Below are 55,097 nucleotides of genomic sequence, written 5' to 3'. Positions count from 1 at the left end.
GATGCGGTTGGCCATGTCGCGGTATTTCTCGGCCTCGGGCGCGCCGATGAAACCCAGCGTCCAGGCGTGGACCTTGTGCACATCGGCATATCCGCCGGTCGAAAAAGCGCGCAGCAGGTTCAGCGTGCCAGCGGCCTGGGTGTAGGCCTGCAGCATCCGCTCAGGGTCGGGAATGCGGGCCTCGGGGGTGAAATCGAAGCCATTGATGATGTCGCCGCGGTAGGACGGCAGCTCGACGCCATTCGCCGTTTCGGTGGGCGCGGAACGCGGCTTGGCGAACTGACCGGCCATGCGGCCCACCTTCACCACCTCGACCTTGGCCCCGAAAGTCAGCACCACGGCCATCTGCAGCATCACCTTGAAGGTGTCGCGGATGTGGTCGGCGTTGAAGGCGGCAAAGCTTTCGGCGCAATCGCCGCCCTGCAACAGGAACGCCTCGCCGCGCCCGGCGGCGGCAAGCTTGGCGCGCAGGCGGCGTGCCTCGCCCGCAAAGACCAGCGGCGGATAGGAGGCAAGACGCGCCTCGACGGCGGAGAGACGCTCCGCGTCGGTATAGTCGGGCATCTGCACCCGCGGTTTGGCGCGCCAGTCGGCCTTTTTCCACTCGGTCATGGTCATCGCTCCAATGGAGGCTTCGGGAATATCGGCGGCCTCTATAGCGCGCATGGGCGGGCGGGCCAACGCGAAATGCCGCGCTGCGGCCATATCCATGGCCGATGGCGGCCCCGCCGCCGTGCCGGGCGGGCGCTCTTGATGCGAGCCGACAAACCTGTTTCGGTCGAGCGAAACCGCAGCACACCGCCGCGGACCAGACGGGCATCCCATGAACGACGACACCAGCATCCCCCTTGCCTCCGGTGATCCGGGCCGCCCGCGCCGTTTCGTCTTCGTGCTGCTGCCGAATTTCACCATGCTGTGCTTTGCCTGCGCGGTGGAGGCGCTTCGGATCGCCAACCGCATGGCGGGCCACGAGATCTACAGCTGGACCTTGGCCGGTGACGGCGGCGAAACGGCGACCTGCTCGAACGGCACCGTGTTCAGGCTCGACATGGATCTCGACGAGTTGACGCGCGACGACACGGTCATGCTGTGCGGCGGCATCGACGTGCAATCGGCCAGCACCAAGCGGATGCTCAACTGGCTCAGGCGCGAGGCGCGGCGCGGCGCGGTGATGGCGGGGCTGTGCACCGCGGGCTACACGCTGGCCCGCGCCGGGCTGCTCGACGGCCGGAAGGCGACGATCCACTGGGAGAACCAGGACAGCTTTGCCGAGGAGTTCGAGGAGGTGACGCTTACCCGCTCGGTCTTCGTGGTCGATGGCAACCGGATCACCACGGCGGGCGGCACCGCCTCGATCGACCTGATGCTCAAGCTCATCGCCGACGATCACGGCGAGGATCTCGCCAACGCGGTGGCCGACCAGCTCATCTATTCCTCGATCCGCACCGATCAGGACACGCAGCGGTTGTCGACGCCGACACGGATGGGCGTGCGCCACCCCAAGCTGGCGCAGGTCATCAAGGCGATGGAGCAGGCTATCGAGGAGCCGATCAGCCCGGCGCTTCTGGCCGAACGCTCGGGCATGTCGACGCGCCAGCTCGAGCGGCTGTTTCGTCGCTACCTCAACCGCAGCCCCAAAAGATACTACATGGAGCTGCGTCTGAGCCGCGCGCGCAACCTGCTGATGCAGACCGACATGAGCGTGATCAACGTGGCGCTGGCCTGCGGTTTTGCGTCGCCCTCGCATTTCTCCAAGTGCTACCGCGCGCATTACCAGACCACGCCCTATCGCGAGCGCGGCAGCCACGGCGCACGCCCCGCGCCGCAGTAAGTCCCGCCGGTTGAGAGGGTCGACGACTCGGTTCGAGACGGTGCGTCCTTCTCGCTACGGCAAGCTTGCGCAACCACTTTCTTTTCGCATGAGCGGCGTCTAGCGTACCGGTACAAAAACTAATCGTCAGGGAGACGAACATGAAGAAACTGCTGCTGGCTTCCGCCGCGACCGCACTCGTTGCGGGCTCCGCCATGGCCGAAAGCCACTCCGGTCCGGTCAAGATCGGCATCATTCTGGGCTTCACCGGCCCGCTCGAGTCGATCACCCCCGACATGGCGGGCGGCGCCGAGCTGGCGATCAAGGAGATCAACGACTCCGGCGCCTTCATGAACGGGGCCACGATCGAAGCCGTGCGCGCCGATTCCACCTGCATCGACAGCGCAGCGGCGACCGCTGCCGCCGAACGTCTGGTCACCAATGACGGCGTCGCCGGCATCATGGGCGCGGATTGCTCGGGCGTCACCGGCGCGATTCTGCAGAACGTCGCGCGCGCCAACGGCGTGGCGATGATCTCGCCCTCGGCCACCTCGCCCGCGCTGTCGGAAGCCGAAGACGACGGCCTGTTCTTCCGCACTGCCCCCTCCGACGCCCGTCAGGGCGAGATCATGTCCAAGGTCATCATGGACCGCGGCATCAACGAGGTGGCGCTCACCTACACCAACAACGACTACGGCAAGGGTCTTGCCGACAGCTTCCAGAAAGCCTTCGAGGCCGATGGCGGCACCGTCACCATCTCGGCGGCGCATGAGGACGGCAAAGCCGACTACTCGGCCGAAGTCGGCGCTCTGGCCTCCGCGGGCGGCGAAGTGCTGGTGGTCGCAGGCTACACCGACCAGGGCGGCAAGGGCATCATCCAGGCCTCGGTCGACAGCGGCGCCTTCGACACCTTCGTGCTGCCCGACGGCATGATCGGCCAGCAGATCGTCGACGATCTGGGCGCCTCGCTGAACGGCTCCTTTGGCCAGCTTCCGGGGTCGGACAGCGAAGGCTCGGCCCTGTTCCAAGAGATGGCCTCGGCCGCCGGGATCGACCCGACCGGCATCTACACCGGCGAAAGCTACGACGCCGCGGCCCTGCTGATCCTCGCCATGGCGAAGGCCGGTTCGACCGCCTCCGCCGATTACGCGGGCGAGATCATGGGCATCGCCAACGAGCCGGGCGAAAAGATCCTGCCGGGTGAGCTGGGCAAGGCGCTCGAGCTGATCGAGGCCGGGACCGAGATCGACTATGTCGGCGCCACCGCCGTCGAGCTGATCGAGCCGGGCGAAAGCGCGGGCACCTTCAAAGAGATCGAGATCAAGGACGGCGCCATCGAAACCGTCGGCTTCCGCTGATCCAAGCCGCGCCGCGCCCGTCGGGGCGCGGCGCATCCCTCAACAAGAACATGGCCCAGACCCCTGACATCACAGGGAAACCGGGTCGATCGGGGACCAAATGATCACCGTCGAGAACCTCCACCGCCACTTTGGCGGTTTTCATGCCGTGGACGGTGCGAGCCTTCGCATCGAGACCGGTTCGATCACCGGGCTCATCGGCCCGAACGGCGCGGGCAAGACCACGCTGTTCAACGTCATCGCGGGGCGGCTGCCGCCGACCTCGGGGCGCGTCACCATGGATGGCGAGGACATCACCGGCCTGCCGCCGCACGAACTGTTCCACAAGGGCCTGCTGCGCACCTTCCAAATCGCGCACGAGTTTTCCTCGATGACGGTGCGCGAGAACCTGATGATGGTGCCCGAGGGCCAGCACGGCGAGACGCTTTGGAACGCCTGGTTCGGCCGCGGCAGGATCGCAGCACAGGAGCGCGAGCTGGCGCAGAAGGCCGACGAGGTCCTCGATTTCCTGACGATCTCGCATCTTGCCGACGAACGCGCGGGCAATCTCTCGGGCGGCCAGAAAAAGCTTCTGGAGCTGGGCCGTACGATGATGGTGGACGCCAAGATCGTGTTTCTCGACGAGGTCGGCGCGGGCGTGAACCGCACGCTCCTGAACACCATCGGCGACGCCATCGTGCGGCTCAACAAGGAGCGCGGCTATACCTTCTGCGTGATCGAGCACGACATGGATTTCATCGGCAGGCTCTGCGACCCGGTGATCGTCATGGCCGAGGGCAAAGTGCTGGCCGAAGGTTCGGCCGACAACATCATGAAGAACGAGGCGGTGATCGAGGCCTATCTCGGCACCGGGCTCAAGAACAAGACCGTCGGGGAGACGGCATGAGGGGACGGAATTTGCGCAATTCGGGAAAGGTGAACCGCCATGGCTGAGCCGCATCTGATCGGCGAGGCGATGACCGGCGGCTACGGGCGCGGCGCCGACATCCTGCACGGCTGCACGCTTTCGGTCGACAAGGGCCAGATCGCCGTGATCGTCGGGCCCAACGGCGCGGGCAAATCGACCGCGATGAAGGCGGTGTTCGGCATGCTGAACCTGCGGGAGGGCTCGGTGCGTATCGGCGGCGAGGACATCACCGCCCTGAGCCCGCAGGACCGCGTCGCCAAGGGCATGGCCTTCGTGCCGCAGACCTCGAACATCTTTCCGTCGATGACGGTCGAGGAGAACCTCGAGATGGGCGCCTTCCTGCGCCGCGACGACATCCGGCCGACAATGGAGCAGATCTATGAGCTGTTCCCGATCCTGCGCGACAAGCGCCGTCAGGCCGCCGGAGAGCTGTCGGGCGGCCAGCGCCAGCAGGTCGCCGTGGGCCGGGCGCTGATGACACAGCCCTCGGTGCTCATGCTCGACGAGCCGACGGCGGGCGTGTCGCCCATCGTCATGGATGAGCTGTTCGACCGGATCATCGAGGTCGCCCGCGCCGGCATCACCATCCTGATGGTCGAGCAGAATGCGCGGCAGGCGCTCGAGATCGCCGACACCGGCTATGTGCTGGTGCAGGGCGCCAACGCCTATACCGGCACCGGGGCCGAGCTTCTGGCCGACCCCGAGGTGCGCCGCACCTTTCTGGGGGGCTGAGATGAAAGCCCTGATCCTGATGATCGCCGCCCTGCCCGCGCCCGCATTGGCCGAAGGCGCGCGCGTCGTGTTCGACTGCCGGACCGCGACCCGCTGCGACGGCGCCGGGTCCTGCGACGTGGCGACCGATCCGCACCGCTTCAGCTTTGCGCCCTTGGCGCGCGGCACCGATGAGGTCGACCTCTACGAGGTGAGCTATGACGAGGTGACGGCCGAAGCCGAAGCCCCGGCGGGGCTGCGCCAGTTTTCATGGAGCGAGGGCGCGGGCGACCGGCAGACCTTGCTTCTCAACGACGACACACACGCGACATGGCACCGGCTGCGCGAAGACGACGCGCGAGAGACCGAGATCGCCTTTCTGCGCTGCGAGGTCCTGCAATGACCGATCTTCTGAACGCGATCGTCGCGTTGTCCAACTTCGTGCTGATCCCCGGCGCCGCTTACGGCGCGCAACTGGCGCTCGGCGCACTCGGGGTGACGCTGATCTACGGCATCCTGCGGTTTTCCAATTTCGCCCACGGCGACACCATGGCCTTCGGCACGATGGCGACGATCCTCGTCACATGGGGCCTGCAATCCATCGGCATCAGCTTCGGCTTTCTGCCGACGGCGCTGATCGCCCTGCCGATCGGTATCGCCATCACCGGCCTTCTGCTCTTGGGCACCGACCGCGTGATCTACCGCTTCTATCGCAAGCAAAAGGCCGCGCCGGTCGTCCTCGTCATCGTCTCGATCGGCGTGATGTTCGTGATGAACGGTCTCGTGCGTTTCATCATCGGCGTCGGTGACATCAACTTCGCCGACGGCGCGCGCTTTGTCATCAACGCCCGCGACTTCAAGGAGATGACCGGCCTCGACGAAGGTCTCGCCATCCGTTCCACCACGCTGATCACGCTGGTGACGGCGGCCATCGCGGTGGCGCTGCTGTTTTGGTTTCTCAACCGGACCCGCACCGGCAAGTCGATGCGCGCATTTTCGGACAACGAGGATCTGGCGCTTTTGTCGGGCATCAACCCCGAGCGCGTCGTCGCCGTCACATGGCTGATCGTGGCGGCTCTGGCCACCACGGCGGGCGTGCTCTACGGCCTCGATAAATCCTTCAAGGCCTTCACCTACTTCCAGCTCCTGCTGCCGATCTTCGCTGCCGCCATCGTTGGTGGCCTTGGCAACCCGCTGGGCGCCATTGCCGGCGGCTTTGTCATCGCCTTTTCCGAGGTGCTGGTGACCTATGCGTGGAAAAAGGTGCTGGTCTACGCGATGCCCGACAGCCTCGAGCCTTCGGGCCTCGTGCAGCTTCTCTCCACCGACTACAAATTCGCCGTGAGCTTCGCGATCCTCATCATCGTGCTGCTGTTCAAGCCCACCGGCCTCTTCAAGGGACAGTCCGTATGACCGCGCGTGGCTTTCTTCTCTGTGCCGGGATGGCGTTGCTGATCGTCCTCACCGGTGTCTTTCAGGGCTGGAACTTGGCGCTGACGATCCTCAACATGGGGCTGATCTCGGCGATCATGTCGCTCGGCGTGAACCTGCAATGGGGCTTTGCCGGGCTGTTCAACGTCGGTGTCATGGGCTTCGTCGCGCTGGGCGGTCTGGCCGCCGTGCTGGTCGCACAGCCCCCCGTGGCCGAAGGCTGGAACGCGGGCGGGCTGCGGCTCTTGGGAGCGCTGGCGCTCGGCGCGGCGATCCTCGTCGCCGCGGTGCAAATCTGGAAGCGCAAGATCGGCGGGCGGATGCGCGGTCTGGTCATGCTGGCGCTGCTGATTGGCGGCTTCTTCCTGTTTCGTGCGTCGCTCGACCCGGCGGTCGAGGCGATCGAGGCGATCAACCCTTCGCTCTCGGGCTATCTCGGCGGGCTCGGCCTGCCGATCCTCATTGCCTGGCCGGTGGGCGGACTGCTCGCCGCCGGAGCCGCCTGGATCATCGGCAAAGCGGCGTTGGGCCTGCGTTCGGACTATCTCGCCATCGCGACGCTCGGCATCGCCGAGATCGTCATCGCGGTGCTGAAGAACGAGGACTGGCTCTCGCGCGGCGTGAAGAACGTCGTCGGCCTGCCCCGGCCCGTGCCCTACGAGGTTGACCTGCAGCGCGACGCGGGCTTCGTGGAGCGCGCCGCCGGCTATGGGCTCGACCCGGTCACCGCTTCGACGCTCTGGGTCAAGATCCTCTACGCGGGTCTCTTCACCGTTGTGCTGGTGATCATCCTGTGGCTGGCGCAGCGCGCGCTGGCCTCCCCGTGGGGCCGGATGATGCGCGCGATCCGTGACAACGAAGTCGCCGCATCGGCGATGGGCAAGAACGTCACCGCGCGGCACCTGCAGGTGTTCATCCTCGGCTCGGCCGTCTGCGGCATTGCCGGCGCGATGATGACCACCCTCGACGGACAGCTCACCCCCGGCTCCTACCAGCCGCTGCGCTTCACCTTCCTCGTCTGGGTCATGGTGATCGTCGGCGGGTCGGGCAACAACTACGGCGCGGTGCTGGGCGGTTTCCTGATCTGGTGGCTCTGGGTGATGGTCGAGCCGCTGGGCTTGTGGACCATGGACCTGATCACATCGGGCATGGCCGCCGACAGCTGGCTGCGCGGGCATCTCACGGATTCGGCGGCGCAGATGCGGCTGATGACCATGGGGGTGATCCTGCTCGCGGTGCTGCGCTTCAGCCCCAAGGGGTTGATGCCCGAAAAATAGCGGGCTGTCTCAGCGGTCATGCGCCAGAACGGCGCCCGGGACACCGGGCGCCGTTTTTCGTATCCTCATGACGGGCGTGGGCCGGTCCCGCCCCGAGGGAGGACGAGAGATGATCGAGGGCCACTGCCACTGCGGCGCGCTGCGCTGGAGCCATGACGGCACCCCAAAGGATGCCACGGCCTGCAATTGCTCGATCTGCCGCCGGTATGGCACGCTCTGGGCATACGGCCACCAAGACGAAGATATCCGGGTGCAAGGGCCGACCCGCGCCTATCTATGGGGCGAGAGGAGCCTCGGCTTTCACTTCTGCCCGACCTGCGGCTGCGTCGGTTACTGGCGCGCGGAAAGTGCCCTGCCGGACGGGCGGCGGCGCATCGCGGTCAACCTGCGGCTGGCGGCACCCGAGGCGGTGCGCGCCGTGCCGCTGCGACTGTTCGACGGGCACGGCAGCTTTGACGATCTGCCGCGCGACGGGCGCTGCCTCGCCGCCTTCTGGCTCTGATCCTTCAGAGCAGCGTGCGCTCGATCACCCAGTAGATACCCACCAGCGCGATGGCCGCCGAGGCCGGGATCGCGATGACGCGGCGATACCACGGCTTGCGCCACGCCCAGCCCACGGCGAGGAAAGCCAGCGCGATCACCGTGAGCTGGCCCAGCTCCACGCCGATGTTAAAGCCAATGAGCGCGGGCACGAAGGCCCCCTCGGGCAGGCCGAACTCGCCCAGCACGCTCGCAAACCCCAGGCCATGAAGCAGGCCGAATCCGAAGACCACCACGGGCCGCCAGAAACCCAAGTGCGGGAACAAGATGTTCTCGATCGCAACGAAGGCGATGGAGGCCGCGATCAGCGGCTCCACGATCGAGGCGGGCACCGAGACATAGCCCAGGGCCGCCAGCGCCAGCGTCACCGTATGCGCCAGCGTGAAAGCCGAGACCTGCCACAGTAGCGGCCGCATCCGGGCCGCGAGAAAGAACAGGCCCAGCACGAAGAGGATATGGTCGAGGCCCTTGGGCAGGATGTGATCGAAACCCACGGGAATATAGCGCAGGAAGCTTTGCAGCGCGCTCGCCTGATCGCCCCCGCCAAGCCGGATCGGATCACTCAGCGCACCCGCCTCCAGATAGCCGTCGTAGGGCTTTTCCACCCCCTGCTGGCGGATCACCAGCGTGCCGAAGGCGGCGTCCCAACCGATCCGCACGGCTTCGGCCCCCTCCGGCAGAGGCACGGAGAACGACAGCGACGCGGGGCGCGGCAGCGACAGGTCGCCCGGCTCGGGGATCTCCACCCCATCGAGGTCGGGCGTGACCGCCACGCCATCGACGAGGATCTCGATCCGCGCGGCCATCTCGGGCCAGAAGGCGCGAAACCGCGCCTCCATGGCCTCCGCACCCAGCGCGCGCAGCGCATCATAGGTCTCGGCTTCGGGGGCGGCGTTGGTGTCCTCCACCGCGCCGAGATCGATCCCCGCGACATGGCCTTCAAGCGGCGCCTCGACGGTAAGTTCGAGCCGGTCGCCCACGGCCTCCATGTCGGCGATGGCGGGCAGCACCTCGTGCGCGAGTGCCGCGCTTGCAGCGAGGCTTGACAGCAGGGCCACAAGGATCACCTTCGCTCGCAACCCTAGGAGCCCGTGAATGCGCATCATAACCGCCTGCCTCGCCTTGCTGTCCACGCCTGTTGCGGCGCATGAATTCTGGATCGAGCCGCTCGACTGGCAGATCGCGGCGGACGATACGTTGCAAGCCAAGCTTGTCAACGGCAGTGACTTCGTCGGCGTCGATTTCGCCTATCTGCCACAACGATTTACCCGCTTCGACCTCGAGCAGAACGACAAGCTGGCCCCGGTCGAGGCCCGCCTCGGCGCGCGCCCGGCGATCGATCAGGTGATGGGCGAGGACGGGCTCGTCGTGGCGATCTATGTCTCGACGCTCAACAAGGTCACCTACGATGAGCGCGCCACCTTCGACAAGTTCGTGGAGCAGAAGGACCTCGCCCAAGTGGCGAGCGACCGTGAGGCGCGCGGCCTGCCCGAGGCGGGCTTCTCCGAACTCTTCACCCGCTACTCCAAGGCGCTCGTCGCCGTGGGCGAAGGCGCGGGCGCGGATCGCCGCTTTGGGCTGGAGACCGAGTTGGTGGCGCTCGACAACCCCTATGTCGACGATCTGTCACAGGGCCTGCGCGTGCAGCTCTTCTACGGCGATCAGACGCGCGACGAGACACAGGTCGAGCTTTACGAGCGCACTCCCGAAGGCGAAGTGACCGAGATCCTGCTGCGCACCGACGAAGAGGGCGTGGCGGTGCTTCCGGTCAAGCCCGGGCACGATTACCTCGCCAGCGCGGTGGTGCTGCGCGTGCCCGAGGCGGGCATCGCGGCCCAGACGGATACCGTATGGGAAAGCCTCTGGGCGGCACTGAGCTTCGCCGTTCCCGATTGACCGGGGCGCGGGCCTGCGGCACACCCGGCGCATGACCGAGAAATCCCCTGATATCCTGTGCATCGGCTCCGTCCTGTGGGACGTGATCGGACGCACCGCCAGCCACATGCGCGTGGGCTCCGACGTGCCCGGCCGCATCCACCGCCTGCCCGGCGGCGTCGCCATGAACATCGCCATGACGCTGGTGCGCTTCGGGCTGCGCCCGGCGCTTCTCAGCGCGCTGGGCCGTGACAGCGAAGGCGACGAGCTTGCGTCCGAGGCCGCGCGCATGGGCATGGAGGTGGATCACCTCTACCGCTCCGACGATCTGCCTACCGACATCTACATGGCGATCGAAGGGGCCAACGGCCTGATCGCCGCCATTGCCGACGCGCATTCGCTGGAGCAGGCGGGCGACAAGATCCTGCGGCCCTTGGGCGACGGACGGCTGGGATCGGCAGAAACGCCCTGGACCGGCCTCGTCGCGCTTGACGGCAACCTCACCACCGAGCTTCTGGCGCAGATCGCGCATTCGCCGCTCTTCGCGCGGGCCGACCTGCGCGTGGCGCCCGCCAGCCCCGGCAAGGCCGAGCGGCTGCTGGCGCTCATGGGTCACCCGACGGCGACGCTTTATGTCAATCTCGAGGAGGCGGGCCTGCTGTGCCACGCCAGCTTCGAAACCTCGGAAAACGCCGCCCGCGCGCTGGTCGCGCGCGGTGCGCACCGGGCGCTGGTCACCGACGGCGGCCGCGCCGCGACCGTCGCCACGGCCGACACCGTGTTCACCCAGACCCCGCCGGAGGTGCTCGTCACCCGCGTGACGGGGGCCGGCGACACCTTTATGGCGGCGCATATCGCGTCCGAGGCCGAGGGCATGGGGTCCGAGGCCGCCCTCGCCCGCGCGCTGGGTGCCGCCGCCACCTATGTATCCGGAGACAACCCGCTGTGATCGATATCCAATACGCCCCCGAAGTGGCCCAGGCCCGCGCCGAAGGCCGCCCTCTCGTCGCGCTCGAGAGCACGATCATCACCCACGGCATGCCGTTTCCGCAGAACGTCGAGACCGCGCGCCGCGTCGAGGCCGAGATCCGTGCCCATGGCGCCGTGCCCGCAACCATCGCGGTCTTGGGCGGCAGGCTGCACGTGGGCCTCACGGACGAGGAACTTGACCGGCTCGGTCAGGCCAGTGACGTGGCCAAGCTGTCGCGCGCCGATTTCGCGGCCTGCCTCGCACGCGGCGGCGATGGGGCCACCACGGTGGCCGCGACGATGATCGCGGCCCGGCTTGCGGGCATCGAGGTCTTCGCGACAGGCGGCATCGGTGGCGTGCATCGCGGCGCCGAAGACAGCTTCGACATTTCGGCCGACCTGCACGAGCTGGCCAAGACCCCGGTGACGGTGGTGGCGGCGGGCGCCAAGGCGATCCTCGATCTGCCCAAGACCTTCGAAGTGCTGGAAACGCTGGGCGTGCCGGTCATCGCTTATGGTCAGGACATGCTGCCCGCCTTCTGGTCCTCTACCTCGGAGATGCCCGCGCCGCTGCGCATGGACAGCGCCGCCGAGATCGCCATGGCGATGCGGATGCGCGCGGCCATGGGCCTCGACGGCGGCCAGCTCGTCGCCAATCCGATCCCGGCCGAGGCCGAGATCCCGGCCGAAGAGTTGCGACCGGTGATCGAGCAGGCGCTGACCGAAGCCGAGGCGCAGGGCATCGCCGCCAAGGCGGTGACGCCCTTTCTGCTGGGCCGGATCTTCGAATTGACCAAAGGCCGCTCGCTCGAGAGCAACATCGCGCTAGTGCTCAACAATGCCCGGCTCGGAGCTGCCATCGCCGTCGAATTGGCCAAGTCGCGCGGCTGAGCCCTGAGACGCGCGTGCCCCATTGCCGGGGCACGCAGACGCGCCTAGATAAGCTGTAGCCGTGACGCGCAAAGGACGAGCCCGCCCGTGACCCGCCCGCCGATCCTGCCGCCGCACCCGGATGAGCCGCCGCGCCGCCGTCGCCTCATCGGCATCCTGCGCAACAACTTCATCGCGGGCGTCGTGGTCATCGCGCCGATCGGCCTTACCGTCTGGCTGATCTGGGCGGTGGTCGGCTGGATCGACGGATGGGTGCTGCCCTTCGTGCCAGACCGCTTCAACCCCGAGCAGTACATCGGCATCAACCTGCGCGGCGTCGGCGTCATCTTCTTCATCCTGTTCACCTTTCTGGTCGGTGCGCTGGCCAAGGGCTTTGTCGGACGCAGCCTGCTGCGCATCGGGGAAAGCTTCGTGGGGCAGATGCCGGTGGTGCGCTCGGTCTATTCGGGCCTCAAGCAGATCGCCGAGACGGTGTTCGCGCAGACCGAGACGAGCTTCGATCAGGCCTGCCTGATCGAGTACCCGCGCAAGGGGCTCTGGGCGCTCGCCTTCATCTCCACTTCGGCCAAGGGCGAGGTGGCGCGCCGCCTGCCCGGCGGCGGTGAGATCATCTCGGTGTTCCTGCCGACGACGCCGAACCCAACCTCGGGCTTCTTGCTGTTTCTGCCGCGCTCCGAGGTCACCGTGCTCGACATGTCGGTCGAGGACGCGGCCAAGCTGGTCATTTCGGCAGGCCTCGTGACGCCGCCCGACCGGCTGCGCCCCGAGGCGGCGGACACCTCCGAACTGCGCACCGGCACAGCGGGCCGCTAGGGACCGTTCAGGAGAACATCGCGCGCAGATCGACCGAGTCGCGCTGTCCGAGATCCTGTTTGTGATCGGCGAGAAAACGGTCCATCGCCGCCTCGCCCGCCGCCCGCAGCCGGGCGAGGATCACCGGCGCGGGGATGGCCTTGGTGGCGATGTTGAGGTCGTTCATCAGCGCGTCGTCCCCGACCATGTGGATCAACACCCGCTTCATCGCGCCCTCGGGCAGGCTGTGCCCGTCGAGCAGGCGCCGCACGAAATCGACCGCGCGCAGCTCGCGCAGCAGCGACGAGTTGAAGCTTATCTCGTTGATCCGGTTCTGGATCGACGGGCTGTCGTCAGGCACCTCCTCGCGGTACAGCGGGTTGATGTTCACGATCAGAACATCGGCTGGCAACTCTTTGTCAAACAACGGGAAAAGCGCTGGGTTGCCGGTATAGCCCCCGTCCCAATATGCCTCGCGGCGGCCGGTTGCCGGATCATCGATCTCGACCGCGCGAAACAGCGTCGGCAGACAGGCCGAGGCCAAAATCGCCTTGGGTTCGAGCGCCTCGCCCGAAAACACGCGGATCTTGCCCGACCGCACGTTGGTCGCCCCCACGAAGAGTTCAGGCCCCTCCGGTCCGCGCACCGCATCGAAGGAGATCTCGCGCAGGATGCGCTCCAGCGGATTGCGCAACAGCGCGCTGTAGGCATAGGGCGAGAGCACCCGCGTCGTCATGTCGAACATCTTGAAGCTTGGCGAGGTTTCGATCGCGCGCGCCAGCGCCGGGGCGGTGGGGGCAAGGGCCGCGATCCAGTCGGACCAGCGGGCGTCGGTGATGGCCCCCACGCGGCCCCAGAACCACGCAAGCGAGGCGCGTGCGCCAGCGCGCCCGTCACGCGCCCAGCCATCCTTGAGCGCCACCGCGTTCATCGCCCCCGCCGAGGTGCCCGAGATCGCGGCGATCTCGATGTCCTCTTCGCAAAGCAGCCGGTCCAACGCGCCCCAGGTGAAGGCGCCATGCGCACCGCCGCCCTGAAGCGCGAGGCTGAGACGGATCACAATGCGGTCCAGCCGCCGTCGACGCTGATCGTGGTGCCGGTGATCTGCGCCGCGGCGTCGGAACACAGGAAGATCGCCGTGCCGCCGAGTTGCTCTGTGGTGGCGAACTCCTTGGACGGTTGACGCTCGAGCATCACTTCGCGGATCACCGTCTCGCGGTCCATGTCATGCGTCTTCATCTGATCGGGGATCTGCGCCTCGACCAGCGGCGTCAGCACATAGCCCGGACAAATCGCGTTGGCGGTGATCGGCTCGCGCGCGGTTTCGAGTGCCGTGACCTTGGTCAGGCCGACAACGCCGTGCTTGGCCGCGACATAGGCGGATTTGAATGGCGAGGCGGTGAGGCCGTGGGCGGAGGCGATGTTGATCACCCGGCCCCAACCCGCCTTGCGCATCATCGGCAGCGCTACGGCAGTGGTGTGGAAGGCCGAGCTGAGGTTGATGGCGATGATCGCGTCCCACTTGGCGGCAGGAAAGCCGTCGATCGGCGCGACATGCTGAATACCGGCGTTGTTGATGAGGATGTCGCAGCGTCCCGCTGCCTCGATCAGACCGCGCGCGGCGTCGCCGTCCGAGAGGTCGGCCGCAATGTAGCGCACCTCGACGCCATGCTCATCGGCCAATTCCCGCGCAAGGGCGTGGTCCTCGTCGCGATCGGTGAAGGAGTTGAGAACGACATCGGCCCCGGCCCGCGCCAGTTCGCGGGCGACTCCCAGCCCGATTCCCGAGTTGGAACCCGTGATGATCGCCGTCTTACCTCTAAGCTGCATCGTCGCCGTCCTCCTTGATGAATTCTGCTACAGAATGTGGCGCATCCGTGGCAAAAGGCGAAGCGTTATCTACCGCAACCCCTTGATAAATGTAGGATGGTTCGATAGCGCTCAGGACATCGGCAGCCATGTTCGCCTAGATTGCCTGATATCCCCATATCCCAAAAAAAACGCCCGCACGAGGCGGGCGCTGAGTTATGAGGCAGGTTTCATACAGGCAAGAAACCTATCGAGCAGTGAGTCTCTTATAGGCCTTTCCCCGCCGTCCTCCAAGCTAAAAGTTTGATAAAGAACAGGGGGGGCTATACGGTTTTCTTCAACTACAAATGTGGTCAGAAAACCGAACCGACAGGGGGCTTCTTCGAAGATGACACGACCCATGACCAAACTGCTGCAAGGCGGTGCATTCATGCTGCTTTGCGGCACGACCGCGCTTCAGGCGGAGCCGTCGCATGGAATCGCCATGTATGGAGAACCCGCGCTGCCGGAAGGGTTTACCGCCCTGCCCTATGCCAACCCCGACGCGCCGATCGGCGGCCGCATGGCCACGGCGGAGGTCGGCGGCTTCGACAGCCTCAACCCTTACATCCTCAAGGGGTCGGTTCCGTGGCAGCTGAGCTACCTGATCGGCGAAAGCCTGATGGGGCGCACGCTCGACGAGCCGTTCTCGCTCTATGGTCTTCTGGCCGAGTCGGTCGAAACCAGCCCCGAGCGCGACTGGGTGGAGTTCACTTTGCACCCGGAGGCAAAGTTCTCTGACGGCAGCCCGGTCACGGTCGAGGACGTGATCTGGTCCTTCGAGACGCTCGGCACCGAGGGACATCCGCGCTACCTGGGCTTTTGGGCCAAGGTCGAGAGCATCGAGGAAACCGGCGATCGCAAGGTGCGCCTCACCTTCAACACCCCTGACCGGGAGCTGGCGCTGCTGGCCGGCATGCGCCCGATCCTGAAAAAGGCGCAGTGGGAAGGCCAGGACTTCGCCGAAAGCGGCCTCGACACCATTCCGATCACCTCCGCGCCCTACGTGATCGACGATTTCGAGGCGGGCCGCTTCATCTCGCTCAAGCGCAACCCCGACTACTGGGGCGCCGATATCCCGTTCCGGCGCGGCACCAATGTGCTCGACGAGATCAGGCTTGAATTCTTCGGCGACGAGACCGCCGCCTTTGAGGCCTTCAAGACCGGCGAGACCGATTTCACCCGTGAGTTCAACGTCGCGCGCTGGGACAGCCAGTACGATTTTCCGCGCGTGCGCTCGGGCGAGGTGGTGCTTGAAGAGCTGCCGCACGGGCGGCCCTCGGGCATGACCGGCTTTGTGATGAACACCCGCAAGCCGATGTTCGAGGATTGGCGCGTGCGTCAGGCGCTGATCGAGGCGTTCAACTTTGAGTTCATCAACGACGCGATGACCGGCGGCGCGCAGCCGCGCATCACCTCGTATTTCTCGAACTCCCCGCTCGGCATGGACGAGGGTCCGGCCGAGGGTCGCGTGAAGGAATTCCTCGAGCGCTGGGAAGGCGACCTGCTGCCCGGTGCGATCGAGGGCTACGCCCTGCCCGTCAGCGACGGCTCGGAGCGCAACCGCAAGGGCACGGCGGCGGCGCTGGGGCTCTTGGGCGAGGCCGGCTGGGAGATCCAGAACGGCGTGCTGAGCAATGCCGAGACGGGCGAGCCCTTTACCTTCGACATCCTGCTCGAGACCGGCAGTTCGGAGAACGCGTCGATCATCGACATGTATGTGCAGGCACTCGGACGGATCGGCGTGACGCCGACCATCACTTCGGTCGACAGCGCGCAGTACAAGGAGCGCACCGACGCCTACGACTTCGACATGACCTATTTCCGTCGCGGGCTGTCGCTGTCACCGGGCAACGAGCAATACGCCTACTGGGGCGCCGAGGCCGCCGAGACGCCGGGCGGACGCAACGCCATGGGCGTGCAGAGCCCGGCCGTCGACGGGCTGATCGACCTGTTGCTCACCTCCGAGAGCCAAGACGATTTCGTCGCCGCGACCAAGGCGCTTGACCGGGTGTTGACCACAGGGCGCTACGTGATCCCGATCTACCAGTGGAACATCAGCCGCATCGCCTATGACGCGGACCTGCACCACCCCGAGACCATCCCGGTCTTCGGCGACTGGCCGGGCTGGCAGCCCGACGTCTGGTGGCACGAGGAGACGGCTGAGGGCGCAGAACGCGCCCCCGACGCGGCAGAGGCCGATGCGGACGCGGAGGCCGCTCAGTGAGGCGCTGCGCGCTCCTGCTGGGGCTTTTGGTCCTGACGGCGGCCTGCACGCCGGTGAAGGTGGTGGGCAATGCCGCGGTTGGCACCGCGCAGCTCGGCCTCGGCATCGTCGACATGGCGATCTGACACCAAGGGTCGAGTCGGCTTCCAAAAGGGGGCGGACCGGAACCCGGTCCGCCCCCTTTCCGTTGCGGCTGCAAGACACCGGGCAGCATGAGGAGACCCGCGATGAAATGGAGCCATGTGGCCAAGCACTGGCACGCTTTCGTGCCCAACATCCTGACGCAATGGCCGGATCTCGACAGCGACGAGGTCGAGGCCACCGAAGGGGAACTGGGCCCGTTCCTCGACCATCTGTGCGAGGTGAGCGGCATGAGCCGCGAAGACGCGCGCGATGAGGTATCGGAATGGCTCGAGGGGACCGACCCCGCCGATGCGGTGATGGACGAGACCCGCGACAACGAACGGATCATCGCTTCGGCCCGTTCGATGCACCCCGGCGAGGATGTGTTCAGCGACGACGCCGAATTCGGCGATGACGACAGCAAGGACGGGCGCGCGAGCTAAGCGCGCTCACTCCAGCGACGTGACCCACAGGATGGTCGCGTCCTCTGGGCTGGTCGAGATCACGTTGTGGCCCATGGCGGCGTCGTAATAGGCGCTGTCGCCCCGCTTCATCTCGACCGGCTCGTAGAATTCGGTCAGCAAACGGATCGTGCCGGTGAGCACGTAGAGGAACTCCTCTCCGTCGTGCCGCACCCAGCCGTCGAATTCCTCGAAGGCCCGGGCGCGGATACGGGCGCGGTAAGGCAGCATCTTCTTGGCTCTGAGCCCTTCGGCCAGAAGCTCGTGCTCGTAGGTCGCGGTGATCTGTCCCGTGCCCTCGCCCGACCGCGTCGTCACCATGCGGCCCAGCACCTGATCGCGGCGCGGCGGCGTGAAGAGCTGTGGCACGGTGATGCCGAGACCCTGCGCCAGTTTCTTGAGCGCATCATAGGTCGGCGACATCTGCCCGTTCTCGATCTTCGAAAGCGTCGAGCGCGCCAGCCCCGCATGTCCCGCCGCCTGTTCCAGCGTCCAGCCCTGAGCGCGGCGCAGTTCGCGCACACGCGGCCCGAGGTCGAGCGGCGGCGCGGTTTCGGAGGTGCCGTTTTCGCGCGCGATACGGATCAGGGCGCCGGGGCGGATGTCATGGGCGGGCATGCGCCGACATATACGCGAGGCGCGCGCGCTTGCAACCGAAGGCCAGCGGGGCTAGCTGCGAGGCTGCAAAATGAGGAGGCGGCGCCATGGTGAAACTCGATATCCTTTCCGATCCGATCTGCCCGTGGTGCTGGATCGGCAAGGCCGGTCTCGACGCGGCGCTGGCCGAGATCCCCGATCATCCCTTCACGATCGAATGGCACCCGTTCCAGCTCAATCCCGACATGCCCGAGGGCGGCATGGACCGGCGCGCTTATCTCGAAGCCAAGTTCGGAGGCCGCGAGGGCGCGGCAAAGGCCTATGCGCCGATCGTCGAGCGCGCCGCCGAGGCTGGGCTCGCGCTCAACCTCGACCGGATCGCCACCACGCCCAACACGCTCGACGCGCATCGGCTCATCCATTGGGCCGGGATCGAAGGGCGGCAGACGGCGGCGGTGAGCGCGCTGTTCAAGGCCTATTTCACCGACGGGCGCGATATCGGCGACCACGATGTGCTTGCCGATATCGCCGACGGGATCGAGATGGACGCCGCCGTGGTGCGCCGCCTGCTCAACAGTGATTCCGATCTCGAGGACATGCGCAACCGCGACGCCCACAGCCGCGAGATGGGCGTGACCGGCGTGCCGACCTTCATCGTCGCACAGCGCCACGCGGTGCCGGGCGCCCAGAGCAAGGAGATGTGGGTCCAGGTGATCGCCGACATCCGCGCCCAGATCGCCGCCGAAGGCTAACGGCTCAACGCGAGGTCCAGCGCCTCCTCACGACGGCCTCGCGGCAAGGGATGGCGTCCCTCTGATACCGCCACGTATCCCTTCGAGGCCGCCAATGCCTGCGCTGTTCCCGACCGCGCCACCCAGAGCACCGGGCCTGCCTCATGCGGCGCATCCTGGCTGCGAAACACGGGTCGGTCCGGCATGATGAGCGCAAGGTTCCCGGCCACCCATATGCTGTCGGTCACCACGGCGGCGTCCGGGTGGTGCGCCTCGATCAGCCCGGCCAGCCCGGCATAGTCGGCCGCGCGGTAGCCCGGCTCGACCCGGCCCGAAACCGGCAACAGGGCAAACCCCAGAAGCCAGAGCACGGCCAGACCGCGCGTTAGCCATGCCCTTCCGCGCGGCCCGAACGTATCGAGCGCCCAGAGCACGACGACCGGTCCCGAGAACACTGCGATCGGCAGCAGCCAGCGATCCGCGATTTCGGTCGCGCCGGAGAACACTACCCCGACCATGAGGAGCACGGCCCCTGCCACCATGGTGGTCAGCATCAGTCGCGACTGTGGATCGGGATGCCACCGTGCCCGCCCGCGAGCCGCGATGGCGATCATACCGCCGATCAGGATCACCAGCCCGCAGAACGCGATCCAGGCCGAGGCGAGGCTTCCCAACCCCTGAAGCATCCGCCACAGCGGTGCTGCCTCCTCAAACCCCAGCTTGTGCAATGACCCGCCGGCAACCATGGGGTTGTGCATCACCCACCATGCCGGCGCCGCCACCACCGCGACGGCTGTGACCACCGCCGCGATGGCACCCAGCGGTACTATCCGCGACCGCCATTCGGCGCGCAGGCCCACCGCGACCAGGATCGCAATCGGCACCAACGCCACGTTCCACTTGGAGATGGCCCCCAGACCAGCCGCGACACCAAGTGCTATCCAGGCCCCCAGCCCGGCACGCCCGGGGCCACGTAGCACGCGGTCGGCCAGCGCCATGATGATGAGGGACATGGTGAGCGCCAAGACCGAATGGGTCAGCGCGCGCTGCGCTTCCCACAGCACCTGGGGCAGTAGGGCCAGCCCCATCACCGCCACGCCCGCCTCGAAGGGGGGTCGCAGGCGACGCAGCATCCCATAGAGCGCCAGGCCCGCCATTCCGAGCAAGGCATACTTGAACAGCGCGAGGCCGAAGATCCCCTGTCCCACCAGCGCGAAGACGACCCATTGCCCCCAGAAATACAGCGGCGGCTGCGCGTTGTAGCCCAAAGCGAGATCACGGGCGAAATAGAACGCTTCGGCCTCATCGAGTTCGAGTGCTGGGCCTTGAACGAAACGCCACGCCACCTGCAGCATCGCCCAAGAGATGATCAATGCGATCCAGGCACGATCCGACGTCATGGCTCGGCGCGGTTCTCGGCTTGGCGTTCGGTCCAGATGAAATAGATGTTGCGGGCATAGACAACGAGGCCGAAGGCCTGGCCCAAGATGAACACCGGGTCCTGCCGCCAGATCGCATAGGCGAGCAGCATCGCGCCGCCACCGGCCGAGAAATACCAGAAGGCTTCCGGCACGATCGACTTGCGCACCCGCTCGCTGGCGATCCATTGCACCAGAAAGCGCGCCGAAAACAGGGCCTGCGCAAGGAACCCGACGGTGAGCCAGGCGATTTCGGTCCAGCCGGTCTGGGCGAACCAGTTGGTGAACAGGCTCATTGCACCTCCTCGGCACGCACCGGACGCGCGCGCATCAGCAGCCAGCGCACCCCCATCAGATCCGGAATCCCCTGCAGGCCGCGCCGCCAGTTGGTGTAGTTCGATGCACCGTAGCGGCGGGTTCGGTCGCCGATCGGCACATAGGCGGTGCTCGCTCCGTAAGCTCGAAACAACGCTGGCAGATAGCGGTGCTGGCCGTGAAAGAACGGCAGCGCGAGGTGGCGGTCCCGCTCGAACACTTTGAGGCCGCAGCCGGTATCGGGGCAATCGTCACGCAGGATCCGACGGCGCAGCGCGTTGGCCAGCCTCGATGCGGTGCGCTTCGACCAGGTGTCGCGCCGCTTGGCGCGCACGCCACCGATGAGCTGGGGACCGGCGGGATCATATGCGGCGACCAGTTCCGGGATGTCGCCCGGCGGGTTCTGCCCGTCGCCGTCCAGCGTTGCGATCAATGGATAGCGCGCGGCGGCGACGCCGCTGCGCACGCTGGCGCTCTGGCCCGCGTTGGTGACATGGCGCAGCACCCGCAAACGCGGGTGACGCGCCTGCAGTGCTGCCAGCCGCGCCGCACTGTCGTCGGTCGAGCAATCGTCGACCACGATCAACTCGCCCAGCAGGGTCTCGGGCAAAACATCGAAGGATTCCTGCACCAATGCATCGATGTTACCGGCCTCATTGAAAGCAGGAATAACGAGCGTTATCAGACGACTGCTCGACGCATCTAATGTCGAATTACTCACTGAGCGTCCGCCTTGGCCCTCTTGGCCGCCTTGACCTTTTCGGCCAGCTCACGGGCAAGACCGAAGGCGCCGCGGATCTTGTCCGCCTCTTTCGACCAGTCGCGCATCACGACGATCTTGTTGTCCTTCACCTTGGCCTGACCCTTCTGGTCCTGAATGAATTCGACCAGCCCCTCGGGCGAGACGAACTTGTCATTGTGGAAGCGGATGGTGGCCCCTTTCGGCCCGCCATCCAATTGGCTGATGCCCGCGCGCAGGCACATTGCCTTGATGCGCACCACCAGCATGAGCGTGTTGACCTCGCGCGGCAGCGGGCCGAAGCGGTCGATCAGTTCGGCGGCAAAGCCTTCGAGCTCGACCTTGGTGGTCAGCTCGGACAGGCGGCGATAGAGGCCCAGCCGCACGTCGAGATCCGGCACATAATCCTCGGGGATCAGCACCGGTACACCGAGGTTGATCTGCGGGGCCCATTGACCCTCGCTCTCGGACAGGCCCTCGGCCTCGCCGGAACGGATCTTGGAGATCTGCTCCTCGAGCATCTGCTGATACAGCTCGAAGCCGACCTCGCGCATCTGGCCCGACTGCTCCTCACCGATGAGGTTGCCCGCACCGCGAATGTCGAGATCCTGACTGGCAAGGGTAAAGCCCGCGCCGAGGCTGTCGATGCTGCCCAGAACTCGCAGCCGTTTCTCGGCCCCCGGCGTTAGCGGCGCGCGCGGTCGCGTCGTCAGATAGGCGTAGGCGCGGGTCTTGGAGCGCCCGACCCGGCCCCGGATCTGATAGAGTTGCGCCAGACCGAACATGTCGGCGCGGTGCACGATCATCGTGTTGGCCGTCGGAATGTCGAGGCCACTCTCCACGATCGTGGTCGCCAGAAGCACGTCGTAGCGCCCGTCGTAGAAGGCGTTCATCCGCTCGTCGAGCTCGCCCGCCGCCATCTGGCCATGCGCGACGACATAGGACACTTCGGGCACCTCATCGCGCAAGAAGGCCTCGATCTCGGGTAGGTCGTTGACGCGCGGGACCACGAAAAAGCTTTGCCCGCCCCGGAAACGTTCGCGCAAGAGCGCCTCGCGCACGGTGACGGCATCGAATTCGCTGACATAGGTGCGGATCGCGAGACGGTCGACGGGCGGCGTGCCGATAATCGACAGATCCCGCACCCCGGTGAGCGACATCTGCAGCGTCCGCGGGATCGGCGTCGCGGTCAGCGTCAGCACATGGACATCGGTGCGCAGCGCCTTGAGACGCTCCTTGTGGTTCACGCCGAAATGCTGCTCCTCGTCGATGATGAGCAGACCCAGATCACGGAACTTCACGCTCTTGGCGAGCAGCGCATGGGTGCCCACGACGATGTCGACATGCCCGCTGGTGATCCCGGCGCGGGTCTCGGACGCCTCCTTGGCCGACACAAAGCGCGACAGGGGCCGCACGTTGATCGGAAAGCCGCGGAAGCGTTCGGCGAAATTCTTGTAGTGCTGGCGCGCGAGCAGCGTGGTCGGCGCGATGACGGCCACCTGCACGCCCGACATCGCCGCGACAAAGGCTGCGCGGATCGCCACCTCGGTCTTGCCGAAGCCCACGTCGCCGCAGATCAGCCGGTCCATCGGGTGGCCCGACTCCATGTCGTTGAGCACGTCCTCGATCGCCTGAAGCTGATCCTCGGTCTCGTCATAGGGGAACCGGGCGAGGAACTGTTCCCAGATGCTGTCGTGCGGGATCAGCTTGGGCGCAGAGCGCAACGCCCGCTCGGCGGCGATGCGGATGAGCCGCTCGGCAGCTTGGCGGATGCGCTCCTTGAGCTTGGCCTTCTTGGCCTGCCAAGCGCCGCCGCCCAACTTGTCGAGCATGCCTTCTTCGTGACCGAAGCGGCTTAGAAGCTCAATGTTCTCGACCGGCAGATAGAGTTTCGCATTCTCGGCGTATTCGATCAGCAGGCATTCATGCGCGGCCCCCAGCGCCGTCACCACTTCGAGCCCGTGATAGCGACCGACGCCGTGATCGACATGCACGACGAGATCGCCCGCGCTCAGGCTTTGCGTCTCGGTGAGGAAGTTGTCGGCGCGGCGCTTCTTGCGGGCGCGGCGAATGAGGCGTTCTCCCAGCACGTCCTGCTCGGAGATGACGGTCGCATCGTCGGTCTGGAACCCGTGCTCCAGCGGCCAGACGGCAAGGTGAAGGCCGCGCTTGCCCACACCCTTCCAGTCGCGCACATGGATCGTTTCGGTCAGGCCCTCGTCCTCAATCAGCCCCGAAAGCCGCTCGCGCGCGCCTTCGGAGTAGGAGGCGATGACCACCGGCCCGGCCTTCAGGCGGTCCTTCACATGCGCGGCCAGCGCTTCGAACAGGCTGACGCTCTCCTGCTGCCGCTCGGGCGAGAAATTGCGCCCGATGCGTCCGCCCGCGTCGATCACGCCGGGGCCGGTGGCCTGCTGGATCGGTGCAAAGCGCAACACACGCCGGCCCTCGGTGGCCTGAACCCAAGCGTCATCGTCGAGGTAGAGCAGCTTTGGCGGGCTGGGCTTGTAGACCGAATCCATCCGCCCCTTTTGCTGGAGCGCATGGCGGCGGGTTTCGTAGGCGTCGGACACCAGCGTCCAGCGCGCGTCGCGGCGCGGCGCCGTCTGATCGTCGAGCGTCACCGGCGCGCCGGGCAGGTAATCGAACAGCGTCTCCAGATCGTCCTGAAAGAAGCCGAGCCAATGCTCCATGCCCGACTGCTTGCGCCCCGCCGTGACCGCCTCATAGAGCGGATCATCGGTGCCGGCGGCGCCGAATTCGATGCGGTAGGTCTGTCGAAACCGGGTGATCGCCGCTTCGTCGAGGATCACCTCCGAGACGGGGGCCAGCTCGATCCGATCGAGTTTTTCGGTGGTGCGCTGGCTGCCCGGGTCGAACCGGCGCGCGCCGTCGAGCACGTCGCCGAACATGTCGAGCCGGACCGGGCCGCCCTGGCCGGGAGCATAGATGTCGATGATACCGCCGCGGATCGCGTAGTCGCCCGGTTCGGTCACGGTCGGGCTTTGGGTAAAGCCCATCCGCACGAGAAAGGCGCGCAGCGCAGCCTCGTCCATCCGGTCGCCGACGCGGGCGGTGAAGGCCGCATCTTTCAGCGTGGCGCGCGCGGGCACGCGCTGGGTCGCGGCATTGAGCGTGGTGAGCAGCACGAAACGCTCGGGCATGCCGTGCAGCAGCCCCGCCAGCACCGCCATGCGCGCGGCCGAGATTTCGGCTGCGGGAGAGACACGGTCATAGGGCAGGCAATCCCAAGCCGGGAAGGTCACGACCGGCAAGTCGGGGGCATAGAATTCGAGCGCTGCACGCATCGAGGCCATGCGCTTGTCATCGCGCGCGACGTGGATGACCGGACCGCCGGCCTTCTCGATCTCTTTCAGGACAAGTGTCGCGTCAAAGCCTTCGGGTGCACCCGAAACCGTGATCCTGCTGCCGTTCGTCTTTACCATTGCGCTGACCTACCTTCCGGGCGGGCGCTGTCAAGCGTCCCGAAGGATCAGAACCCCGGCGCGACGGAAAGGTTCTGGTACATGCCGTACATCGCGGTGACGAAGATCGAGAGCATGCCGATCGCCTGCACCCAGAAACGATGCCGCGCGAGACGGTGGCACAGCGCCCGCGCGTCGGGCTGCTCCGCGGCAATGCGTCGCGCCGTGGCAAAGGCCATCAGCGTCACGAGACTGAGGGGCAGCGCGATCAGCACCACCGCCTGCGCGAATTCGACGTCGTACCAGAAGGCCAGTAGCAGCAGCGAGCTGAGAACGAAGGCCCCGAGCGCTGCGAGCCAGCTTCCCGCTACATGCGCGACATGCAGCATCCGGTTGACGTTGATCCGCACCAGATCGACGAGGTCGCGCTCGGACTGGCCGCCGAAGCGGCGCGCGCGCGTCACCATGTCGAAGGGCACGCCGATCACCCGATGGCTGACCGAGGACCAGACCAGAGCCAGCATGATCCAGAACCACAGGTTCGAAAAGGACCGCATGTCGATGACTTCGAAGAGGGTCTGGGTCAGGGTCACGCGTGGGTCATCCGGTCGTTCGCTCGGGCGGAACCTATCCCCGCCCCCGACCGATGCCCAGACTTGTGACCCGCGACGAACCGTGCCACCCCGAGGCTGTGATATGAAAACCCCGCTCGGGAGACGCCTCGATGCCGCAGCCTTTCGCCGCCCCCTTCCCGCTTTCGCGCCCGCGCCGCCTGCGCCGCACCCCGGCCCTGCGCGCCCTGACCCGCGAAACGGCGATGACGCCCGACAATCTGATCTGGCCGATCTTCCTGCAGGCAGGCAAGGATGAGCAGAGCGCCATCGCCTCGATGCCGGGCGTGTCGCGCCTGACCGTCGACCGCGCCGTCACGGCGGCGCGCGAGGCGCACGCCTTGGGCATCCCCGCGATGTGCCTGTTCCCCTATACCGGCCCCGAAAGCCGCACCGAGGATTGCGCCGAAGCCTGGTCGGACGACAACCTGACCAACACCGCGATCCGGGCGATCAAGGACGCGGTGCCCGAGATGGCGCTGATGACCGACATCGCGCTCGACCCCTACAACATCAACGGCCACGACGGCTATGTGGTGGATGGCGAGATCGTCAACGACGCCACGGTCGAGGCGCTGGTCAAGATGGCGCTGGCGCAGGCGCGCGCGGGTGCCGACATCCTGGGTCCGTCGGACATGATGGACGGGCGCATCGGCGCGATCCGCGCCGCGCTCGAGGCCGAGGGCCAAGGCCATGTCGCGATCCTGAGCTATGCCGCCAAATTCGCGAGCGCCTTTTACGGCCCGTTCCGCGACGCGGTGGGTGCGTCGGGTGCCCTCAAGGGCGACAAGAAGACCTATCAGATCGACCCGGCCAATGCCGAAGAGGCGCTGCGCATGGTCGGGCGCGACCTCTCGGAGGGGGCGGACATGGTGATGGTCAAGCCGGGGCTGAGCTATCTCGATATCTGTGCGCGGGTGAAGGAGAGCTTCGCGGTGCCAACCTTTGCCTATCAGGTGTCGGGCGAATACGCGATGATCGAAGGCGCCGCGCGCAACGGCTGGGTCGATGGCGACCGGGTGATGATGGAGAGCCTGCTGGCGTTCCGCCGTGCCGGTTGCGACGGCGTACTGACCTATTTCGCGCCGCGCGCCGCGCGGATCATGGCCGGCTGACATGACCTCGGCCCTCGGTGGATGACAGCGACGACGGGCTGGCCTATGGTCGGCCCGAGCGCCCGGACACAAGGGCGGCACGACATCGCATGAGGGGCAGCGACATGGAAAAGACGACACGGCGCGGGCTGATGCTCGGCCTCGGCGCCACCGGCCTTCTGGCCGCCTGCGGCAACGGCGTGGGCAGCGACGGCGGGTCGCGTCTCGACGCACGGGTGCAAAGCACGCTCGACCACATGTACGAGCAATACCCCGGCACGCGCGAGCTTTCGGCGCAATCGCGCGGCATGCTGGTGATGCCACTGATGACTGAGGTCGGCTTGGGTCTTGGCGGCGCTTACGGGCGCGGCGCGCTCTTGGTGGGGCGCAGCGTCGTCGACTACTACTCCGCCGCCACCGCAAGCGCAGGCCTGCAGATCGGCGCGCAGCAGTTCAGCCATGTGTTGTTCTTCATGACCGAGCAGGCGCTAGGCGATTTCCGCCGCGCGCCCGGCTGGGCCGCCGGAGCCGACGTGGAATACGCGATCAACGACCGGGGCGAGATGCTCAAGGCCGAGACCACGACCTCGCTGTCGCCGGTGATCGCCGTGGTCTTCGCGCAGACTGGCCTGCGGGTCGGCGCGACGCTCGAGGGCACGAAATACAGCCGCATCATCCCCTGACCTCAGGCCTTGGCGGCCTGTTCGGGGGCCGCGTGGGCAAGCCTGTCGCGGTCGGGCGCGAATTCGAGCGCCGCGCGGCCACGCGCCACCGCCTCATGCGCCATCGCGCGCGCGGCGGCGGCGATGGTGCTGTCGGGGTGACGGCCAAGCGCCTCGAGGGTCTTGAGCATCGAGATCAGCACCTCGACCTGCGCCGCGCCATCGCGAGCCATGGCGCCGAACCCGTCCTGCATCAGGTCGCGCGCGTCGAGCGGCACCACCCAGAGCCGATCATGGATCGCCTCCTCCCGGCCATGCGCGATCTCGTCGCGATACGAACCGATGACCCGACCGATACGACCGATCACATCGATCGCGGTGCCCGGATCGTTGATGCCGGGCGACAGTGCCTTGGAGCCGATCTCGGAGAGCATGATCAAAGCAAAGCGCGGGTCCTGCTCGGCGGTGCGCAGCTCGCCCATATGAATATGGTCGCGCACCGCCTCCTCCAGCGCCTCGCCACCACCGACGAGATGGGCGATGGTCTCGCCTTGATGCACGAACCGGCCCACCGGCGCGTCGAGGTAGACAAAGCCCTCGTGCTCCTCGGCGGCGGCCTGAAGGCTGTCCTCGTAGATCGCTTGCACATAGGCGGTGCGCTCTGCCCGCAAGGGCCGCGCGGTGCCGGGAATATCGCCGGGATGCAGCGCATGGCCGCCGAGACAGGGCCGCTCCATGCGGGTGCGAAAGGTCTTGAGCGCCTCGCGCTCGATCCGCGCGGTGGTGTCGACGAGGCTGCCGAGCGCCTGCAGATGCAGGATCCAGCGCAGGATCACGAAGACGATCAGCACCAGCACCGCGAGCGTCGCGATGTAGAGGGTGACGATCTCCTTTTCGCCGTAGTACGGCGTCGAGAGCAGGATGATCGCGGCCAGAGAATAGATGTAGGCGCCCACGAAGGTGGCCAGAACGGTCTGGGTGGTGGTGTCGGCCAGCAGCATCCGATGCGCGCGCGGCGTCCATTTGGACGAGGCGGATTGGTGCACCGAGACCATCACCGACAGCGAAAAGGTGGTGACCGCGAGCATCGAGGTCGAAATGATATCCAAAAGCCGATTGAGCGCATCGGCACCGATCGCATCCGACAGCCCGTCGGGGATCATCGGCCCGAACAGCTTGGCCGCACCGAGGGCGACGAAGGCAAGGCCGGAGATCAGGGTGACCCGCACCCAGAGGCGGCGCGACAGGCGGTGGATCTTGCGCAGTACCGTGGCGAACATGGTCTCTTCCATTTCGGCGCAGCGCAGCCTCAGCGGGTGCGGGCCTGTGTCGGCCCCGTCCCCCTGAACGCGGCATCCTCGCCCCAACGTCGCACAAACTCAGGAAGTTGCACATGTTTCCTCTCTTGATCCTCGCCGCCGGTGCATCATCGCGAATGCGTGGCCTCGACAAGCTCGCGATCGAGATCGATGGCGTGCCCTTGCTGCGCGCCCGCGTGCTGGCCGCGATGGCGGCGGGCGCGCGGGTTCACGTGGCGCTACGGCCGGGCGACCCCCGCGCGGCGCTGCTCGACGGGCTCGACGCGGTACGCCTCGAAATCGCAGCGAGCGAGGCGGGCATGGGGGCCACGCTGCGCGAGGGCGTGGCGCGACTGCCTCGCGCCCGGCGCTTCGCGCTCATGCCCGCGGATCTGCCGGACCTCGATGCCGCGGCGATCGCTCGGGTGTTCGACGCGGCCGCGCGCGAGGACGGCACGCTCATATGGCGAGGGGCCTCGGCGTCGGGTCGGCCCGGTCACCCGGTGGTCTGCGACGCCGCGCTCAGACCGCGGTTCGCAGCCCTGTCGGCAAGTTCGGGCGGGCGCGCGGCGCTGGCCCCCTATGCGCGGCAGACCCGGCTAGTGCGCCTGCCCGGCCTCGCGGCGACTCGCGATCTCGATACGCCGGAGGATTGGGCCGCGTGGCGCTCGCAAAAAGTGGCGAAGGGGTATGACCCTTCGCCCTCACCAATCAAAGACTAGTTAAGCAGCAGATACTCGTTAAAGACAGAGTCCCGAGGTCAGACGACCATCAGTCGGGCTTCGTGCCGTTTCAACGCCTTGCGGGCCGATCTGTAGCCGTCGATTCCCTCACGCGCGCGCAGTTCGGGAAACAGCTCGAAGATTTCGTCGCGCTGTTCGGAGCCGATGCCCTTCAGCGTGTGATCGCCGGGCTGGAAGCTTTCGGTCCAAGCCCCGTTCGACAGCACCACCTCGTGGCGGTCGAACATGAAGTGGATGTAGCTCGTGCGCAGCACTTCGACCGTGTGGATGCCCTTGGAGCCGATGAGGTGCTTGGCGGCGGCCAGCACTTCGCTGTCCTCGAAGTAGAGCTGGGCCCGGTCGCCCGAAAGCAGCACGCGGTGGTTGGGCGAGACCATCATGTCGCGCTCGGGCAGCCCGTTGCCGAGCGCGCCGGCGCGGATCATCACCGGCTTGAGATGCGGGCTGGTGAGGAACTGCTTGGGGCCCACCTGCTTGTGGCCGACCCAGCGGATCTCCTGAATGCCGTTGTCGCGGGTGATGATGCGGTCGCCCTCACGCAACTCCTCGACAAGCCGCTCGCCACGCGGCGTGGCGATCACGGTGCCGGGGGTGAAGCAGGGCACGACGTTCTCGATCTCCTCGAACCGCATCGTGGTGCCGTCCTTGAAGTAGACGATGCCGTCCTCGCGGTCCTCAGAAGTGTACTCGATCCGGTCGACATCGGTTCCGGTCAGGTCGAGCGTGTCGTAGTCGTCGCCGCCCTCGCCGCCAATCACGTGATCGCCGCCGTTGCCGCCGTTGAAGATGTCGCGGTCGTCATCGCCGAACATCAGGTCGACGCCCTGGCCGCCGATGATCGTGTCATTGCCCGCGCCGCCAAAGATCGTGTCGTTGTCGATGCCGCCGTCGAGGTAATCGTCACCCGCGCCGCCAAACAGCGTGTCGGTGTCGTCCTGACCGAAGATCGTGTCGTTGCCTTTGCCGCCGAACAGCTCGTCGCGGCCGTTGTCGGTGACGCGGTCACCCTCGTCGTCGCGGATGTTCAGGCTGTCGGGAAAGCGCGGGTCGAGGCCGCCGTGGATCACGTCGTCGCCGTCGCCGCCAAAGATGGTGTCGTTGCCTTCGCCGCCCGTCAGGCTGTCGTCGCCCTCTTCGCCAAACACGAGGTCATCGTCGATGCCCGCGTCGACGCGGTCGTCGCCGATACCGCCAAAGATGGTGTCACGGTCGTCGCCGGTGTGGATCGTGTCGTTGCCCGCGCCGCCATAGACGGTGTCGCGGTCGTCATAGACGTCGGGATCGGGGGTCAGGCCGATGCCGGGATAGGGATTGTCGAAGCGGTCCAGATCGGCCTTGCGATCCCCATCGCTCGAGTCGATGCGGTCGTTGCCGTCACCGCCGTAGATTTCGTCGCGGCCAAGCCCACCAAACAGCCGGTCGTTCGCGGCACCACCGTAGATCGTGTCATCGCCATCGCCGCCCTCGATCCGGTCGCCGTTCAGCCCGCCGTCGAGCATGTCGTTGCCCGCGCCGCCGAACAGCGTGTCGCCAGCCGAGCCGCCGAACAGCTTGTCGTCGCCTTCGCCGCCATAGAGCGTGTCGCGCCCGCCGTCGCCGTGCAGCTCGTCATCGCCCACTTCGCCATAGAGCGTATCGTTGCCGCGGCCGCCGTAGACCACGTCGTCGCCGCGCCCCGCGTGCACCGTGTCGTCGCCGCCGTAGGCATAAACGCGGTCGTCGTCGGGGGCGTCGTCGCCAAGGATCGCATCGCCATTGTCGACGCGGTCCCCATCGGGGTCACCATCATAAGCGAGGTCGATCAGATCGTCGCCCATCGTGCCCTCGACGATGCCGTCGGGGCCGGGCTTGCAGGTCACGCGCAGTGCCACGGTGGCGCTGTCGAAACCGCCGCGATCGTCAGTGATCGTGTATTCGATCGTCACGTCGCCGTTGAAACCAGCCTCGGGGGTATAGCGCAGGCTGCCGTCGGAATTGATCACGACCTCGCCGCGGCTGGCGCGTGCCTCGGTGACGCGCAGCGGATCGCCGTCGGCATCGAAATCGTTGTCGAGCACGTCGATGGTGACGGCCATGTCCTGCGCGGTCGTCGCGGTGTCGTCCTGCGCGTCGGGGGCGTGGTTGCTCTGCGGGTCCTTCAGGAAGCTCTCGATGTTGTAGAAGTCGAGGCGCTCGCCCGTGGGCTGCTTGTTCTCGTCGAGGAACTGGATCCAGCCGCTGGAGCCGTTGCCGTCGCCATCGGGGACGATGTCCTTGGCATAGAGGTTGCCCATGCCGCGCAGGTCGAGCGTGTCGATATCGTCGAGGCCGCCATCGCCGCCACCGTAGACCACGCCGCCGCGACCGGGAACGAAGGTGTCGCTGCCGGCGCCGCCATAAAGCGTGTCGTTCTCGTCCCCGGTGAGGTGATCATCGCCATCGCCGCCGTACACTTCGTCGGTGCCGCCCTTGCCGTCGAGCGTGTCGTTGCCCGCACCACCATAGAGTATGTCGTCGCCTGCGCCGCCAAAGAGCGTGTCGTCACCCGGCGTTCCGTCGATCCGATTGTCCGCCATCCGCCATCTCCATAACCGCGGGCGACTTTCCCGCTTCGTTGTTCAGGCCGCCCTGCCCCAGCCCTGCGCCGCGGCGCAGGTCGGCACCCTCCGGTGCCGGCTCCGGCAGGGAGCCACTTCTCGTGCTGCTGTTGTCCCCCCAGGGCCACCTGCAGATGCTCTTGATCCAGCCACCCACGGCGGATCGCCCTCATCGGGCTTGGACCATAAATATCTCGCCGCGAACGGCGGACAAAGGGAAAAGTGTCTGAATGATGGTGGGATGCGGGCCTTCTACGGGAAACCTCGCAGCAGATCGGGGCAATTGCGGCGGAGATTGTCAGGAAATTCGAAACAATTTTCGGCCCAAGATGGGATCTACCCAAGTGTTTGTTGGGCAAACGGTGCCGCGGCGCCGCTCATTGCATGGTATCCATGGACAATCCGGCGCGGCGTCGCGCCTCGCCCGCTTCGCCGGATTGCCCAATTTTTGCCTTAATTTTCGTTGACGTGCCGCGATCAGTCGCGGCGATCGGCCCCGATTATGCCGGCGAGGGGGCCGATCAGCCCTTTAGCCGCCGAACCCGCGAGTTCCCGTGCCCGTCCGCGCCGCACCAAATCCACCGGTGCGGCCAACGGTGGCGCGGGTCATCGGCGCGGCCGTACGGGTTGCAGGCCCAGCCTTGTAGGCATTGGGTGACAGCGAGGTGCTGCCGCTCGAGCGGTTGAGCACCGTCCCGCCCGGCGTGGCAAAGCCGCCGGACGAGCGCCCGTAGAAGGGCTGCGCCCGCGCACCGCGCCCGCCGAGCATGTTGCCGAGCAGGTAGCCCGCCATCAGCGGCAGAAACACCGAGCCACCGCCGCCGGGCCGCTCCTCGACCATGCACTCGCCGCCGTGCTCGGCCTCGCACAGAGCTTGGTCGTCATAGCGCGGCGCGGTCTCGACATGCGCCTCGAGCGCCTCGCCAAAGCCGCTCTCGCAGCTTTCCTCGGTGACCCAGGTCCCTGGCCCTGCGGCCGCCTCGAGGCAGGCATCGAGCGTCGGAAAGGCGGCCGACGGCACCTCTTCGTCGCGGCAGGCGGAAAGCGTGAAGGCGGTGGCGCCGACAAGGGCGAGGCGAACGTGGCGCGAGCGCTTGCGCGAAGTGGCGGGGGTCCGGGGGCTGGCGATGGTCATGACGGTCTCCTCCTCGCGCGGGTCAGGCGCGGATGAAATGCGGCTTGAAGCGGCTCAGGTCTCGGGTGATGCGGCCGCGATCCTCGCGCAGGCCCATCCCGACGCAGGTCTCGCCCACGATCCAGGCCCCCACCACCGGGTGCATGCCGTCGAAGACCGGCAGCGGGTGGTAGGCCTGCAGGATCGCCGGGTGGCCTTCATAACTGCGGTCGGACGAACGCTCGGTGCCATCCGGCGTCACGAGGTCGATGCTCGACCCCTCGCGCGAAAACAGGGGCTTGCGCACATGGCCACCCGACAGCGCCGCGCGGGCGGCGGCGGTGTCGGCCTCATCCTCGAAGAAGGCGGGCAACAGGTTCGGGTGTCCTTCGTTAAGCCGCCACAGCACCGGCAAGATGCCCTTGTTCGACAGGATCGCCTTCCATGGCGGCTCCAGAAAATGGCAATTCGCGCCCGGCAACGCCTCGGCGAAGTCGTCGCGCAGCATGTCCTCCCACGGGTAGAGCTTGAACATCGCACCGATCACCCGGCCTTCGCCATCCGCGAACTGTCCTGCATCGGTCACACCGATCTCGGGGATCGGCACGAAATGCGCACCAAGCCCCGCTTCGCGGGCGGCCCAAGCCATGTATTCGGTTGTGGCGTAGTCCTCCGGGTCGTCGGGAAAGCAGGCGAAATGCACGTCGGTATCGGGCGCGAAAATCTCCGCCAGCCGCGCGACCAGCGCCTCGTGCAGCCCGTTGAACTGGTCCGAGCCTTGGGGCAGCTGCCCGGCCTCGACCATGTCTTCGAGCCATTGCCATTGGAATGCTGCGCTCTCGTAAAGGGCGGTCGGCGTGTCGGCGTTGTATTCCAGAAGCTTCGCGGGCCCCTCGCCGTCATGAGCGAGATCGAAACGCCCGTAAAGCTCAGGCGCGCCCGCCTCCCACGAGGCCGCGATCATGGCGCGTGCCTCTTTCGGGATCGCGAGGCGGTCCATCAGATCCTCCGAGCCCAGCACATGATCCACTGCCATACGGCACAGCCCATGCAGTTCGGTCGCGGGATCCTCGATCATGTCTTCGACCTCGGAAAGATCGAAGGCATAGACGGTTTCCTCGTCCCAGTAAGGTTCGCCATGCATGTGATGAAAGGTGAATCCCGCCTCGCGGGCCTTGTCCTCGAGATCGGGGCGGGTGCCCGTGGCGATGCGCTGCATGGTCTGTCCTCCGGCGCGCGATCCGGCGCGCCAGATGGACCTAGCGCGCGCAGCGGGCGCGGGCCAGCCCCGTGGGGCGGATCTCGGAGGATCGTGAGGATCGCTGGTGCCGGTGGGGGGACTCGAACCCCCACGCCTTGTGGGCGGCGGATTTTGAATCCGCTGCGTCTACCGTTCCGCCACACCGGCCAGCGGCACCCGCATAAACCGGGTCCACGATCCCGTCAACGTGGCTCAGATGCGATCTGCCGCAAAGGTATCGCAAGCCGCGATGCTGCCCCGCTCGTAGCCGGTGGCAAACCAGCGCTGTCGCTGCTCGGAGGTACCATGGGTGAAGCTTTCGGGCCGCACCGTGCGCCCGGCCTCGCGTTGCAGCGTATCGTCGCCGATCTGGGCGGCCGCGTTCATCGCCTCCTCGATGTCGCCCGGCTCGAGTGAGCCGAAGCGCGCCTCGGCGCGGCGGGCCCAGATGCCCGAGAAGCAATCGGCCTGAAGCTCGATACGTACCGACAGCGCGTTCGAGGTCGCCTCGTCGCTGCGCTGGCGCACGGCGTTGACCTCGCTCAGCACGCCGATCTCGTTCTGCACGTGATGCGCGACCTCATGCGCCACGACATAGGCGGCGGCAAAATCGCCCTTGGCGCCGAGCTGCCGCTCGAGCGTGGTGAAAAAGTCTGTATCGAGGAAGATCCGCTCCTCGGGCGGGCAATAGAACGGGCCCGAGGCCGCCGAAGCGCCGCCGCAGGCCGATTGCGTGGCGCCTTTGAACAACACCAGCTCGGCCGGGTCATAGGCCGCCCCGATCTCACGCTCGAAGATGTCGGCCCAGATCTCTTCGGTGTCGGCGAGGGTGACGGAGACGAACTGCGCCGCTTCCTCGTCGGCGGCGGTGATCTCGCCGCCACCGCCCTGCTGCATCTGCCCATCGTTCAGAAGCGGCGTCAGATCCACCCCGAGGAAATAGCCGACGACCACGATGGCCAGCAGGCCAAAGCCGCCCGCGCCGCCGATGGCCGCGCCGCGCCCGCCGCGCCCGCCGCTTGAGCGGCGCCTGTCGATAATGTTGCCGCTGCCCCGGCGTCCGCGCCATTTCATGAGATCGTTCTCCTCTGCCGGCGTTTGCCCGGTTGACCCCACGCCGGGGCCGTGTTCCTGAACAAGGGACGTTTCTAGAGTGATCCGGGTTCCATGCTGCGCCGTTTCTATGACATGACGATCTCGCTGGCGGCCCACCGCCACGCGCTCCCCGCCCTCGGCGCGGTGAGTTTTGCCGAATCCTCGGTCTTTCCGATCCCGCCGGACGCGCTGATGATCCCGATGATCCTCGCACGACCGCGCCGGGCCTGGCTGATCGCGTTGGTCTGCACGTTGGCCTCGGTCGTGGGGGCCCTGCTGGGTTACTGGATCGGCGCCGCGCTGTTCGATAGCGTCGGTCAATGGGTGCTCGACCTCTACGGCAAGGCAGAGAAATTCGAGGCCTTCAAGCTCAAGTACAACGACTGGGGCGCATGGGCGGTGCTGATCGCCGGCGTCACGCCGTTTCCCTTCAAGGTCATCACCATCGCCTCGGGCGTGACCGGGCTGTCGCTGCCCGTATTCATTGTATCGTCGATCGCGGCGCGCGCGGCGCGGTTCTTTCTCGTCGCAGCGATCCTGCGCTTCTTCGGCGACCCCGCGCGCGATTTCATCGAACGCCGATTGGGTCTGGTCTTCACGCTGTTCTGCGCCATGCTCTTCGCCGGATTTTACGCGACGAGGTATCTGTGAGCCGCTTTCTGACCATTCTTCTCGCCACGCTCGGCTCTGCCGCGCTTCTGGGCGGGGCCTTTTTGTTTCAGGCCTTCGGCTATCCGCCCTGTGCGATGTGCATCTGGCAACGCTGGCCGCATGGCATCGCCATCGCCGTCGGCCTGATCGCGATGATGCTGCCTGGCCGGGTGCTGCCCGTGATCGGCGCTTTGGCCGCCACGACCACCGCAGCCATCGGCATCTTCCACACCGGGGTCGAGCGCGACTGGTGGGAAGGCCCGTCGAGCTGCACCGGGTCTGGCCAGAGCCTTGGCTCGCTCTCGGGCGGCGATCTTCTGGCCACCGACGGACCGCGGCTGGTGATGTGCGACGTGGTGAGCTGGGAGCTTTTCGGCCTATCGATGGCCAGCTGGAACGCGCTGTTGTCGCTGGTGCTGGTCGCTTTGTGGATCTCGGCCCTGCGCCGCAGCTGACCACGCGGGCGACCCGAGGAAACCCCTTGCCCGCGCCCGCGCCCTCGCGCCATGATCCGCGCATGACAGATTGCATCCTTATCGGCGCCCCTGTGGACTGCGGCAAACGACGCCGCGGCTGTCTCATGGGTCCCGACGCCTACCGCACCGCCGGTCTTGCCGAGGCGCTCGCCTCGCTGGGCCACGGCGTCACCGACATCGGCAACGTCGCCCCCGACCCGGTCGAGGTGGCACCGCCCCGCAACGGCGTGATCTACGAGTTGGCGCTCAACGTCGGCTGGACCGCCGCCCTGATGCGCACGGCGCAAGAGCAGGCCCCCAAGGGCTTTCCGATCTTCATGGGGGGCGATCACGCACTGTCGCTTGGGTCGGTCGCGGGCATGGCCGCGCATGCCCAAGAGATCGGGCGTCCGCTCTTCGTGCTCTGGCTCGACGCGCACAGCGATTTCCACACCCCCGACAGCACCACCACCGGCAACCTGCACGGCACGCCTCTGGGCTATGTCACGGGACGCGAAGGCTTTGACGCCTTCCCCGCCCTGCCCGCTACCGTACCGGTCAGCCAGGTCGGCATGATCGGTCTGCGCAGCGTCGACCCCGAGGAGCGCGCAGCACTCGAGGACGGCGATGCCACGCTGGTGGACATGCGGATGATCGACGAGATCGGCATCGCGCGCCCGCTGTCGGAGTTTCTCGACAAGGTGCGATCGGCCAATGGCATCCTGCACGTGTCGCTCGACGTCGACTTCCTCGACCCGGCGGCGGCCCCAGCCGTCGGCACCACGGTTCCGGGCGGTGCCACGGTGCGCGAGGCGCATCTGGCGATGGAGATGCTGTCGGACAGCGGCCTCGTCGCCTCGCTCGACCTCGTGGAATTGAACCCTTCACTCGACGAGCGCGGTCGCACGGCGGCGCTGATGGTGGAGCTTGCGGCCTCTCTGATGGGCCGTCGCGTCTTTGATCGGCCGACTCCGCGCGGCCTCTAGGTCAATTTGCTCGCGAACGACTCCGACGGACCGGGGGCAGCGCCCCCGGGGCCTGCTCCCGGGGCGGCCCTCAATGATAGCGAAATTCACCGGTCACATTGCGCCATTCACCGGGCGAAATCATCTTGCGATGCGTAAATCGCACCGAGTGCAACGGACCTTCGATTTCCTCCTGCCAGAATTCGATGAATTCGAAGAGTTTCGGGTGGTCCGGGGCGAGGTCGTACTCTTGCCAGACGAAGCTGTTGAGCACGTGTCTGTAGTCCGGCATCCGGTAGAACAGCTCGGCCGTGGTGAGGCCGTAGCCCTTGAGCATCAGCTCGGTTTCCGAGGGTTTTGCGGGCATGGGGTGGCTCCTGCGTGGCACGCGGGCTTGACCCCGCGATTTGATTCCAGCATAAGCTCGTGAAAAGTCAATTATCTCAAATTGTTAGCCACCTGCCCTGACGGCTGCCAGCGGGGCTGGGCATCCTCTGTTGCGCCCCATATGGCGCGGGTGCTATAGGTTTGGCTCACAAGATATAGCAGTCACAAGACAGCAGGCTTTCCCCCGTGAGCGACATTCCCGACACACCTGAGACCGACGATTCCACGCCCGAGCGCCCCGTGCCTTCCGGCCCCACGGTCTCCATCGTCGAGGAGATGAAGACCTCCTATCTCGATTACGCGATGAGCGTGATCGTGAGCCGCGCGATCCCGGACCTGCGCGACGGGCTCAAGCCCGTGCACCGGCGCATTCTCTACGCGATGCATGAGACCTCGAACAGCCACGACAAGCCCTATCGCAAGTCGGCCCGCCCCGTGGGCGACGTGATGGGCAAGTATCACCCGCATGGCGACAGCGCCATTTACGACGCGCTGGTCCGCATGGCGCAGGACTTCTCGATGTCGCTGCCGCTGCTCGACGGTCAGGGCAACTTCGGCTCCATGGACGGCGACAACGCCGCTGCCATGCGCTACACCGAGGTTCGCATGGACAAGCCGGCGGCGTTCCTTCTGTCGGACATCGACAAGGACACGGTCGACTTTCAGGACAATTACGATGGCAAGGATCGCGAGCCGACCGTCCTGCCCGCGCGCTTTCCCAACATGCTGGTCAACGGCGCGGGCGGCATCGCCGTCGGCATGGCGACCAACATCCCGCCGCACAATCTGGGCGAAGTCATCGACGCCTGCCTCGCGCTGATCGACGACCCGGACCTCTCGTCCGAAGGGCTGATGGAGTTCGTCCCCGGCCCCGACTTTCCGACCGGCGGGCTGATGCTCGGCCGCTCGGGCGCGCGCAAGGCCTATCTCGAAGGCCGCGGCTCGGTGATCATCCGCTCCAAGACCCACATCGAGGAGCTGCGCAAGGACCGCTACGCCATCGTCGTCGACGAGATCCCCTATCAGGTCAACAAGGCCTCGATGATCGACCGGATCGCCGAAGCCGCGCGTGACAAGCGGATCGAGGGCATCGCGCATGTGCAGGACGAAAGCGACCGCAACGGCGTGCGCGTGGTTGTCGAGCTGAAGCGCGACGCAACCCCCGACGTGGTGCTGAACCAGCTGTTCCGCTTTACGCCGATGCAGACCTCGTTCGGCTGCAACATGCTGGCGCTCAACGGCGGGCGCCCCGAGACGCTGACGCTGCGCGGCTTTCTCACCGCCTTCCTCGACTTCCGCGAGGATGCGATTGCCCGTCGCACGGCGTATCTTCTGCGCAAGGCGCGCGAGCGCAGCCACATCCTGTGCGGCCTAGCCGCCGCGGTGTCGAACGTCGACGAGGTGGTGGCCACGATCCGCGCTTCGGCCGATGCGGGCGACGCGCGAGAGCGGCTGATGACCCGGGCCTGGCCCGCGCATGAGATCATCGAATACATCAAGCTGATCGACGATCCGCTTCATCCGGTGAACGACGACGGCACCTACAACCTCTCCGAGGCGCAGGCCCGCGCGATCCTCGAGCTGCGTCTGCAGCGCCTGACGCAGATCGGCGTGCGCGAGGTCACCGACGAGCTTCAGGAGCTAGCCGGGAAGATCCGCGACTATCTCGACATCCTGTCGTCGCGCGAGCGCATCCTGACGATCATCCGCGAAGAGCTGCAGGAGGTCCGCGACCTCTTTGCGGTGCCGCGTCGCACCGAGATCGTCGACTGGGTCGGCGACATGGAGGACGAGGACCTCATCGAGCGCGAGGACATGGTCGTCACCGTGACCCAAGGCGGCTACATCAAGCGCACGCCTCTGGCCGAGTTCCGCTCCCAGCGGCGCGGCGGCAAGGGTCTGGGCTCCATGCAGACCAAGGAAGACGACGTCGTCACCTCGCTCTTCGTGGCGAATACGCATGACCAGATGCTGTTCTTCACGACCGAGGGCATGGTCTACAAGCTGAAGTGTTGGCGGCTTCCCTTGGGCAGCCGCACCGCGCGCGGCAAGGCGATCGTCAATATCCTGCCGATCCCCACGGGTGTGTCGATCGCGGCGATCATGCCGGTCGACCGCCCCGAAGAGGACTGGTCGGACCTGCAGATCGTGTTCGCCACGAGCGCCGGCGATGTGCGCCGCAACGCGCTGTCGGACTTCACCAACGTCATGCGCAACGGCAAGATCGCGATGAAGCTGCCCGAGGATGTGACGCTGGTGAACGCGCGCATCGCCTCCGAGGACGACGACGTGATGCTGGTGACCGATTCCGGCCGCGCAATCCGCTTCCGCACCACGGATGTCCGGGTGTTCCAGGGCCGCTCCTCGACCGGCGTGCGCGGCATCCGGCTGTCGGGTGACGACCACGTAGTCTCCATGGCCGTGATCCCGCACTTCGAGGCCGAGGCCTCTGAGCGGGTGGCCTATCTCAAGATGCGCCGCGCCATGGCCGGGATCGCCGATGATGCCGAGACCGAGGATGATGACGAGGGCATCGCCGCAGGCGCGCTCAGCCCCGAGCGCTATGCCGAGATGTCGGCTTCCGAGACGCTGATCCTGACTATCTCGGCGCGTGGCACTGGCAAGCTGTCGTCGAGCCACGACTATCCGGTGCGCGGACGCGGTGGCATGGGTGTGAACGCCACCGATAAGGCGATGCGCGGCGGGCCGATCGTCTCGGCCTTCCCGGTCGAAACCGGCGACCAGATCATGCTGGTCACCTCCGCAGGCCAGTCGATCCGCGTGCCGGTGGATGGCATCTCCTTCCGCTCCCGCTCGGCAGGCGGCGTCAAGGTGTTCGACACCGGGCGCGGCGAAGAAGTCGTCTCGGTGGCGCGGATCGCCGATCAAGGTGACGCGGTCGAAGCGGCGGCGGCCGATGCGCCCGAGACGCCCGAAAGCAGCGCCGAGTGAGACAGAGCCCCGTCCGGACCACCGGACGGGGCTTTTCTTTGGGCGCGCACGGGCCTATCTGAGCGCCATGACAGAACCTCTTCATATCGTCGGCGGCGGCATGGCCGGCTCCGAAGCCGCATGGCAGGCCGCAAACGCCGGCATCCCCGTGATCCTGCACGAGATGCGCCCCAAGGTCGAAACCTTTGCACATCGCACCGGCGATCTTGCCGAGATGGTTTGCTCCAACTCCTTCCGCTCGGACGACAGCGAGCAGAACGCCGTCGGTCTTCTGCATTGGGAAATGCGCGCGGCGGGCGGCCTCATCATGTCGACCGCCGACCGGCACCGTCTGCCCGCGGGCGGCGCACTGGCGGTGGACCGCGATCCCTTCGCCGCAGACGTCACCGCGCAACTCAAGGCGCATCCGAACGTCACGGTGAGCTACGAGGAAATCTCCGAGTTGCCCGAAACCGGGCATTGGATCTTCGCCACCGGCCCGCTCACCTCGCCCTCACTGGCAGAAGCAATCTCGGCAGTGACAGGCACAGGCGCGCTCGCCTTTTTCGATGCCATCGCGCCCATCGTCTATGCCGAGAGCATCGACATGTCGAAGGCCTGGCTGCAGTCGCGTTATGACAAGGGCGAGACGGAAGAAGAGCGCACCGCCTACATCAACTGCCCGATGACCCGCGACGAGCACGAGGCCTTCATCGACGCTCTTCTGGCCGCCGACAAGGCCGAGTTTCATGAAGGCGAGACGGCGGGATACTTCGACGGCTGCCTGCCGATCGAGGTGATGGCCGAGCGCGGTCGCGAGACGCTGCGCCATGGGCCGATGAAGCCGGTTGGCCTCACCAATGCGCACGACCCCGAGAACAAGCCCTATGCCGTGGTGCAGCTGCGCCGCGACAACAAGCTCGGCACGCTCTACAACATCGTCGGCTTCCAGACCAAGATGAAGTACGGCGCGCAGACCGATGTTTTCCGTATGATTCCCGGCCTTCAGGATGCGCGTTTCGCACGGCTGGGCGGCATCCATCGCAACACCTTCCTCAACAGCCCGACGCTGCTCGATGGCGAAATGCGGCTCAAAGCCCGGCCCAATATTCGCTTCGCCGGGCAAATAACTGGCGTCGAAGGATATGTGGAGAGCGCCGCGATGGGGCTTCTGGCCGGTCGGCTCGCCGCCGCCGAGATCAAGGGTGGCACGGTGCCGATGGTGCCGCAGACGACCGCGATGGGCGCGCTGGTGACGCACATCACCGGTGGAGCCGAGGCCAAGACCTTTCAGCCGATGAACGTCAACTTCGGGCTGTTTCCGCCGCTCGACGGCGTACGCGGTGGTCGTCGCGGCCGCAAGGACCGCTACAAGGGCTATACCGACCGCGCCAAGGAAGACTGGCAGAGCTGGCTTGCCGCGCAGGAGGCGGTGATCGCCTGAACCCTTGCCCTGCGGCCCCCGGGACCACATCTCGGGGGCAACCCCAAGCGGAACGGAATTCACATGCTCTATATTCTCGCGCTTCTCCTGCCACCCGTCGCGATCATGCTGACGGGTCGCGTGATCCTCGGTCTCGTCGTGCTGGTGATCTGGTTTCCGGCGATCCTCATCTCCGGCGGTCTCGGCCATCCGATCTTTATCCTGTTGGCATGGCTGGTCATCCATCAAAGCGCGGTGAAGCGCGGCTGAATGCGTGTCACCCGTTTCGCACCTTCGCCTACCGGGCCTCTGCACCTCGGCCATGCGTTTTCGGCGCTGACAGCTGCGGCACGGGCCGAGGGCGGGACCTTCCTGCTTCGGATCGAGGATATCGACCGACAACGGTCGAAACCCGATTGGGAACGGCGGATCTATGACGATCTGCATTGGCTCGGGCTCACCTGGCCCGAGCCGGTGCTGCGCCAGTCCGACCGTCTGCCCGCATACCGCGCGGCGCTGGAACGGCTCTGGGCCGAGCGCCTGCTGTACCCCTGCACCTGCAACCGGCGCGACATCATGGATGCGGCGAGCGCGCCGCAGGAGGGCGGGCTGCGTTTCGGGCCGGACGGGGTGATCTATCCCGGCACCTGCCGAGGCCACGACCGATCCGGGCCTATCCCCGATGACGTACCACTGCGGCTTGATATCGCGCGCGCCGCTTCCCGCCTCGAAGGGCCGCTGCTTTGGACCGAAACCGGCGAGGATGCCGGTATGAGGGAAATTGCGCCCGGGACGCTGATCGAGAGCATCGGTGATCCGGTGCTGGCGCGGCGCGGAATGGGCACATCCTATCATCTCGCCGTGGTGATCGATGATGCGCGTCAAGGGGTCACCGAGGTCGTACGCGGCCGCGATCTCGTTGAGGCGACCCCGCTGCATGTGCTGCTGCAGCGGCTCATGAGGCTTCGTATTCCGGAGTTTCATCATCACCGGTTGATCCGCGACGAAACGGGCCGTCGTCTGGCCAAGCGCGATGACGCGCGCGCGATCGGGCTCTACCGCGACGAGGGGGCGCGCCCTGCCGACATTCGGCGCATGATCGCTCTCTAGGTTACTTTACTCTTCAAATACTCAAGTCCGACGCGTCGTCCCTCAGGCCATCGGCTTGGCGATCTCCACCTCGTCGCCCTGCCGCACAGCTGTGTAAAAGCAGTTGCGCCGCCCGGTGTGACAGGCGGGGCCGGACTGCTCGACCTGCAACAGCAGGCAGTCACGGTCGCAATCGACGCGCAATTCGACCAAAACCTGCTGGTTGCCCGAGGTCGCCCCCTTTTCCCAGAATTCCTGCCGGGACCGCGACCAGTAGGTCACGCGACCGCTCGCGAGGGTTTTTTCGATCGAGGCCGCGTTCATCCAGGCCATCATCAGCACCTCGCCGGTGCTGGCCTCCTGCGCGATGGCGGGGATCAGGCCTTGGGCGTCGAAGCGAAGCGTCTTGGGGTCGAACATCGGCACTAACCTTTGCATCTCGGGGCGTCGCGCCTATTTAGAGAGGCGATATCGAAGAGGCAAACATGACCGAGCGCGCCAGCGGCGAGACCGACCTGATCAAGCTCTATTCGCAGCGCATTCTCGCGCTGACGACGGAGATGCCGTTGACCGAGCGGCTGGAGGCCCCCGATGCCACGGTGCGACGCCGCGCGCCGCTGTGCGGCTCGACCGTCACGGTGGACGTGATGGTCAAGGACGGCCTGGTGACGCGCTATGGGCAGGACGTGAAGGCCTGCGCGCTGGGTCAGGCTGCGGCGGCCATTGTCGGCGGTGCGGTGATCGGGCGCGACCATGCGGAGTTGTCGCGCGCGCGCGACCAACTGCGTGCGATGCTGGCTGAGGATGGCACGGTGCCGGACGCCCCGTTCGAAGAGTTCGAGGTGCTGCAACCCGCCCGCGAGTATCGCAATCGCCACGCCTCAATCCTGCTGGCGATCGAAGCCGTCACTCAGGCGGTCGAGGAGGCCGGAGCACGGCACAGCGCCGTAGGCTGATAAAAAAAACCGCCGCGCACCCCCTAAAGGGTGGCGGCGGCAGAGGCAGGACCCTCCGGGGTTCCGGTCGCACGCCGGAGCATGGCTCCGGGCGACGGACGGGCGATCCGCCGCGATGGCCCGCGGGACTGGGCTGCGGCGACCGGAAAAGGGTCCGGGCAGATCAGATCAGGCCGGGCAGCCACAATCCGACAAACAACAGAATCATGAGAGACGCCGCGCCCAGCGCGTCGGCGACAAGGGTATCGCGAGAGCGGTTCACCACCAGTTTGAGTTCCCGTGCCATTCCGTGTCTCCTCTCTCTTCGCTCCTGTTGCCACTTTGTTCCCATATGGCGCGACACCTGTAAAGAACTTTATGAGAACATCCTGTTCCCATCAGCCCAGTGCATTGTTCTGATAAGAAAACTTCCTAACCGACCGAGATCAGCCGGATCGCCCGGTCCTGTTCCATGAGCCAGAGGAGAACACGCGCGGAACGCCCGCGTTCTCCTTCGAGAGCAGGATCATTGGTCAGCAGCGTGCGCGCATCGCTCTGGGCCAAGGCCATCAGCCCGGCGTGGCGTTCGAGATCCGCGATTCGAAAGCGCGGCAGGCCGGATTGCGCGGTGCCGATGACATCGCCCGCGCCGCGCATCGACAGATCCTCCTCGGAGATGCGAAAGCCGTCCTCGGTCTCGCGCATGATCTCGAGGCGTCTGCGCGCGGTCTCTCCCAAGGGCGGTTGGTACATCAGCAGACAGGTAGACTTGGCGCTACCGCGACCGACACGCCCACGCAGCTGATGCAACTGCGCCAGTCCGAAGTTCTCGGCCCGCTCGATCACCATGATCGAAGCGGCGGGCACGTTGACGCCGACCTCGATGACCGTGGTGGCAACAAGCACCTTGGTTTCTCCCGCGACAAAGCGGGCCATGGCGGCGTCCTTCTCGGCGGGCGGCAGCTGTCCATGCACCAGACCGACCACGCCCTCGCCCAGCGCCGCACGCAAGCGTTTGAACCGCTCCTCGGCGGCGGTCATATCCGAGACTTCGCTTTCCTCGACCAGCGGGCAGACCCAATAGGCCTGCCGCCCCTCGGCGACGGCGGCCCGCAGCTTTTCGACCACCTCGCCCAGTCGCTCGTTCGAGACGAGAGCGGTGGTGACGGGCGAACGTCCGGGCGGCTTTTCGTCAAGCACGCTCACATCCATGTCGCCGTATTGCGTAAGGGCAAGGCTGCGCGGAATCGGCGTGGCTGTCATCACCAGCACGTCGACGCTGCGCCCCTTGGCGCCAAGCTCCATACGCTGCGCGACGCCAAAGCGATGCTGCTCGTCGATCACGGCAAGACGCAGGTCGTGAAACAGCACATCCTTTTGAAACACGGCGTGGGTGCCGACAAGGATCTGTATCCGCCCCTCGGCAAGGGCTTCGAGCTTGCGGCGTCTTTCGGCCCCCTTGTCGCGCCCGGTCAGCAGTTCGATCACCACGCCCGCGCTTTCGGCGAGCGGCTGCAGCCCCTCGAGGTGTTGCCTTGCCAGAATCTCAGTCGGGGCCATCATCACGCCCTGCCCGCCCGCCTCCACGGCGACCAGCAGCGCCATCAGCGCCACCATCGTCTTGCCCGAACCGACATCGCCCTGCAGCAACCGGTTCATGCGGCTCTCGGCCCCCATGTCCTTTGCGATCTCGTCCACGGCACGGGCCTGCGCCCCCGTGGGCGCATAGGGCAAGGCGGCGAGCACACGCCTGCGAAAACGCTTGTCCCCTACGCTCGACCGCCCCGGGCTCCGACGCGCGGTGGCACGGGCGAGAGCTAGGGTCAGCTGATGTGCAAACAGCTCATCATAGGCAAGGCGCAGCCGCGCGGGGTGTGTGGCTGAGAGATCGTTAATGCTCTGCGGGCCATGCGCCTGTTCCAGCGCCTCTTTCCACGAAGGCCAGCCCTCACGCGCCTTGAGCCCCGGATCGATCCATTCGGCAAGATCGGGCGCCAGGCCCAGCGCGGAACGGGCAGCCCCGGTCATCTGTCTTTGGGTGATGCCGTTCGACAGCTGATAGACCGGCTCGAAAGCGAGGATCTCACTCTCTCGTTCAAGGGGCAGCACGTGATCGGGGTGGACCATCTGCGCCAGCCCGTCGAACAGCTCGACCTTGCCCGAGACGATGCGCCGCTCTCCCAGTGGCAGCAGGTCCGGCACATAGCTGCCGCGCGCATGAAAGAACACGAGCTGGAACGCGGTTTCGGCATCCTCGACCGTAACACGCCAAGGCCGTCCCTTGTTGGCGGGGGGATGATGGCGCACCACCTCGACCTCGACCGTCACCACGGCAGGTGGCACCACGTCGCGAATGCTGGGCTTGCGGGCGCGGTCGATGCCCGACTGCGGCAGGGTGAGCAGCACGTCGCGCGGCCGCGCCAGCCCCGCCGCCTCGAAGGCGGGCACGGTCTTGGGACCGATGCCCTTGAGCTTCTGGATATCCCCGAACAGCGGAAACAGGATCTCGGGGCGGCCCTTGATACTCATGCGTCGCCGATCAGCGAAAGCCAGCCGTCTTCGTCGAGTACCTCGACACCCAAGGCTTCGGCCTTGGTGGCCTTGGAGCCCGCGCCTGGCCCCGCGACGAGCAGGTCTGTCTTGGCCGAGACCGACCCCGCGACCTTGGCGCCAAGCTGTTCGGCGCGGGCCTTGGCCTCGGCGCGGGTCATCTTCTCGAGCGTGCCGGTGAACACCACCGTCTTGCCCGCCACGGGGCTGTCGGTCGTGTTGGGCTGCTCGGCGGGCTGGATCTCGAGCTGCGCCACGAGGCGATCGACCGAGCCGCGTTCGCCCTCCTGGCTGAGCGAGGTCACGAGGCTCACCGCCACTGTGAAGCCGATGCCGTCGATGCCGGTGATCTCGGCCCAGTGCGGGCTTTCGGGGAGCGCGGCCTTGCGCGCCTTGTCGTCCTCGGCCTGCGCGGCAGGCTCCTGCGCGGCGGCATCGACGGCAGCGATGAGCGCCTCCCACGTCGTGAAATGCCGTGCCAGCACGTTGGCCGCCACCTCGCCCACATGCGCGATGCCCAGACCGAAGAGCATCCGGCCCAGCGCCACCCGGCGCGCGGTGTCTATGGCATCGAACAGTGCGTTGGCCGACTTCTCGCCCCAGCCTTCGCGGTTCTTGAGTTGTTGTATCCCCTCCCCGTAGCGGTCGCGCAAGGTGAAGATATCGGCGGGCTCCCTAATCCAGCCATCGCGGTAGAACTGCTCGACCTGCTTGGCGCCCATGCCGTCGATGTCGAAGGCCGCGCGAGACACGAGGTGGCGCAGCTTTTCGACCGCCTGCGCGGGACAGATCAGCCCGCCGGTACAACGGCGGATCGCGTCGCCCTCCTCACGCGGTGCGGCCGAGCCGCATTCGGGGCAACGATCAGGGAACGCATAGGGAACACTGTCCTTGGGTCGCCGGGCTAAATCGACGTCGGCGATCTTGGGGATCACATCGCCCGCGCGGTAGACCTGCACCCGATCGCCTTCGCGGATGTCGCGCCCCTCGCGGATCGCCATACCCTTGGAGTCGCGACCTGCGATATAGTCCTCGTTGTGCAGCGTTGCATTTGAGACGACGACGCCGCCCACCGTCACGGGCTTGAGCCGCGCCACGGGCGAAAGCGCGCCGGTGCGGCCCACCTGGATCTCAATCTTCTCCAGCGTGGTCCAAGCCAGCTCTGCGGGGAATTTATGCGCCAGCGCCCAGCGCGGCGTGGTCGAGCGCATGCCGAGACGGCGCTGAAACGACAGGTCGTCGACTTTGTAGACGACGCCGTCGATGTCATAGCCCAGATCCGCGCGCTTCGCCTCGATCTCGCGGTAGGCTTCGACCATCCCTTCGGGCGTGTCGCAGCGCCGGGTCATCGGGTTGGTGCAAAAGCCCAAGGCCTGAAGACGCGCGATGGCGTCGAACTGGTGCGTGGCGAGCGGTTCCGACAGCTCGCCCCAAGCGTAGGCAAAGAACCGCAACGGCCGCATTTTCGTGATCTGTGGGTCGAGCTGGCGCAGTGACCCTGCGGCAGCGTTGCGCGGGTTGGCAAAGGTCTTGGAACCGCGTTCGGCGTGACGGGCGTTGAGGGCGGCAAAATCGGTGTGGCTCATATAGACCTCACCGCGCACCTCGAGCACCTCAGGTGCGCCGTCGAGCGTGTCGGGGATATCGTCGATGGTGAGCGCATTGGCGGTCACATCCTCGCCCACGGCCCCGTCACCGCGCGTGGCGGCACGCACCAAGCGCCCCTGCTCGTAGCGCAGCGACAACGACAGCCCGTCGATCTTGGGCTCGGCGGTGAAATCCAGCGGTGCGTCTTCGGCCAGACCAAGGAACTTGCGCACCCGCGTCGCGAACTCGGTGACCTCCTCATCGGTGAAGGCATTGCCCAATGACAGCATCCGCACAGCATGAGGCACCTTGCCAAAGCCGTCTGCAGGGGCGGCCCCGACCTGCTCGGAGGGGCTGTCCTCGCGCTTGAGTGCGGGGAAGCGCGCTTCAATTTCGGCGTTGCGGCGGCGCAGCGCGTCATAGTCGGCATCGCTGATTTCGGGCGTGTCCCGCTGGTGATAGGCAGCATTCGCCGCACCGATCTCGGCGGCAAGGCGGTCGACCTCCTTGCGGGCCTGAGCTTCGGTGAGTGCCGCGACCTCGATCGCCGCCAAATCCATGTCCGCCGTCAAAGCCGTCTCCCGGTCACCAGCGCGGGCCGATCCGCCCGCGCGGCGAACTTAGAAGCACGACGGCGGAGCGTCCAGATGCCGGTCCCGGTTCAGGCGCCGATGGCGAGTGGTGGCGTCTGCGACATCGGCTCGGGATCGCGCAGCACGTAGCCCCGGCCCCAGACGGTCTCGATGTAATGCTCTCCCCCCGTGGCCTGCGCGAGCTTCTTGCGGAGTTTGCAGATGAAGACGTCGATGATCTTCAACTCGGGCTCGTCCATGCCGCCATAGAGATGATTGAGGAACATCTCCTTGGTGAGTGTGGTGCCCTTGCGCAGGCTGAGAAGCTCCAGCATCTGGTACTCCTTGCCCGTGAGATGCACCGTTTGCCCGCCTGCCTCGACCGTCTTGGCGTCGAGGTTCACCGAGACCGCGCCGGTGGTGATGACCGATTGCGCATGTCCCTTGGAGCGGCGGATGATCGCATGGATGCGCGCCACCAATTCGTCGCGGTGGAACGGCTTGGTCAGGTAGTCGTCGGCCCCAAAGCCGAAGCCCTTGAGCTTGCTCTCGGTATCGTCGTCCCCCGACAGAATCAGGATCGGCGTCTCGACCCGGCTGAGCCGAAGCTGGCGCAGGACCTCATGCCCGTTCATGTCCGGCAGATGCAGGTCCAGAAGGATCAGGTCATAGTCGTAGAGCTTCGCCAGATCGATCCCTTCCTCGCCCATGTCGGTGGCATAGACGTTCAGATTCGCATGAGTGAGCATCAACTCGATGCTTTTCGACGTGGCCGGGTCATCCTCGACTAGCAAGACGCGCATTCCATCCCCTCCGTGATCGGCTTGACCGTTGCAGCGCAGTAAGCCAGTTGACGGTTAATTCCGTGTTACCCTAGGGCAACTCTGCAGCCTCATCCTGTGGTTGTCTATACTTTTGTACAGTGGTGGCCTTGAGGGCCACTGTTCCGTAACGTCCGACCAGCCGTTCCCAGCTTTTCAGCTCCTCCTCGGAGAGGCCGTAGGTCTCGATCGCATAGTCCCGCGAGATCAGCCCGGCGGTGATCGCCAGCAACAATTGCGCCTTGCGCGATGCGACCCAGCGCTCGGTGTCCGGTGCCGGCAGATCGGCACGCGTCATGACGCGACCGTCAGGCAGCGTCACCGCCCGACGACCCTCGATTTTCTTCAGATACATTCTCACCCTCCGTTCACCCCGAGGCAGAGCCTGCCAAAACGGCGCTAAGGAGCCGTGAAGCGGGGGGTTGAGAATGGGTGCCATTTTCATATATTGCAGCGCGATCACCCGCCTCGCGCGCCTCCCCTCCCTCCCGCGCCAAGGATCGCCCCATGCCGCTCGATACCGCTCTCAATTCGCTGGGCTTCGCCAAGCCCGCCTCGGAAACCCGCGTCGTCGTGGCGATGTCCGGCGGCGTCGACAGCTCGGTCGTGGCCGCCCAGCTCAAGGAAGAGGGCTATGACGTCGTGGGCGTGACGCTGCAGCTCTACGACCACGGCGCGGCGCTGGCCAAGAAGGGCGCCTGCTGCGCGGGGCGCGATATCCACGACGCGCGGCGCGTGGCCGAGGCCATGGGCTTTCCGCACTACGTGCTGGATTACGAGAATACCTTTCGCGAGGCGGTGATCGACGAGTTCGCCGACAGTTACCTCGCCGGTGCGACGCCGGTGCCCTGCATCCGCTGCAATGAGCGGGTGAAGTTCAAGGACCTGTTGGCGACGGCCAAGGATCTCGACGCCGATTGCATGGCGACCGGGCATTACATTCGTCGCGAAATGGGCGAGGTCGGGGCCGAGTTGCATTCCGCCGCCGATGCGAACCGCGACCAGAGCTATTTCCTGTTCTCCACCACCCAAGAACAGCTCGATTACCTGCGTTTTCCCCTAGGCGGGTTGGCCTCCAAGGCCGAAACGCGGGCACTCGCGGCACGCTACGGTCTGTCGGTCGCCGACAAGCCCGACAGCCAGGACATCTGCTTCGTGCCTGACGGCAACTATGCCGCCGTGATCGAAAAGCTGCGGCCCGGTGCGGCCGAGCCGGGCGAGATCGCGCATGTCGACGGGCGCGTCTTGGGCGAGCATCGTGGACTGATCCATTACACCGTTGGCCAGCGCCGTGGTCTTGGCATCGGCGGGCTCGACGAGCCGCTCTATGTCGTGAAGCTCGACGTCGAGGCGCGCCGCGTCATCGTCGGCCCCAAGGAGATGCTGGCGACCCGCCGGGTGCCGCTGCGCGAGATCAACTGGATCGGTGGCGGTGTCTTCACGGATGTTGCCGAGCGCGAGGTGCTGGTACGCGTCCGCTCGACTCGCCCGCCCGCGCCCGCAGTGATCCGCCCGATCAGCGCGACCGAGGCCGAGGTCGAGCTTCTCTCGCCCGAGCAGGGTGTATCGCCGGGTCAGGCCTGCGTGTTCTACGCCCCCGAAGGCACCCGCGTGCTGGGTGGCGGCTGGATCTGGAAGGGTCGCTGAGGCGGCATTTCTCGACGAGTCTTCTCGAATTCTTCGCAGAAACCTGTCAGCTCGCGCGGTCGAGGATCGCGCGGGCCGCGCGGTGCCCCGGCGCCTCGCCCCCCGCGCCGAGCCGCAGCATCGTTTCGCGCAGCGCAGCGCGCTGGGCCTCGGGGCGTTCCAGCACCCGCAGCAGCGCCCGGCCGATCGGCTCCGGGCGGCACGCGTTACCGATGTATTCCGGCACCGCCCGCGTCTCGCTCACCAAATTCACCAGCGTCACCGTGTCGGTGAGCAGCATCCGCCCGATGATCTGCCGCGATATCCAGCCCATGTCATAGGCCACGACCATCGGCGTGTCCGCCGCCGCCAGTTCCAGTGACACTGTGCCCGACGCCGCAAGTGCCACGTCGGCGGCGCGGAAGGCCGCGCGCTTTTCCGATCCGTCCGCGTCCTCGGCGGGATCGATCAGCAACGGCGCGACCGACCAATGGCGAGTCTCGGCGCGGACCAGATCGATCACGGGGGCGGCGCAGGGCAGAACCACGCGCGCCTCCGGCAACGCCGCCTGCACCCGCGCCAGCGCCGCGCCGAAGGTCTCGGACAGGCGCTGCACCTCGCCCCGGCGCGATCCGGGAAGCGCCAAGACCAGCGGCGCATCTGCGATGCCGTGCCGGTCGCGAAAGGCGCGGGCGTCTTTGTCACTGGCCTGCGGATCGGTGACGACCGGGTGGCCGACAAAGTCGCACTCCATCCCGGCGGCTTCCATGTAGGGCGGCTCGAACGGCAGCAGCGCCAGCACCTGATCGATGCTGCGCGCCATCTTCGCTGCCCGTCCGGGCCGCCAGGCCCACACGCTGGGGGCGACGTAATGCACGCAGCGCACGGGCGCGCCCGCCGCCTTGACCCTCCGCGCGACGCGCAGGCAGAAGTCGGGGCTGTCGATGGTGAGCAGGATATCGGGACGTGTCTCGATCACCGCTCGCGCCGTCTCGTCGAGGCGGCGCATCAGGTGGCGGTAGCGCGGCAGCACTTCGGCGATGCCCATGACCGACAGCTCCTGCATCGGAAAGCGGCTCTTGAGCCCTTCGCCCGCCATACCGGGACCGCCGATGCCGTCGAAGGTCACCTCCGGCGCGAGTTGCTTCAGCCCGGCCATCACCGCCCGACCCAAACGGTCGCCCGACGGCTCGCCCGCGATGAAGAAGACCCTCATGCGCGCACCATCAGTGCGATGCCGAAGCGGTCGGCGACCGCGACAGTGGCGTCGCGGTCCAGCACCATGACGCCGCCCGCCTCGATCGCGACGGCCGACAGCCCCGCGCGTGCCGCGCCCTCGACCGTGCCGGGGCCGATCACCGGCAGGTCGGCGCGGCGGTCCTGAGCGGGCTTTGGAGCCTTGTAGAGCAGCCCCCCGCTCGCCATTCCGCCTGACAGGCTCTCCAGCATCCAATCGGTGCCCGGGAGAGCTTCGACCGCGATGCACAGCCCGCCGCGCACCACACAGGCCTGACCGACATCGGCTTGGGCCATGGCACGGTGGATCGAGGCCGCGCGTTCCGCATCGGCCTCATGCGCGGGTGTGAACGGCACGGCTCCCATCGGACCGGGGTCGGGCAGAAGCTCGGGCGCGATCTCATGGGCGGCGCGCAGGGCGAAGCCCTCACCCTCCAAAAGCGCCATGACAGCCCGAAGCGTGGCATCGTCGCCCTGTCCCATGGCAGCCATCAGGCGCGGCACGAGGGGGGCTGTGGCGGCGTCAATGGCGGCGGGGTCGATCTCGGGACGGGTCATCGCACCGGCGAGGCAGATCTCGTCCACCCCGCGCGCATGCAGATCGGCCAGAAGCGTGCCCAGCGTTTCGATCCGGTAGCCGAGACGCGCGGCCCCCTCGGGCGCCGTCACCGGCACGCCCGCCATTTCGCAGACCAGCGCCTCGGGGCGGTGCGCGAGGATCGCGGAGGGCAGCGCCCCGGTCCCGGCAAGGAGCGCCAGCATCGCCTCAGCCCTGTGGCGTCAGGAACTGCCGGTCGCTCTGGCCCGAGACGAACTCCGACAGCTCGCGCACGAGGTCGCTTTCGGTGGCCGAGAGACCGGCAGCGCGTTCGTGGAACGTGCCGTCGCCATCCTTCAGAGCGCGAAAGGCCCCGCGCAGCGCCGTGATTTCCTCGCGCGAGGTGCCACGCCGTTTAAGACCGACGAGGTTCAGCCCGTCGAGCCGCCCGCGCGGGCCTTGGACAAGACCGAAGGGGATGACGTCGTTCGTCACCATCGTCACCGCGCCGATGATCGCGCCGCGACCGATGCGCACCCATTGGTGGATACCGCAGAGTCCACCGACGATCACGTCATCGCCGATCACGCAATGGCCCGCCACGCTGGCATGGTTGACGAGGATCACCCGGTCGCCCACGCGCACGTCATGCGCCACGTGGCATCCCGCCATCAGCAGGCAATCGTCGCCCACGCGCGTCTCGCCACCGCCACCGGCGGTGCCGGTGTTGATTGTCACGTGTTCACGGATCCGGTTGCGCGCGCCGATGCGTAGCCGGGTGCGCTCGCCTCCAAACTTGAGGTCCTGCGGAATCTCACCGATAACCGCGAAGGAGAATACCACCGTGTCCGCGCCGATCTCGGTGTCGCCGGTAACGACGACGTGGCTCTTGAGCTCGACGCCGTCGCCCAGCACGACCTGTGGGCCGACATGGCAGAACGGGCCGATGCGACAGTTGTCACCGATCCGAGCGCCATCTTCGATTACAGCCGATGGGTGGACATCGCTCATCAGCCCTGCAGGTCCATCATCGCGGTGAATTCAGCCTCGGCGGCCATTTCGCCGTCGACGGTGGCCACGCCCTTGAAGCGCCAGACCTTGCCGCCCGGCTTGCCGCGCGTGGTTTCGACTTTCATCAGAAGCTGGTCGCCGGGAACGACCTTGCGGCGGAACTTGGTGTTGTCGATGCCCATGAAGTAGATGAGCATGTTGCCGTCCACGAGACCCATGGTCGTGCCGACCATCACTGCCGCCGTCTGAGCCATCGCTTCGATGATGGTAACGCCGGGCATGATCGGGTTGCCGGGGAAATGCCCTTGAAAATGCGGCTCGTTCATCGTGACGTTCTTGATGCCCGTCGCGCTCGTGGTGCCTTCGATGTCGACCACGCGGTCGACCAGCAGGAAGGGATAGCGATGCGGCAGGATGCGCTGGATCAACTGGATATCGGCGGTGGTGGGCGTGCCCGTCTCGGGGGTGTCGGTCATGTTCTCGGGTCCTTCCCGTCGTGGGCATATGTCGCGAACTGAGTAGCAAGACGCGCCAGAAGCGGCAAGCCACGCGGGCCGCGCCCTAGCGGTCCTGCGCCGGGGAAGCCTCGGGCTCGGGTGCGCCATCGAATTCTGCCGCGCCCGGTGTCCGGAGCGTGGAGCCGTCGCCGATTGCGGCGTCGACCGCCGCGATGGCGGTATCGGTCACGTCGACCGCTCCGGTGGAGAGAAACACCGTCCGGCGGTCGAGGATCACCGCAGCGCCACGCGCCATCATCACCTGCCCCAGCGTCGGGCCGATCGCCGCGAGGAACTGCTCGCGCCCGGCGGCGGCCTCCTGTTGCAGCGCCCGCTCCTTGGCGTCGCGTTCGCGGCGGATCTGCTGCACCCGTGCGTCGAAGGCGTCGGCCTCATTGCGAAACGCGGTGGGCGTCATCTCGGCGCGGCGCTGCGTCAGGCTCTGCTCCTCGGCGGTGAGCTCCGCCTCGATGCGGCGGTTTTCCTCGATCAAGGCCTCGGTCTCGGTCTGGAGGGCCGTCGCGAGGGTCTGTCCGAACAGGCTTTCGGTGAACAACCGGTCGGTGTCGAGCACGACGATGCCGCCTGCGGCAGGCGCGTCGACCGCGGGCGGCACGACTTCTGGCTCGGCGCGCTGCGCCATGGCCGGTCCTGCAAGGCCGACCAGCAAGGCGCAGACCGCCCGCCCCGCCGCACGCGCGCGCATCAGAACCGCGAGGAAATGGTCAGGTCGAAGCCGCGGGTCTCGTCGAACTCCTCGGCCTGCAAGGCTTCGGTAAAGTTGAACCGCAACGGCCCCAGCGGCGTGGTCCAGAAGATCGAGGCCCCGATCACGGCACGCGGCGTGAGGTCATCGGAAAGAACCTCCGCGCCCGTTCCGCGGGTGGAACCCACATCCCAGACCGAGCCGTAATCGACAAAGGCACCGCCGGTGATGCCGTAATC

The 55,097-nt window shown here is 66.6% G+C and carries 56 protein-coding genes and 1 tRNA gene (2 of these 57 cut by a window edge); 28 read left to right on the top strand and 29 right to left on the bottom strand.

What is annotated here, in order from left to right; translation table 11 throughout:
- Window positions 1-612: the 5' portion of a 3-deoxy-7-phosphoheptulonate synthase class II gene (locus tag AADJ02_RS11685; protein ID WP_341213186.1), read on the bottom strand. 759 nt of this gene lie to the left of the window's left edge; only the first 612 of its 1,371 coding nucleotides appear in the window; its start codon is at window positions 610-612; its stop codon lies off the left edge, out of view.
- Window positions 613-823: 211 nt separating this feature from the next.
- Here AADJ02_RS11685 and AADJ02_RS11680 point away from each other — a divergent pair, with 211 nt between their 5' ends.
- From AADJ02_RS11680 to AADJ02_RS11645, 8 genes are all read left to right on the top strand, one after another.
- Window positions 824-1,831 carry a GlxA family transcriptional regulator gene (locus tag AADJ02_RS11680; RefSeq protein WP_341213185.1) on the top strand — a complete coding sequence of 336 codons (1,008 nt, stop codon included), beginning with the start codon at window positions 824-826 and terminating at the stop codon, window positions 1,829-1,831.
- A 140-nt stretch (window positions 1,832-1,971) separates the two neighbouring features.
- The gene (locus AADJ02_RS11675; protein ID WP_341213184.1) at window positions 1,972-3,168 is read left to right on the top strand and encodes an ABC transporter substrate-binding protein; all 1,197 of its coding nucleotides are present in this window, start codon (window positions 1,972-1,974) and stop codon (window positions 3,166-3,168) included.
- A 100-nt stretch (window positions 3,169-3,268) separates the two neighbouring features.
- A complete protein-coding gene (locus tag AADJ02_RS11670; protein WP_341213183.1) occupies window positions 3,269-4,054 on the top strand; it encodes an ABC transporter ATP-binding protein in 786 nt (261 codons plus the stop codon).
- Window positions 4,055-4,093: 39 nt separating this feature from the next.
- Window positions 4,094-4,807 carry an ABC transporter ATP-binding protein gene (locus AADJ02_RS11665; protein ID WP_341213182.1) on the top strand — a complete coding sequence of 238 codons (714 nt, stop codon included), beginning with the start codon at window positions 4,094-4,096 and terminating at the stop codon, window positions 4,805-4,807.
- Between the two features lies 1 nt (window position 4,808).
- Window positions 4,809-5,189, top strand: coding sequence for a hypothetical protein (locus AADJ02_RS11660; RefSeq protein ID WP_341213181.1), 381 nt, complete (start codon window positions 4,809-4,811; stop codon window positions 5,187-5,189).
- The gene (locus AADJ02_RS11655) at window positions 5,186-6,199 is read left to right on the top strand and encodes a branched-chain amino acid ABC transporter permease (protein WP_341213180.1); all 1,014 of its coding nucleotides are present in this window, start codon (window positions 5,186-5,188) and stop codon (window positions 6,197-6,199) included. The genes AADJ02_RS11660 and AADJ02_RS11655 overlap by 4 nt, the downstream gene beginning before the upstream one ends.
- Window positions 6,196-7,494, top strand: coding sequence for a branched-chain amino acid ABC transporter permease (locus tag AADJ02_RS11650; RefSeq protein ID WP_341213179.1), 1,299 nt, complete (start codon window positions 6,196-6,198; stop codon window positions 7,492-7,494). The genes AADJ02_RS11655 and AADJ02_RS11650 overlap by 4 nt, the downstream gene beginning before the upstream one ends.
- A 109-nt stretch (window positions 7,495-7,603) precedes the next feature.
- Entirely contained in the window at window positions 7,604-7,996 is a 393-nt protein-coding gene (locus AADJ02_RS11645) for a GFA family protein (RefSeq protein WP_341213178.1), read from the top strand.
- A 4-nt stretch (window positions 7,997-8,000) separates the two neighbouring features.
- Here AADJ02_RS11645 and AADJ02_RS11640 read toward each other — a convergent pair whose 3' ends face one another.
- Window positions 8,001-9,101 (bottom strand): HupE/UreJ family protein, encoded by a 1,101-nt coding sequence (locus tag AADJ02_RS11640; protein ID WP_341213177.1) that lies wholly within the window; start codon window positions 9,099-9,101, stop codon window positions 8,001-8,003.
- A 28-nt stretch (window positions 9,102-9,129) separates the two neighbouring features.
- On the opposite strand from AADJ02_RS11640, the gene AADJ02_RS11635 reads away from it, so the two are divergent.
- From AADJ02_RS11635 to AADJ02_RS11620, 4 genes are all read left to right on the top strand, one after another.
- A complete protein-coding gene (locus AADJ02_RS11635) occupies window positions 9,130-9,930 on the top strand; it encodes a DUF4198 domain-containing protein (protein WP_341213176.1) in 801 nt (266 codons plus the stop codon).
- Window positions 9,931-9,961: 31 nt separating this feature from the next.
- Window positions 9,962-10,858 carry a PfkB family carbohydrate kinase gene (locus AADJ02_RS11630; RefSeq protein WP_341213175.1) on the top strand — a complete coding sequence of 299 codons (897 nt, stop codon included), beginning with the start codon at window positions 9,962-9,964 and terminating at the stop codon, window positions 10,856-10,858.
- Window positions 10,855-11,769: a pseudouridine-5'-phosphate glycosidase gene (locus AADJ02_RS11625; protein ID WP_341213174.1), complete on the top strand. Its 915-nt coding sequence runs from the start codon at window positions 10,855-10,857 to the stop codon at window positions 11,767-11,769. Before AADJ02_RS11630 ends, AADJ02_RS11625 begins: the two co-directional genes overlap by 4 nt.
- Window positions 11,770-11,856: 87 nt before the next feature.
- Window positions 11,857-12,582: a DUF502 domain-containing protein gene (locus AADJ02_RS11620; RefSeq protein WP_341213173.1), complete on the top strand. Its 726-nt coding sequence runs from the start codon at window positions 11,857-11,859 to the stop codon at window positions 12,580-12,582.
- Between the two features lie 7 nt (window positions 12,583-12,589).
- On the opposite strand, the gene AADJ02_RS11615 is transcribed toward AADJ02_RS11620, so the two are convergent.
- Window positions 12,590-13,621: a patatin-like phospholipase family protein gene (locus tag AADJ02_RS11615; protein ID WP_341213172.1), complete on the bottom strand. Its 1,032-nt coding sequence runs from the start codon at window positions 13,619-13,621 to the stop codon at window positions 12,590-12,592.
- Window positions 13,618-14,391: a 3-hydroxybutyrate dehydrogenase gene (locus AADJ02_RS11610; protein WP_341213171.1), complete on the bottom strand. Its 774-nt coding sequence runs from the start codon at window positions 14,389-14,391 to the stop codon at window positions 13,618-13,620. The genes AADJ02_RS11615 and AADJ02_RS11610 overlap by 4 nt, the downstream gene beginning before the upstream one ends.
- Before the next feature lie 379 nt (window positions 14,392-14,770).
- Here AADJ02_RS11610 and AADJ02_RS11605 point away from each other — a divergent pair, with 379 nt between their 5' ends.
- The 3 genes from AADJ02_RS11605 (at window position 14,771) to AADJ02_RS11595 (ending at window position 17,202) form a co-directional block, all read left to right on the top strand.
- Complete coding sequence (locus tag AADJ02_RS11605) at window positions 14,771-16,636, top strand: extracellular solute-binding protein (protein WP_341213170.1); 1,866 nt, start codon at window positions 14,771-14,773, stop codon at window positions 16,634-16,636.
- Entirely contained in the window at window positions 16,633-16,761 is a 129-nt protein-coding gene (locus AADJ02_RS11600) for a hypothetical protein (protein ID WP_341213169.1), read from the top strand. Before AADJ02_RS11605 ends, AADJ02_RS11600 begins: the two co-directional genes overlap by 4 nt.
- A 102-nt stretch (window positions 16,762-16,863) precedes the next feature.
- Window positions 16,864-17,202, top strand: a complete 339-nt coding sequence (locus AADJ02_RS11595; RefSeq protein ID WP_341213168.1) for a hypothetical protein — start codon at window positions 16,864-16,866, stop codon at window positions 17,200-17,202.
- 6 nt (window positions 17,203-17,208) lie between these two features.
- Here the strand turns inward: AADJ02_RS11595 and AADJ02_RS11590 are convergent, their stop codons facing one another.
- The gene (locus AADJ02_RS11590) at window positions 17,209-17,838 is read right to left on the bottom strand and encodes an XRE family transcriptional regulator (RefSeq protein ID WP_341213167.1); all 630 of its coding nucleotides are present in this window, start codon (window positions 17,836-17,838) and stop codon (window positions 17,209-17,211) included.
- Window positions 17,839-17,924: 86 nt separating this feature from the next.
- Here AADJ02_RS11590 and AADJ02_RS11585 point away from each other — a divergent pair, with 86 nt between their 5' ends.
- Complete coding sequence (locus tag AADJ02_RS11585) at window positions 17,925-18,569, top strand: DsbA family oxidoreductase (RefSeq protein ID WP_341213166.1); 645 nt, start codon at window positions 17,925-17,927, stop codon at window positions 18,567-18,569.
- Here AADJ02_RS11585 and AADJ02_RS11580 read toward each other — a convergent pair.
- The 5 genes from AADJ02_RS11580 to AADJ02_RS11560 are packed head-to-tail and all read right to left on the bottom strand — an operon-like array spanning window position 18,566 to window position 25,038.
- The gene (locus AADJ02_RS11580; RefSeq protein WP_341213165.1) at window positions 18,566-19,948 is read right to left on the bottom strand and encodes a glycosyltransferase family 39 protein; all 1,383 of its coding nucleotides are present in this window, start codon (window positions 19,946-19,948) and stop codon (window positions 18,566-18,568) included. The two genes, AADJ02_RS11585 and AADJ02_RS11580, sit on opposite strands and share 4 nt — an antisense overlap.
- Window positions 19,945-20,262 carry a lipid-A-disaccharide synthase N-terminal domain-containing protein gene (locus tag AADJ02_RS11575; protein WP_341213164.1) on the bottom strand — a complete coding sequence of 106 codons (318 nt, stop codon included), beginning with the start codon at window positions 20,260-20,262 and terminating at the stop codon, window positions 19,945-19,947. Before AADJ02_RS11575 ends, AADJ02_RS11580 begins: the two co-directional genes overlap by 4 nt.
- Window positions 20,259-21,002 (bottom strand): glycosyltransferase family 2 protein, encoded by a 744-nt coding sequence (locus tag AADJ02_RS11570; protein ID WP_341213163.1) that lies wholly within the window; start codon window positions 21,000-21,002, stop codon window positions 20,259-20,261. The genes AADJ02_RS11575 and AADJ02_RS11570 overlap by 4 nt, the downstream gene beginning before the upstream one ends.
- The gene (gene mfd, locus AADJ02_RS11565; RefSeq protein ID WP_341213162.1) at window positions 20,999-24,466 is read right to left on the bottom strand and encodes a transcription-repair coupling factor; all 3,468 of its coding nucleotides are present in this window, start codon (window positions 24,464-24,466) and stop codon (window positions 20,999-21,001) included. The genes AADJ02_RS11570 and mfd overlap by 4 nt, the downstream gene beginning before the upstream one ends.
- Before the next feature lie 47 nt (window positions 24,467-24,513).
- Entirely contained in the window at window positions 24,514-25,038 is a 525-nt protein-coding gene (locus AADJ02_RS11560; RefSeq protein WP_341213161.1) for a component of SufBCD complex, read from the bottom strand.
- Window positions 25,039-25,169: 131 nt separating this feature from the next.
- Here AADJ02_RS11560 and hemB point away from each other — a divergent pair, with 131 nt between their 5' ends.
- Entirely contained in the window at window positions 25,170-26,171 is a 1,002-nt protein-coding gene (gene hemB, locus AADJ02_RS11555) for a porphobilinogen synthase (protein ID WP_341213160.1), read from the top strand.
- 104 nt (window positions 26,172-26,275) lie between these two features.
- Window positions 26,276-26,833 carry a YSC84-related protein gene (locus AADJ02_RS11550; RefSeq protein WP_341213159.1) on the top strand — a complete coding sequence of 186 codons (558 nt, stop codon included), beginning with the start codon at window positions 26,276-26,278 and terminating at the stop codon, window positions 26,831-26,833.
- Window positions 26,834-26,835: 2 nt separating this feature from the next.
- Here AADJ02_RS11550 and AADJ02_RS11545 read toward each other — a convergent pair whose 3' ends face one another.
- Entirely contained in the window at window positions 26,836-28,092 is a 1,257-nt protein-coding gene (locus tag AADJ02_RS11545) for a DUF2254 domain-containing protein (RefSeq protein WP_341213158.1), read from the bottom strand.
- A gap of 113 nt (window positions 28,093-28,205) precedes the next feature.
- On the opposite strand from AADJ02_RS11545, the gene AADJ02_RS11540 reads away from it, so the two are divergent.
- Window positions 28,206-28,832 carry an NTP transferase domain-containing protein gene (locus AADJ02_RS11540; RefSeq protein WP_341213157.1) on the top strand — a complete coding sequence of 209 codons (627 nt, stop codon included), beginning with the start codon at window positions 28,206-28,208 and terminating at the stop codon, window positions 28,830-28,832.
- A gap of 38 nt (window positions 28,833-28,870) precedes the next feature.
- On the opposite strand, the gene AADJ02_RS11535 is transcribed toward AADJ02_RS11540, so the two are convergent.
- The 5 genes from AADJ02_RS11535 to AADJ02_RS11515 all read right to left on the bottom strand — a co-directional run bounded on the left by AADJ02_RS11535 (window position 28,871) and on the right by AADJ02_RS11515 (window position 34,857).
- A complete protein-coding gene (locus tag AADJ02_RS11535; RefSeq protein ID WP_341213156.1) occupies window positions 28,871-31,408 on the bottom strand; it encodes a Hint domain-containing protein in 2,538 nt (845 codons plus the stop codon).
- A gap of 550 nt (window positions 31,409-31,958) precedes the next feature.
- On the bottom strand, window positions 31,959-32,564 hold the full coding sequence (locus tag AADJ02_RS11530) for a DUF1190 domain-containing protein (protein ID WP_341213155.1): 606 nt from the start codon (window positions 32,562-32,564) through the stop codon (window positions 31,959-31,961).
- Window positions 32,565-32,586: 22 nt separating this feature from the next.
- Window positions 32,587-33,762: a glutathionylspermidine synthase family protein gene (locus AADJ02_RS11525; RefSeq protein ID WP_341213154.1), complete on the bottom strand. Its 1,176-nt coding sequence runs from the start codon at window positions 33,760-33,762 to the stop codon at window positions 32,587-32,589.
- Between the two features lie 104 nt (window positions 33,763-33,866).
- Window positions 33,867-33,951 (bottom strand) — tRNA-Leu (locus AADJ02_RS11520).
- Between the two features lie 45 nt (window positions 33,952-33,996).
- A complete protein-coding gene (locus AADJ02_RS11515) occupies window positions 33,997-34,857 on the bottom strand; it encodes a neutral zinc metallopeptidase (protein WP_341213153.1) in 861 nt (286 codons plus the stop codon).
- A 93-nt stretch (window positions 34,858-34,950) separates the two neighbouring features.
- On the opposite strand from AADJ02_RS11515, the gene AADJ02_RS11510 reads away from it, so the two are divergent.
- From AADJ02_RS11510 to rocF, 3 genes are all read left to right on the top strand, one after another.
- Window positions 34,951-35,529, top strand: a complete 579-nt coding sequence (locus tag AADJ02_RS11510; RefSeq protein ID WP_341213152.1) for a YqaA family protein — start codon at window positions 34,951-34,953, stop codon at window positions 35,527-35,529.
- On the top strand, window positions 35,526-35,984 hold the full coding sequence (locus AADJ02_RS11505; RefSeq protein WP_341213151.1) for a disulfide bond formation protein B: 459 nt from the start codon (window positions 35,526-35,528) through the stop codon (window positions 35,982-35,984). Before AADJ02_RS11510 ends, AADJ02_RS11505 begins: the two co-directional genes overlap by 4 nt.
- Window positions 35,985-36,046: 62 nt before the next feature.
- A complete protein-coding gene (gene rocF, locus AADJ02_RS11500) occupies window positions 36,047-36,970 on the top strand; it encodes an arginase (RefSeq protein ID WP_341213150.1) in 924 nt (307 codons plus the stop codon).
- A gap of 70 nt (window positions 36,971-37,040) precedes the next feature.
- Here the strand turns inward: rocF and AADJ02_RS11495 are convergent, their stop codons facing one another.
- Complete coding sequence (locus tag AADJ02_RS11495; protein ID WP_341213149.1) at window positions 37,041-37,316, bottom strand: usg protein; 276 nt, start codon at window positions 37,314-37,316, stop codon at window positions 37,041-37,043.
- Between the two features lie 206 nt (window positions 37,317-37,522).
- Here AADJ02_RS11495 and gyrA point away from each other — a divergent pair, with 206 nt between their 5' ends.
- The 4 genes from gyrA to gluQRS all read left to right on the top strand — a co-directional run bounded on the left by gyrA (window position 37,523) and on the right by gluQRS (window position 42,800).
- A complete protein-coding gene (gene gyrA / locus AADJ02_RS11490; protein ID WP_341213148.1) occupies window positions 37,523-40,288 on the top strand; it encodes a DNA gyrase subunit A in 2,766 nt (921 codons plus the stop codon).
- 67 nt (window positions 40,289-40,355) lie between these two features.
- Window positions 40,356-41,711, top strand: coding sequence for a methylenetetrahydrofolate--tRNA-(uracil(54)-C(5))-methyltransferase (FADH(2)-oxidizing) TrmFO (gene trmFO, locus AADJ02_RS11485; protein WP_341213147.1), 1,356 nt, complete (start codon window positions 40,356-40,358; stop codon window positions 41,709-41,711).
- A 63-nt stretch (window positions 41,712-41,774) separates the two neighbouring features.
- The gene (locus AADJ02_RS11480; RefSeq protein WP_021694668.1) at window positions 41,775-41,960 is read left to right on the top strand and encodes a hypothetical protein; all 186 of its coding nucleotides are present in this window, start codon (window positions 41,775-41,777) and stop codon (window positions 41,958-41,960) included.
- On the top strand, window positions 41,961-42,800 hold the full coding sequence (gene gluQRS, locus AADJ02_RS11475; RefSeq protein ID WP_341213146.1) for a tRNA glutamyl-Q(34) synthetase GluQRS: 840 nt from the start codon (window positions 41,961-41,963) through the stop codon (window positions 42,798-42,800).
- Window positions 42,801-42,842: 42 nt separating this feature from the next.
- Here the strand turns inward: gluQRS and hisI are convergent, their stop codons facing one another.
- Window positions 42,843-43,199 (bottom strand): phosphoribosyl-AMP cyclohydrolase, encoded by a 357-nt coding sequence (gene hisI / locus AADJ02_RS11470; protein WP_341213145.1) that lies wholly within the window; start codon window positions 43,197-43,199, stop codon window positions 42,843-42,845.
- A gap of 65 nt (window positions 43,200-43,264) precedes the next feature.
- Here hisI and AADJ02_RS11465 point away from each other — a divergent pair, with 65 nt between their 5' ends.
- On the top strand, window positions 43,265-43,735 hold the full coding sequence (locus tag AADJ02_RS11465) for an iron-sulfur cluster assembly scaffold protein (protein ID WP_341213144.1): 471 nt from the start codon (window positions 43,265-43,267) through the stop codon (window positions 43,733-43,735).
- A 163-nt stretch (window positions 43,736-43,898) separates the two neighbouring features.
- Here the strand turns inward: AADJ02_RS11465 and AADJ02_RS11460 are convergent, their stop codons facing one another.
- The 5 genes from AADJ02_RS11460 to AADJ02_RS11440 all read right to left on the bottom strand — a co-directional run bounded on the left by AADJ02_RS11460 (window position 43,899) and on the right by AADJ02_RS11440 (window position 49,599).
- Window positions 43,899-44,021 (bottom strand): hypothetical protein, encoded by a 123-nt coding sequence (locus AADJ02_RS11460; protein WP_341213143.1) that lies wholly within the window; start codon window positions 44,019-44,021, stop codon window positions 43,899-43,901.
- 125 nt (window positions 44,022-44,146) lie between these two features.
- Window positions 44,147-46,243, bottom strand: a complete 2,097-nt coding sequence (gene recG / locus AADJ02_RS11455; RefSeq protein ID WP_341213142.1) for an ATP-dependent DNA helicase RecG — start codon at window positions 46,241-46,243, stop codon at window positions 44,147-44,149.
- Window positions 46,240-48,411, bottom strand: a complete 2,172-nt coding sequence (gene ligA / locus AADJ02_RS11450; RefSeq protein WP_341213141.1) for an NAD-dependent DNA ligase LigA — start codon at window positions 48,409-48,411, stop codon at window positions 46,240-46,242. The genes recG and ligA overlap by 4 nt, the downstream gene beginning before the upstream one ends.
- 101 nt (window positions 48,412-48,512) lie before the next feature.
- Window positions 48,513-49,226: a response regulator transcription factor gene (locus AADJ02_RS11445; protein WP_341213140.1), complete on the bottom strand. Its 714-nt coding sequence runs from the start codon at window positions 49,224-49,226 to the stop codon at window positions 48,513-48,515.
- Between the two features lie 70 nt (window positions 49,227-49,296).
- Window positions 49,297-49,599, bottom strand: a complete 303-nt coding sequence (locus tag AADJ02_RS11440) for a DUF1153 domain-containing protein (RefSeq protein WP_341213139.1) — start codon at window positions 49,597-49,599, stop codon at window positions 49,297-49,299.
- Window positions 49,600-49,751: 152 nt separating this feature from the next.
- Here AADJ02_RS11440 and mnmA point away from each other — a divergent pair, with 152 nt between their 5' ends.
- Complete coding sequence (mnmA, locus tag AADJ02_RS11435; protein WP_341213138.1) at window positions 49,752-50,891, top strand: tRNA 2-thiouridine(34) synthase MnmA; 1,140 nt, start codon at window positions 49,752-49,754, stop codon at window positions 50,889-50,891.
- 46 nt (window positions 50,892-50,937) lie between these two features.
- Here the strand turns inward: mnmA and lpxB are convergent, their stop codons facing one another.
- The 6 genes from lpxB to bamA all read right to left on the bottom strand — a co-directional run.
- Window positions 50,938-52,086 (bottom strand): lipid-A-disaccharide synthase, encoded by a 1,149-nt coding sequence (gene lpxB / locus AADJ02_RS11430; RefSeq protein ID WP_341213137.1) that lies wholly within the window; start codon window positions 52,084-52,086, stop codon window positions 50,938-50,940.
- Window positions 52,083-52,868 carry a UDP-2,3-diacylglucosamine diphosphatase LpxI gene (gene lpxI, locus AADJ02_RS11425; protein WP_341213136.1) on the bottom strand — a complete coding sequence of 262 codons (786 nt, stop codon included), beginning with the start codon at window positions 52,866-52,868 and terminating at the stop codon, window positions 52,083-52,085. Before lpxI ends, lpxB begins: the two co-directional genes overlap by 4 nt.
- A gap of 4 nt (window positions 52,869-52,872) precedes the next feature.
- Entirely contained in the window at window positions 52,873-53,655 is a 783-nt protein-coding gene (lpxA, locus tag AADJ02_RS11420) for an acyl-ACP--UDP-N-acetylglucosamine O-acyltransferase (protein WP_341213135.1), read from the bottom strand.
- Entirely contained in the window at window positions 53,655-54,131 is a 477-nt protein-coding gene (gene fabZ, locus AADJ02_RS11415; protein WP_341213134.1) for a 3-hydroxyacyl-ACP dehydratase FabZ, read from the bottom strand. The genes lpxA and fabZ overlap by 1 nt, the downstream gene beginning before the upstream one ends.
- 85 nt (window positions 54,132-54,216) lie before the next feature.
- Window positions 54,217-54,858 (bottom strand): OmpH family outer membrane protein, encoded by a 642-nt coding sequence (locus tag AADJ02_RS11410; RefSeq protein WP_341213133.1) that lies wholly within the window; start codon window positions 54,856-54,858, stop codon window positions 54,217-54,219.
- A protein-coding gene (bamA, locus tag AADJ02_RS11405; protein WP_341213132.1) for an outer membrane protein assembly factor BamA crosses the window boundary here: on the bottom strand, window positions 54,858-55,097 show its final stretch. 2,070 nt of this gene lie beyond the right edge of the window; only the last 240 of its 2,310 coding nucleotides appear in the window; its start codon lies off the right edge, out of view — the gene reads right to left on this strand; the stop codon is at window positions 54,858-54,860. The genes AADJ02_RS11410 and bamA overlap by 1 nt, the downstream gene beginning before the upstream one ends.

Origin of the sequence: uncultured Limimaricola sp. (genome assembly GCF_964022235.1) — a bacterium.
Taxonomy (GTDB): Bacteria; Pseudomonadota; Alphaproteobacteria; order Rhodobacterales; family Rhodobacteraceae; genus Limimaricola.
This window is presented reverse-complemented; position numbering and strand designations above follow the sequence as displayed.

Bases quoted from the DNA above. Each gene is read 5' to 3' on its own strand.
- AADJ02_RS11680 (WP_341213185.1), top strand. From the start codon at position 824: ATGAACGACGACACCAGCATCCCCCTTGCCTCCGGTGATCCGGGCCGC.
- AADJ02_RS11675 (WP_341213184.1), top strand. From the start codon at position 1,972: ATGAAGAAACTGCTGCTGGCTTCCGCCGCGACCGCACTCGTTGCGGGC.
- AADJ02_RS11670 (WP_341213183.1), top strand. From the start codon at position 3,269: ATGATCACCGTCGAGAACCTCCACCGCCACTTTGGCGGTTTTCATGCC.
- AADJ02_RS11665 (WP_341213182.1), top strand. From the start codon at position 4,094: ATGGCTGAGCCGCATCTGATCGGCGAGGCGATGACCGGCGGCTACGGG.
- AADJ02_RS11660 (WP_341213181.1), top strand. From the start codon at position 4,809: ATGAAAGCCCTGATCCTGATGATCGCCGCCCTGCCCGCGCCCGCATTG.
- AADJ02_RS11655 (WP_341213180.1), top strand. From the start codon at position 5,186: ATGACCGATCTTCTGAACGCGATCGTCGCGTTGTCCAACTTCGTGCTG.
- AADJ02_RS11650 (WP_341213179.1), top strand. From the start codon at position 6,196: ATGACCGCGCGTGGCTTTCTTCTCTGTGCCGGGATGGCGTTGCTGATC.
- AADJ02_RS11645 (WP_341213178.1), top strand. From the start codon at position 7,604: ATGATCGAGGGCCACTGCCACTGCGGCGCGCTGCGCTGGAGCCATGAC.
- AADJ02_RS11635 (WP_341213176.1), top strand. From the start codon at position 9,130: ATGCGCATCATAACCGCCTGCCTCGCCTTGCTGTCCACGCCTGTTGCG.
- AADJ02_RS11630 (WP_341213175.1), top strand. From the start codon at position 9,962: ATGACCGAGAAATCCCCTGATATCCTGTGCATCGGCTCCGTCCTGTGG.
- AADJ02_RS11610 (WP_341213171.1), bottom strand. From the start codon at position 14,391: ATGCAGCTTAGAGGTAAGACGGCGATCATCACGGGTTCCAACTCGGGA.
- AADJ02_RS11605 (WP_341213170.1), top strand. From the start codon at position 14,771: ATGACCAAACTGCTGCAAGGCGGTGCATTCATGCTGCTTTGCGGCACG.
- AADJ02_RS11595 (WP_341213168.1), top strand. From the start codon at position 16,864: ATGAAATGGAGCCATGTGGCCAAGCACTGGCACGCTTTCGTGCCCAAC.
- AADJ02_RS11590 (WP_341213167.1), bottom strand. From the start codon at position 17,838: ATGCCCGCCCATGACATCCGCCCCGGCGCCCTGATCCGTATCGCGCGC.
- AADJ02_RS11585 (WP_341213166.1), top strand. From the start codon at position 17,925: ATGGTGAAACTCGATATCCTTTCCGATCCGATCTGCCCGTGGTGCTGG.
- AADJ02_RS11580 (WP_341213165.1), bottom strand. From the start codon at position 19,948: ATGACGTCGGATCGTGCCTGGATCGCATTGATCATCTCTTGGGCGATG.
- AADJ02_RS11575 (WP_341213164.1), bottom strand. From the start codon at position 20,262: ATGAGCCTGTTCACCAACTGGTTCGCCCAGACCGGCTGGACCGAAATC.
- mfd (WP_341213162.1), bottom strand. From the start codon at position 24,466: ATGGTAAAGACGAACGGCAGCAGGATCACGGTTTCGGGTGCACCCGAA.
- hemB (WP_341213160.1), top strand. From the start codon at position 25,170: ATGCCGCAGCCTTTCGCCGCCCCCTTCCCGCTTTCGCGCCCGCGCCGC.
- AADJ02_RS11550 (WP_341213159.1), top strand. From the start codon at position 26,276: ATGGAAAAGACGACACGGCGCGGGCTGATGCTCGGCCTCGGCGCCACC.
- AADJ02_RS11545 (WP_341213158.1), bottom strand. From the start codon at position 28,092: ATGTTCGCCACGGTACTGCGCAAGATCCACCGCCTGTCGCGCCGCCTC.
- AADJ02_RS11540 (WP_341213157.1), top strand. From the start codon at position 28,206: ATGTTTCCTCTCTTGATCCTCGCCGCCGGTGCATCATCGCGAATGCGT.
- AADJ02_RS11535 (WP_341213156.1), bottom strand. From the start codon at position 31,408: ATGGCGGACAATCGGATCGACGGAACGCCGGGTGACGACACGCTCTTT.
- AADJ02_RS11530 (WP_341213155.1), bottom strand. From the start codon at position 32,564: ATGACCATCGCCAGCCCCCGGACCCCCGCCACTTCGCGCAAGCGCTCG.
- AADJ02_RS11525 (WP_341213154.1), bottom strand. From the start codon at position 33,762: ATGCAGCGCATCGCCACGGGCACCCGCCCCGATCTCGAGGACAAGGCC.
- AADJ02_RS11515 (WP_341213153.1), bottom strand. From the start codon at position 34,857: ATGAAATGGCGCGGACGCCGGGGCAGCGGCAACATTATCGACAGGCGC.
- AADJ02_RS11510 (WP_341213152.1), top strand. From the start codon at position 34,951: ATGCTGCGCCGTTTCTATGACATGACGATCTCGCTGGCGGCCCACCGC.
- rocF (WP_341213150.1), top strand. From the start codon at position 36,047: ATGACAGATTGCATCCTTATCGGCGCCCCTGTGGACTGCGGCAAACGA.
- AADJ02_RS11495 (WP_341213149.1), bottom strand. From the start codon at position 37,316: ATGCCCGCAAAACCCTCGGAAACCGAGCTGATGCTCAAGGGCTACGGC.
- trmFO (WP_341213147.1), top strand. From the start codon at position 40,356: ATGACAGAACCTCTTCATATCGTCGGCGGCGGCATGGCCGGCTCCGAA.
- AADJ02_RS11480 (WP_021694668.1), top strand. From the start codon at position 41,775: ATGCTCTATATTCTCGCGCTTCTCCTGCCACCCGTCGCGATCATGCTG.
- gluQRS (WP_341213146.1), top strand. From the start codon at position 41,961: ATGCGTGTCACCCGTTTCGCACCTTCGCCTACCGGGCCTCTGCACCTC.
- hisI (WP_341213145.1), bottom strand. From the start codon at position 43,199: ATGTTCGACCCCAAGACGCTTCGCTTCGACGCCCAAGGCCTGATCCCC.
- AADJ02_RS11465 (WP_341213144.1), top strand. From the start codon at position 43,265: ATGACCGAGCGCGCCAGCGGCGAGACCGACCTGATCAAGCTCTATTCG.
- AADJ02_RS11460 (WP_341213143.1), bottom strand. From the start codon at position 44,021: ATGGCACGGGAACTCAAACTGGTGGTGAACCGCTCTCGCGATACCCTT.
- recG (WP_341213142.1), bottom strand. From the start codon at position 46,243: ATGAGTATCAAGGGCCGCCCCGAGATCCTGTTTCCGCTGTTCGGGGAT.
- ligA (WP_341213141.1), bottom strand. From the start codon at position 48,411: ATGGATTTGGCGGCGATCGAGGTCGCGGCACTCACCGAAGCTCAGGCC.
- AADJ02_RS11445 (WP_341213140.1), bottom strand. From the start codon at position 49,226: ATGCGCGTCTTGCTAGTCGAGGATGACCCGGCCACGTCGAAAAGCATC.
- AADJ02_RS11440 (WP_341213139.1), bottom strand. From the start codon at position 49,599: ATGTATCTGAAGAAAATCGAGGGTCGTCGGGCGGTGACGCTGCCTGAC.
- mnmA (WP_341213138.1), top strand. From the start codon at position 49,752: ATGCCGCTCGATACCGCTCTCAATTCGCTGGGCTTCGCCAAGCCCGCC.
- lpxB (WP_341213137.1), bottom strand. From the start codon at position 52,086: ATGAGGGTCTTCTTCATCGCGGGCGAGCCGTCGGGCGACCGTTTGGGT.
- lpxI (WP_341213136.1), bottom strand. From the start codon at position 52,868: ATGCTGGCGCTCCTTGCCGGGACCGGGGCGCTGCCCTCCGCGATCCTC.
- lpxA (WP_341213135.1), bottom strand. From the start codon at position 53,655: ATGAGCGATGTCCACCCATCGGCTGTAATCGAAGATGGCGCTCGGATC.
- fabZ (WP_341213134.1), bottom strand. From the start codon at position 54,131: ATGACCGACACCCCCGAGACGGGCACGCCCACCACCGCCGATATCCAG.
- AADJ02_RS11410 (WP_341213133.1), bottom strand. From the start codon at position 54,858: ATGCGCGCGCGTGCGGCGGGGCGGGCGGTCTGCGCCTTGCTGGTCGGC.